The sequence below is a fragment of the Sabulibacter ruber genome (assembly GCF_017355955.1).
GTDB lineage: Bacteria > Bacteroidota > Bacteroidia > Cytophagales > Hymenobacteraceae > Nibribacter > Nibribacter ruber_A.
The window spans coordinates 230,687-288,357 of record NZ_JAFFID010000003.1 but is presented as its reverse complement, the minus strand read 5'-3'; the positions used below and the strand labels follow the sequence as shown (position 1 = coordinate 288,357).

Here is a 57,671-nt window from a genome sequence, read left to right as displayed (position 1 = left end):
TTTACTCCTTCCAGGAAAGTCCTATCCAAGATGTTCCATTTGGAACTGCTATGCAAACATCGCTGAACAACTACTATGATCTTCTTAAAGCCCAGGCAGCTAGTCTAAACACGCAAGAGTTCCTTCAATTAAAACTGGTTGCAGATCCTGTAGATGTTTCTTTGCCGCTGAACTCTCAAGGAACTTATGAATGGTATTCTTACTATAATTTATTAAAAAGGTCTGATTTAGAAATAGAGCCAGGAGCTGTTTCTGGTACTGGAGAAGTAGGGGTTGCAAGAATTAGTGACATATATGGAAAATTTATAAACCGGCTTAGTAGTTTAGTTGTATTGCAAGTATTAACGCCTGAAGAGCAGAAAAAGAAAGATCAATTAGAAACCGAGTTAGATGGTCTTCAAACTCAAATGGCAATATTAGCAAACAGTGACTTTTCGGCTTGGAGAGATTACGCAAGCTTGCGCGGTTACAATTTCGGTGATATGGCGGCGTATAATCAGTATAGTTCTGCCTATGGTGTTGCCAGCAAAATGGAGAGGCTTATGCGTATTAAAATTAATAAAACCTTTGAGTTAATTAAGCTAATAAATAAAACATACGCCTCAGCAGATGATCAAGAAATTATCAATGCTACCGTTGATTACTATAATTCATCAATGCGGCTTTGCTATCCAACCTATCCCGATTATACGTACCTGCCAACAATCATAAATCTGAACTATTTATTAGGACTACCGCATGTGAGTACAGCGGTTTTTGACGACAGATATGCATTTAATTTTGACCAGTCATTAGATTTAATTAAAACCAGCCAGGTTGGAGCCTTCTCTGCCAAATATGATCGTACTACAGGAAATTCTAGTTCTATCACTACTGATTGGGGTTCATCAGGAAGTGCACGCTGGGGTTTTATTAAGGCAAGTGCTTCAGTAACAGAGCATCAGCAAATTACGGAAGACTTTAAAAAGGCAACAGAGATAAAACTTTCTTCTAAAGCTGCTTTTCGGGTCGGAATAAATTATGGGCCTTGGTTTAAGCCAAATCTTTTTAAGAGTAAGTATATAAAGGAGCAACCGGATCTTTTCGCTGAGTTTTTCAATGAAAATGGTTCGCTGTTATACTATCCTACTGCCTTAATCCTTATCAGGGGGTTTTCTGTTGAATTTAGTAGTTCAGCTAATTGGTCTTTTGACTACAAAAAAAGGTTCAGTGCCTCTGGAGGAGGAGGATTTAGAGTATTCGGGATAAACTTTGGAGGGAAAAGTAATTACACTCGTGATACAAAAGAGCATAAGGTCGATCAAACAAGCACAACATTGAATTTGTCTGATGATGAAAATACAATAAGATTTGTTGGGTACGCGGTTAAGAAAAATAAGGTTTGGACTGAAGCCTCAGAAAGAAGCTTTAATAATTTAAAATTTGCACCTCAATAATATGTATACCAGTCTGAAGTATTCTTTAATCTTGGCTTCTTCATTCTTTCTTTCTTCCTGTTTTACAACATCAAAATTTCCCCTGTGCAAAAAATTAAACAGTACGAAGCCAAGTGAAATTCAAGGCATTACTACAACCTTATTAGCAGCTTGCAATCAGAGAAATATTAAAGTAACGCCATGTTCCGAGTACTTTGCTGAGTTTACAGGTAGTAGGAGCAATATGAAATGGTTACAAAAAAACTATCACATATTTCTTTGTGATTTTGATAATAAATCTACTCTACTCGGCGCACGTGAATATGAAAACTGTTCTTCAAACGCAAAAAAGTGGATTAAAATTGCACAAACAGATGTAACGAAACTTATGAAAGATGGAACTTTGTATTGTCAGACATGCCTTCCCGAACCAAATTGTTATTAATTACAACGCACTGCCGTCTATAAATAATTCATTTTGGCAGAATGAAACCCAAGCTTAATTAAATCCATAAATATTAATATTATGCCTATTGTTGTCTCTCCTCCTTTCCGGGCAGCAGATGTTCAAAACAGTAGTTTTGCTCAGAATCAGCCCTGCGCTATTAGAACGCCTCCAAAGTTAAACAATATACCTACTTTTCATATAAAAGATACATTCATAGCGTATGCATCACCCGACTCTACTTATGCGGTTACTTGTCGCTTGATTAATGGAGCGAAAATGCAAATTATAATTGGTATTTATGACTTCAGTGCTGATCATATTAAACAATTGCTTATTTCCGCAAGAAACCGTGGAGTAGAGGTACTTATAATGCTTGATTTTCGCAAAGGGGAGAAGGATGAGGCAAGGATTTATCAAGAACTTCAAACATTTGGGTGCAAGATTGAACAAGCACCTTCGTGTGGAAATAGCTCTTCTAAGTATTTTCACGCTTGCCACGAAAAAATTATAGTAATTGACGGAGAATGGACTCTAATTCAGAGTGGTAACTATTCAGTTAATAGCATTCCTCAAAACAATGAGGAAAATCCTGGAAACTTCATCACAGGAAATCGTGATATGGGAGTAGCAGTTAGATCTCCCCAATTAGCTGATTTCTTTCTAAATTTAATTAAAAATGATTTAAAACTTACATCTCCTAGTACCAACTTTATTGAATCTGAATTTTCAAAAGAATTTGAAACTCCATATTTTGTTGAACTAGCTCCACAACAATTGCCCTTGAAATTATTTCAAAGTAAAGAACTGGACCCGAAGGTGAAAGTAACAGTACGACCAATTCTTACTCCTGATAATTATATGGATGAAATTCCGATGATTCTTTCTAAAGCCAAAAAATCAATATATATCGAAAATCAGTACATACGTGGTCAACAACCTGAGGTATCAAAGTTGCTTGCAGCAATAAAAAAGGCAAAGGATATTAATCCTGACTTAAATGTGAGAATAGTACTAGGTAAAATTTTCGGAAGAGATGATTACGATAAAGAGCTAGAAAATATAGAATATATAAAGAGTTCATTTAATTTAATTCTTGATGAAAACATAAGATATATAGATACTACTCAATTTGTACATTGTCATAATAAATTAATTATCATAGATGAAGAATCTGTCCTGATAAGTTCTCAAAATTGGTCAGACACTGGTGTTTCCTCTAATAGAGAGGCTGGCTTATACATCGTATATGAGGATTTGGCAAAATATTATTTATCAATTTTTGAATTAGATTGGTCAACAGCCCAACGAACTATCCCTGAGCCTATTTATAATGCAATTAGCTTAGAAGATTTAGCCAGTGGTAGGTTCGTTAAAGTAGCAGCTGCTGACCATATTGAAGTTTAAAATGTATTATTGTAAAATTTTAATCTGCAAACCACTTGTCGTAATATCATTAGAAAATTTCCCCCTGTAAAGTAGAAGGAACTACGTGCGATCCAAATTCTATTATTAATTATCTATTTAAAAAGCCTTTTAAGAGGAAATGAGGGATATGCAATAAATGGATTAAGACCAGCAGGGGGGTACTAAAGACAAAAGTTGGGTTAAAACACTTTATTCACCTGATAACTGGAAAATCGAGGAAAGTTGCGATTAACTCCTTCATTACAATCAATTTTTCTTAAACTATCAGCAGGAGAGCAACTAATTTTTACAATTGTGCCATAAGAAACATGTAAATACAAGTTTGAAACAGTTGGATTCAGATACTGTAATGGTTCTGTTTGAAGAGGAACATACAGGGTTACTGTATCCGATAGGAGATGATGACTTGTTGAAGATGAGTATTTAGTTTTGTGATTCAATTAATACAAAGCACAAATACATATAAAAAAATAGAATGTATTATAATAATAGACCGCAAGAAACGGGTGTATTGATGCTATGAATTAATTTAAAATGGAGTTTACCTAGAATGTGAATCTATTTAGGATTGATAAAACTTTATAACCTAATTGAATCGGCTCTCTAGTTTTATGCGTTTATGTCTCATTTCGTGTTTTTAGTAAAGCTGTATGCCTTTTTCCATGAATTAGATGACTTGCAACTGCCAGTGTTCCCGATGACATTATTGATTGGTTGAATGAAAATATTAGAGCGCCTGAGCCCGGAGCCGAAGGGAAACCAGGTTTGATGGCTTCAATTCCAAGCCAATTACTATAATGGAATAAGATTACAAAGCCAAAGGAATATTTATAATCTAATGTTTTGTCTCTGTTTTAATAACATTATAAAATACGATGGCTCATTTAAAAAGATTAGCAACACAGATTCTTGCAGACAGAGGTTATTTGAATGTTACAAACGACATTTTATTGAAGAACAGTGATGTTGAGGAGATGGCTGAAGAACTCTTACATATCTATAGGCAGATTCAAGGTAAAAATCATTTATCCCTTAATAAAATTATAGATGATATTTTATACAGACCTAAATGTGGGAATTTAACTTTTTCTGGAAGTAACTTGTCGTTATTTACAAACAATCTTTTAAGAGCTGGCGGTTTTTCTGGTTATAAATTTGAGTCTTTATTATTGGGAAATCCACCTATAATAAGGTATGCTTTCAAAAATTATCATCCTAATATAAATAAATTTGAAATTGAAAGTGCTATAAGTTTCGCATTTGAGGAGTGGCAAGAGTATATACCAATTGATTTTATAAAAGTTAATAATGTTGATAATGCAATAATAAAAATAAGTTGGGAGCCTAGAAGTCATAGTTGCGTTTGGGATTTTGACGGTAGAAGGTTAGGTAAAGGAAATGTTGTAGCGCATGCAGGCTATCCAAATACTGCATCTAGAGTATTTGGGCAAATTCATTTTGATATGGATGAAGTTTGGTCTGTAAATCCAAGGAATGATTTAGAGATTGATCTGCAAACTGTTGCTCTTCATGAAATAGGGCATGTGCTTGGTTTGGAACACAGTACTATTGAGGATAATGTCATGTATGAGGATTATGTTGGTGTTAATAGGCGCCTCCACAATGATGATATACAAATTATACAGAGTGTTTATGGTTCTAGGTTTCGCAATCACTTTGTGTAAAAAAACTCTTTATTTACTATTATTAATCAAGATTATGAAAAAAGATATAAACAGCATCCTGAAAAAAATATTATTCCTCTTTTATTTATTGTTTTTTGTTAACTTATTCGTTAAAGCCCAAGAAGTTGATGATTTTATAAATTCTATAGAGGTTCAAAAGTATTTACTCTTACAAGAAGGAAAGGACGCTACTGGGAAGCCTACTCTTTTTTATATAGTTGACGAAAGTAATGCTTCTTACCCTCTTAGTGACACTACATATTTTACCTTTACTGGAGGTAAATCTAATTCGAAAGATATTATTATTTATATAATACCAATGAATCCATTGCAACGTGCAATTTCGCTTGCTGTCAGTGATTCTGATGATCCATCAATAAAACAATTTACGAATGCATTAATTAATATAAGAACTTTGTTAGAGCCTTTTGCAGCTGGAGCACCTATGGGTGCAAATTCAGCCTTGGAGTGTAAAGGGTTAACTAAATTGTCAGCAAAAATAGACGAAATAAATAGATTAAAAGATGCTGTTACAAATAGAACCTTCGTTGAGTTATTTAATTCAATGAAAAATGCCCCATTTGGTAATAAAGATAATGCAAGTGCATCAATAGAAAGAGCTAGTAAAGAACTACAAAATATAAAGCAAAATAATGATTTAGTAGCTGGCTTAGTATCTGAAACACAAAATATTATTAAAGATGATCTGACTTGCCCTATTCAAAGTGTTGGACTAGCTCTAAAAGTGGCTTTATCAGATTATTTACAAAGTATTACATTGATAACAGAGGAGAGAAAACTAAAGTTAGCTACACTCCAAGAAGCTTTTGATTTAATTAATACAGAGTACAATAAATTGAATGAAAGTGCGGAGACTCAAAAGTTTGATAAATACCCATGGTCATATAAATACGTTTATACTTTGGATAAAGGCAAGATTAAGAATATTACTGCTATTGTAAGTGATGCGGGTTATTTAGTTTCCGCTGACGCGAAAGCATTAACTTCCAGTAGTAAAGAATTGGCGAAGCATGTTATTAGGGTTTGGTTTAAAAATCCAAAAGTTTTTCTAAGTGTTACACCTGGTTTAGCTTTTACGCAACTAACCTTCCCAAAATACGGAACTTCGACTGATCCTAATGGTCAGCTTTATATCACAGAAGAAAGTTCCGCAGAAGTTTTCAAAGTTAACTTCGCAGCTATGATGAATATACATTTCAATGTTGGGGATGATACATTTTTTCCTATATTACAATTTGGTGGCGGCCCAATAGCGGAGCGTCCTGCTCTCTTTACCGGTGGTGGATTTGTTTTAAGGAACTTTTCTGCTAATTATAAGAATGCTTACTTCGGTCTATCCTACGGAAATGTATTTTTATGGAATCAGGAACTCATGACCAAGAGACCAGGTGATTTAATTTCTGAAGTTGACGACCTTAATGATGATTTGGAGTGGCGTCTAATAAAGGGTTTTAACCCTTATTTAGCTATCTCATTTAAATTTTAATTGATATATTAATAATCTAAGATTTTAAAATATCTTGTTTAATTGGTTTTAACATCTTATAAAAATTTATATAAGATGATAGTTTAATGGAAATTTTATCTATATGTTATTTAATAGAATGTGTTATAGTTTTATTGGTGTTATATGTTATTGTTAATGATAATTTGTTAATTATGATTATGGAAAACCATGATTGTTTAATAAAAAAAATTATCATTAATATTTAGGCTATGTATTAAATAGGAATTTATTTTATTATTATTTATATTGATTACTTTGCCAGCAGATTATGGTAAAAGAGTTTTTTCAATATCCATAATAATGCAATAGGTATAGTTTTCTACAAGATATTGTTAACTAAAGAAAAAATTTGAGTGTCCTATTACTTTACTAATGACCTTAAAAATTGGGCTGGTAATTTATTTTATTCCCCGAAGAAGGTTTATTTTCCTAAAACCATTGAAGAGCTACAGATTATAATAGGATTTAAATCAAGATTTAGGTCCTTAGGCTCCCGGCACTCCTTCAATCCGATAGCAGATAGCAATGAATGTTTGATTTCACTTCAACATCTGAATAAGGTAGTTTCTCTAAATATTTTGAATCATACCATTACTGTGGAAGCAGGAATGCGTTATGGAGAAATATCAATAATTATACATGATAGCGGGTATGCAGTTCCCAACATGGCTTCCTTGCCCCACATCACGGTTATAGGGGCTTGTGCTACAGCTACCCACGGCTCTGGAATTCAGAATGGTAACCTAGCTACTTCCATTTCAGCTATTGAATTTGTAAATGCTGCAGGTGAATTGGTGACTATGTCCCGGCAGAAGGATGGTGAACTGTTCAACGGAGCGGTTGTGTCTCTCGGTGGCTTGGGCGTAGTGACCAAAATCACCCTTGATCTGGTGCCTTCTTTCAAGATGACACAAGTAGTGTACCGCAACTTACCCATGAGAGCGCTGCAAGACCATTTTGTGGAGATCATGTCAAAAGGGTACAGCGTGAGTTTGTTTACTCATTGGGAAAACCAAAACATCAACCAGGTTTGGGTAAAGAGCAAAGTGGAGGAGGGAGTATCTACCGTTATTGAACCTGAGTTGTTTGGGGCAAAACTCGCTACCCAGAAGCTGCACCCTATAGAAGACCAATCGCCGGAGAACACCACTGATCAACTGGGGGAAGTAGGAGAGTGGTACGAACGTTTGCCGCACTTCAAAATGGGGTTCAAGCCTAGTGCTGGGGCGGAGTTGCAGAGCGAATATTTTGTGGCCATTGAGTATGCCTATGAAGCCATGATGGCGATAGAGTCCCTGCACGAGAAAATCACACCGCATCTTTTTGTTTCTGAGATCAGGACCATTAAGGCAGATGAGTTGTGGCTGAGTCCGCAGTACAAGCAGACCACGGTGGCGTTTCACTTTACCTGGAAACAGGATGAAGAGGTGGTGATGCAACTGCTGCCACTCATAGAGGAAAAGCTGGCCCCATTCAAACCCCGCCCGCACTGGGGAAAATTGTTTACCATGGCGCCCGAGGTGATACAGGCGCAGTATGAGAAGATGGAGGATTTCAGGCAGTTGTTGCGCCAGCATGATCCGGAAGGGAAGTTCCGGAATGAGTTTATGGACAAGTATATTTTCTCTAATGAAGAGAAATCTGCCTAATCCTCCTTCGCTAAAAGCAATATCATTCAAGGGTGTTGATAAAGCTAAGATTTCTGTTTAGGAGGTAATTTTCCAATATCAGCCCCTAAACAGAATGTTTTAGCGAAAGAAAAATTAAGGCATTTATGGCTGTTTTACAGAAAACAGGCCGAAAACAACCCAATTTAATTTTGCCTCACACCGGCCATTGTTCCAGTCGCCAGGCGCTGTCCCAGAACATCCATTCCAGGCGGGAGGCGGTCAGGTAGGCTTCGGTCATGGCTTGCTGTTGGGCGGGGGAGCAGGTCTGGGCTATTTCGTCGCAGAGGCGGATGGCCCGGGAGACAATGTTCCCGAACTCCTCGCCGGCATAGGTATTGATCCAGTCCTGGTACGGGTGATGGGTAGGACGGTCCTGCGCGTAAATGTAATCGCCTACCTCTTTGTAAATCCAGAAACAGGGGAGCACCGCGGCCATGGCTACTTCCAGTGGAGCTACCGCGGCCTGACTGAGCAGGTAGTGCGTGTAGTGTTGGCAGGTAGGGGAGATGGGTTCGTTCTGGTCAATGTTGAGCTTCTGGAAATAGTCCGCGTGCAGCGCCTGTTCTACCACAAAGGCACCTTCCGCGAAACGCATGAACTCTAAGGCATGTTCGCTGTTCTGGGCTCGGGCCGCAATGAGCGACAAGGCCCGTCCGAAGCCCGCCAGATACAGGGAGTCCTGGGCGATGTAGAAAGTAAACTTCTCCGGTGCCAGCGTGCCGTGAATGAGTTCCTGGATGAACGGCATCTTCGTGATTTGCTCATAGACGCCGCTTCCTGCCTGCCAGGCTAGTTTACTCCAACTCATGTTTCTGTAAAGGTTGAGGGTTAAAAAAATGATTTAAAGGACCATGACCTTCGCCGGTTTTCACATCCTTGCCCTGGTCAATGGCCTGGTACACGTAATGGCGGCCCTGCTGCACGGCCTCGCCCTGAGGTAAGCCCAACGCGCGGTACGCCGCAATGGCCGAGGAGAGGGTGCACCCGGTGCCGTGGGTGTTATAGCTCTGGATGGCAGCGGATTCAAACACCTTAAGTTTCCCGTTCTGTGGAAGGTAAACATCAAACAACCTGGGACCCTGCAGGTGGCCACCTTTCAGCAAAACTGCTTTACAACCGGTTTCCAGAATTTTTTGCGCGGCTGTTTTCATCTCCTCCACGTTTCGAATGAGATTGCCTGCAAGAATGCTAGCTTCATCTAAGTTGGGGGTTACCACCTCTGCCAGGGGGAAAAGCTGCTGTTGCAGCAAACCGATGGTCTCGTCCTGGATGAGCTTATCGCCGCTGGTAGCTACCATCACCGGATCCACCACCACCGGCACCTGGTACTGCTTCAGTTGGTGGGCAATGGCCAGCACCAGCTCGGGGCTGTGCACCATGCCAATTTTCACCGCCGCGGGTTTGATGTCCTCCATCACTGCTTTAATCTGCTCTTGTACAATGTGTGCCGGTACGCTGTGGATGCCCGTCACGCCAAGGGTATTTTGAACCGTAATGGCCGTAATAGCCGAGGTGCCGAAGCAGCCCAGCGCAGAAAAAGTTTTCAGGTCGGCCTGGATGCCGGCTCCGCCCCCGCTGTCTGAGCCGGCAATGGTAAGCACCGCCGGATAGGTATATTGTTTCATAAAGCTTTTTCTATTTGGTTTCTGATTGCCTCGGCGGCCCGGGCCGGATCTGGATCGGAGAGAATGGCAGACACTACAGCCAGGCAATCGGCACCGGCTTTGATTAGATCAGCGGCATTTCCGGCATTCACCCGACCAATGGCCACCAAGGGCTTCCCGGTCATGGACCTGATTCGCTGGATGCCGTCCAGGCCCCACTCGGTAATGGTATCAGTTTTGGTGGGCGTGGAGAAGATGGGGCTTAAGGCCAGGTAATCAGCTAACTGGGCATGGGTACTATGGAGCAGCACCTCTGCCTCCAGTGAATAGCCCAGAATGCCGCAGTTGGGCCACACCGCCCTGATCTGCTGGGGCGCCAGGTCGCTGTTGCCCACGTGAATGCCTGCTACTTCGCTTTCCATAGCTACGCCCAGGTGGTCGTTCACGATCAAGGGTACGCCGTACCGGTCCAGCAGTTCCTTTAGCCGAAGCGTTTTCTCCAGGAAGGCAGGCACCGGCAGGTGCTTCTCTCTGATCTGCACCAAATCCACTCCGCCCTTTACCGCCGCCTCCACCACCTGCAGAAAGTCGCGGCCCAAACAGGCCTGCTCATCGGTGACCAGGTACAGGCGGTGAGGAAAGGTTGTGTTCTTGTTCATGTGGTTATAGGTATAAAGTCAGTGTTGATAGTGGGTTGTAAAGCCCTCTGTTCTTTAAAATTTGAAAGACACATTTTCCCTTTGGTGGAGGTAGGGGGATGATGTCCTATCCGGTTGTGGGGGCGAAAGCTTCTTACTCAAAGCCTACCTCCTTTATCTCGCTCGCCTCTGGCGAGTGTGGGTTACAGGCGGCGTCTCGCCGCGTTGGGATGTAAATGAAGCAGTGAGGACGCGGCCAGAGGCCGCAAGATGACGCACACTCGCCAGAGGCGAGCGAGGGACTTTGTAACGGCCATGCCTTTCAGAGGAAACATTCTGATGCCTTATAATGGTGAAGCAAAACTTCAGCGTCGCTTTTCTTAAATAAAGAACAGTGCCTAGATCAGAGCTTTATCTTTCTTGCCCTCGGGAAGACTCTCTCTAAGTTTGAGTCTGCTGTTAAATTCCTGCTCGGTGAGTTGGTGTAAGGCATCCAGGAAGTGCAATTGCAGGGTGCCTGGACCAGCAGCTCGTTCAGCGGCTATTTCGCCGGCTACGCCCATGAGCGCCATGGCGGCAGCCGTGGCGGTGAAAGGATCATCCGGAAGCACGGCGCAGCAAGCCCCGGTAAGGGCACTAGCGGTGCAACCCATTCCGGTGACCTTGGCCATGAGCGGATGTCCGTTGGAAAGGGTGTGGGATTTGTCCGGGGACACCACAATGTCGGTGGCGCCGGAAATGCAGAGAACGGCACCAGTGGAGGCGCTTAGGTGAAGAGCAGCTTCCTGCGCTTCCTGGCTTTGGTGGGTGCTGTCTACGCCTTTGGTCTGGGAAGCGGTTTTGGCCAGAGCCATGATCTCTGAGGCATTGCCCCGGATCACGGTGGGCTTGTAGGTGAGCAGTTCTTCCAGCACCTGGTTTCGGTACGGCGTGGCTCCGGCCCCCACTGGGTCTAAGATCCAGGGCTTGTGGAGGATGTGGGCTTGTTGGGCTGCCAGGCGCATGCTTTCTACCCAGTACTCATCCAGCGTACCAATGTTTACCACCAAGGCGCCAGCAATTGAAACCATGTCTTTGACTTCGGGGTGGGCGTGGGCCATCACCGGCGAGGCACCCGCTGCCAGCAAGGCATTGGCGGTGTTGTTCATGACCACGTAATTGGTGATGTTGTGTACCAGCGGCGATTGGGCTCTAACGGCCGATACAATGTTCCAGAGTTGCTCCTGCATGGGTTCTTGTTTAAAAGTTCAAGATGGGCTCAGGAGCCTCCGGGATGGAGGATTGAATTGAAAAGAAGGAAGAACAAGCTAGTTCTTCCATGCTTTTTCCTACGCCAGTATGACCTGGATCAGGTTCAAAGGGTACAATCTCAGCTCCGCAATTGGAACGCCCCTAAAGCCAGCGCCAAGATAGAAGGTTTACATTTCAGATGACAGCTTTTTCTGAAAATTGTGGAGCTAGCCTGAATTGGTTTGGGGCTGATTTTGTAAAAACAAGCTGCAATCTGAGCCAGGACAAGCAAGGTGTTTTTGCGTTGATTTCATTTGTTTTTTGTGGGAAGAAAGATAACTTGTTAGAGCATATTCAACCCTTGCTTTATCCATCACAACCATGAAGATAATTGATAAGCTTGCTTGGATTCAGCTCAAAGACGGCCAGATTCTGAGCACCCGCACTAAAGGCCGCTCCAAGTTTTACATCCCCGGCGGGAAACGGGAGGCCACGGAAAATGACTTTGCCGCGCTGTCCAGAGAGATTAAAGAAGAATTAAGCGTGGACCTGGTGGAGGATACCGTCAATTACTTCGGGACGTTCCAGGCCCAGGCCGATAACCATCCCGAGGGGATTGAAGTGAAGATGACCTGCTACACCGGCTCCTATAAAGGAACCATTCAGGCGGCCAACGAGATAGAAGAAGTTGCCTGGCTGAGCTACGCCGATAAGGAAAAGGTGTCGCCGGTGGATAAGATCATCTTTGACTGGCTCAAGCAGGAGCAACTGTTGAATTAAGTATACTTCCTGAAGTAAAAACGAACCCATCCGTTTTAAGCCTGTTTTCTATGTAACAGGCTTAAAACGGATGGGTTCGTTTTTACTTACATAGCCCGTTCTACTTTCACCTTTTTGCCTTTCAGTTTTTCCTGCCGAAGCAGTTGCATCGCTTTCTCCAGTTTCTTTTTAGCAACGGCCACATAGGCAGCGTTGTCCTGCAGTTCAATCCGGCCCAGCTCAGGTTTTTCCAGACCGCCTTTCTGCAGCATCCAGCCTACAATGTCTACTTTGTTTACCTTGTCTTTTTTGCCGGCGCTAATGTAGATGGTTTCCCATGGGGAGGGGGTAGGCAATGTTGCCTTTGTCGGCATGGTTTCTACCGGCGGCACCTGGGGCAGGTAAGAAGGCTTTTCGCCGGGCTGTAGCAGCAGGTAGCTGGTGCCTTTGGCATTCATGCGGGCGGTACGGCCGTTGCGGTGCGTGAAGTTGTCTTCATCGGGTACCTGGAAATGGATGACAAACTCCACTTCGGGGATGTCCAGGCCGCGGGCCGCCAGATCGGTACTCACCAGGGTGCGGTAGGTGCCGTTTCTGAACTTCATGAGCGTTCGTTCGCGGTCGGGTTGTTCCAGTCCGCCGTGGAAGATGCCGTGGGGCAGGTTTTTGCTGCGCAGGAAATCACTCACGGCTTCTACCGTTTCGCGCTGGTTGCAGAACACAATGCTGGATGCCGTGCCCACCTTGCACAAGACGCCCAGCAGGGCCTGCATCTTGTTTCCTTTCTGTACCTCCACGGCCTTCACCTGTAGGTCAGGCGTATTGCTGGCCTCTTTCAGGAAATTAACCGTAACCGGGTTCTTCAGCCTGGTAAACGCCGGCACCTCCGCCATGTTGGTCGCCGATACCAGCAGCCGTTTGGTCAGGTTTTTCAGTTGCCCAATGATAGAAGCCATGTCATCCTGAAAACCGTATTCCAGCGACTTGTCAAACTCATCCAGCACCAAGGCCTGGATATGGGTAGTAGAAAAATTCTCCTCCCGTAAGTGGTAGGCAATGCGCCCCGGGGTACCGATCATCAGCGCCGGTGGGTTGGCCAGGCTGCGTTTTTCTGGGTTGGTAGCATGGCCGCCGTAGAAGCAGTCTACCTTAAATCCCGTGGCCATGCTCCTGAAAACCTGCTCTATCTGCATAGCCAGTTCACGGGAAGGAGCCAGGATCAAGGCCTGAACTTCCTTTACCTCGGGCTTGAGCAAAGGCAGAATGGAAAGCAGGTACGCCAGCGTTTTCCCAGATCCGGTGGGGGAAAGCAGAATGACATCGCTCTTCTGCGCGGCCTCAAGCGTGGCTTCCTGCATTTCGTTCAGTTGCGGAATGTTGAGCGTCTGCAGGATTTTGGAGTGTTGGTTCATACAATAGACTTGATAGTGCGAAGGTACGCCGATGAATCTGAAAGGGAGAAGGTTATTTCTGTTTCTGGAAAATAAGGAGTTTGAAGCCGGGCAGAATGCAGGTGAAACCCGTCATACTTCCCTTGCAGTTCCTGTCGGGCTGCCTCCTTTTTCAGTCTTGTTTTCTCAAAAGACAGATAAACCATTGATGCATCATCAGGAGGCACTATAAAAAGTACAGACCACCCTGTTATATTTTGTGTTGCCGTACGACTAATGGAAAAAACAGTAGCAAGAGAAATCCCGGTGGCATTTGAGGCTGGCATTGAAAAAAGGGATGAACTTGCCTGGGTAGCAATGGGCATTGCCGGCAAGTATGCGTATAGAATCTGCTAGTTTCTACGTTTTAGCAAAAACAGATTTTAAAAATGGGAGCAATCATATTTGCGTGCATACTGGCTGCCTTTCTGGGGTATATTTACGGCAACCGGATAAGGCCAAACCGAAAACTGAAAAGAGCCTTGGCCGAGGTGAAACAGAAATGCCAGGCAGTGCTGGAGGAGGGGAGAAAAGGCGTTTACAAAACCCTGGTCACCCAAGAGCAGAAGTCCTCTGAACTGGTGGTGGAGATAAAGGAGCTGGCCATTACCCAGGCCGGGCAAGTGAAGGTGCAGTACCTGAATGCCTATTACAAGAACCCGGCGTTCCGGACCCGCAAAGGCGAGGCCTTGCTGCAGGAAGTACAGGGACTTTTAGGCGATTACCTGCCCCAACATGAGATTGAGTGGTATGACGAGAAAGACCGCCATGAAACTATTAAATCGTTTGTACAAGCAATAGATACCATTTATTACCCCCACCAAGTAAGACAACTGCACCATGGAAAATAACGAGATTGTATTGTCAGAGAACAAAGAGCTGATTCAGCAGAAAGCCCTGGAGATTTCTAAAACCCTGGACCCGGCCAAGCCCGAAAGCCTTAGCTCCTTTGGCGTGGAAACCCAGAAGAAACTGGGCTACTACTCCAATGAACTGCTGGCTAAGGTGAAAGCCAAGGACTCAGGGGAGGCGGGGGCGGCCATCAATGAACTACTGGCTCAGATCAACATGATCAAGGTAGACGAGACCGAGAAACCCGGTTTCTTTTCCCGGCTGCCGTTTGTGGGCAAGATCAAGGATAAGACCAAACAGCTGGCCAGTCAGTACAACTCTGTTTCTGAGAACGTAGACGATGTGGTGGTAAAGCTGGAGAAAACCCGCCAGAGCGTGATGAAAGACTCTACCGGGCTAGAAGTGATGTTCAAGCAGGTGGTGGAGTACATCCATGAGGTGCGCGCCTTGATTGCCGCGGGCAAGATGAAGATTGAGGAAATTGAGATGCAGGAAATTCCCAAGCTTCAGGCCGAGGTGGAAAGCAGCGGTCAGGATGAACTGGTGGTGCAGCGTTTAGCTGATATGGTAGCGTTCAAAGAGCGCCTGGAGAAAAAAGTGCATGATTTCACGCTGTCGCATACCATTGCCACGCAGTCTATGCCGCAGATCCGCATGATCCAGACCACCAATGATGTGCTGGCCCAGAAAATCCAGAACTCCATTGTGACCGTTATTCCGGTGTGGCGCCAGCAGGTAGCCATTGCCTTAGGATTGGAGAAACAGCGCAAAGCCCTGGAGATCCAGAAAAAGGTAACCGATACCACCAACGAGATGCTCCTGAAAAACTCCCAGTTGCTGAAAACCAACGTAGTAACGGCGGCCAAGGAGAATGAGCGTGGTATTGTAGACGTAGAAACCCTTAAGAAGGTAAACAAAGACATGGTGGAGACCTTGGATGCCGTGATCAAAATCTCAGAGGAAGGAAGCCGTAAACGGGCCGAAGCCGTAAAAGAGCTGGCCCAGGTGCAGGAAGAATTAAACTCTAAGATCTTGGGCGCTTTGGGTACCAAGTCTAAGAAGATTGAAATTCAGTGATGATACATACTCAGTCTACCGATAAAACCTTGAACGGCGTCCTGACCCAAGAGCAGGACGCCCTCCTGGACCTGTACCTCCAGAACCTGGACAATTTCCTTGAGAACCAAAAGGCCGCTGAAAGAATCCAGGTGGAAATCGAAACGATGCATCTAAAAAAAATACTTTCTGAATGATGGATTTTGTGCGCACTCTGTTTGGGATGAATAATGAGGCCAGCAAAAGAGAAGTGGTGGGTAGCCCGGTTGAGTTTGGGCTGCAGGACGTAGGGTTTATCCAGGACTCTAACCGCCGCCTTACCTTGCTGCAGGACCTCAGTACCCGTTACCAGGGCACGCCGCATGAACCCAAAATGAAAACCGTTTACGAGAAAACCGAGAACATCCACAGTTACCTGGTTTCCCGCAAAAAGGTGCACGAGCTGGAAATGTTCCACCTCCAGAACACCGATCATTTCATTACCACCTTCACGGCCATTCTGGATGTGCACCAGAAGTTCCATGACCTGACGCACGCTTCCAACGGTACGGCCAGGAAACTGGAAGATTCCCTGCAGGAGAGCAAGGCTGCTGCCCTCAAGCGCCTGGAGAAAGCCGCCAACCTGCCGGAGCTGGTAAAGCCGGTGCAGACCTCGGTGCAGTTCTACCATGACCGGGGCGCCAAGGCCACGGTTCCCCGGTTGTATGTGCCGGAAATCTCCATCAATACCGTAGAGAAGGTTTCTTATTACACCCATGACAAATCTGACCAATTAGTGGCCAGGGAGGTTGGGTTCACTTCTTCAAAAATAGAGAAAGAGGCTTTTCAGGAGCATATCTGCGTACGTATGGGCCTCAAAGATGTGTCTTACATAGGCAACGCCCTGTTAACCATCCCCAATAACAACGGCATCACGCCCACCGGGGTGGTACCAGTCATCCATTGGGAAGGTTGTCTGTACGCCATTAACCTAAATGATTACCGGCTGTTTCCAGTCCGGATTTTTAGAGCTGGCATCAAATAAGAGGCTATTGAATCTCTCTTTAGGCTACGGATTAGAAGAGCCCGTTAGGTACAGTTCAGGTCCAGTTTCACCGGCAAGTCAATAGCGACTTCTTATCATTACCCTGTAAGCTCCATTTTACTAACAAAGCTTATTTGAACATCTCCAATTCCTGTTTTACCCTCCTTTTCAGTAAAGGAAGGTGGAAACAGGAATGTTGCTATATTGCCTGTTGTCTTCCTTTTGTGCCAATCAGTAACAATTTAGCGCTACTAGAGCGTAGGAATTGTATAAATTGGCTGCTAACTTGCACTTATGTTCTACTTCTACTCTATAGAAGGGGTGATTCTGTGAAAGAAGTGAGCGGTGGAACGGGAGTCTAATGAACATCAAACGATTTTTAGGGAAGCATCTGCTGCTTTCCAGGGCAGATAAATCAATTCTGGAAAACGAGGTTAGGCATACTAATCTTCAGCGCATTCTGGTTCTGAGTTTTTTGATTTTACCTGTCTCTGCTGCGCACGTTCTCCTGTTCAAAGCCCAACTGAACGAAGGAACCCCCACTGAGTACCGCTGGAAAATGGGTATCATCTACGCCCATTCTACTTTCTTCCTCCTGGTATTGGTTATTGCGGGGCTTACCTATTATCTAAAAAAGAAAGACCTATCTAAAACAAAATTGGCGAAGGCAATTATAGGAACGGTGTTTCTTTTGATGCCTTGTTTTGGGGCCGCACTCACGGCCATAGATCAGTTGGTGAATGCGTCCATCAATGCGTTCCTGATCACGTGCATTGCCCCGGCTCTGATTTTGCAGATCAGGCCCATGGTCGCGCTGGTGCTTTACCTGGTTTCTTACGGGGCCTTTTTTGTGAGCCTGGGGTATTACCAACCCGATGATGCGCTTTTGCTAACCATGCGCGTGAACGGGATTTCGGCCACGGGGATTGGCATTGGCTTGGCTTGGGTGCTCTGGCGGACCAACATGATGAACTACCGGCAAAGCAGGCAAATACTGGCTCAACAAACGGCGCTGGAGAAAAACAATGCGCAACTGCAGCTTTCCACCCAGCACCTAGCCGATGCCAACTCTGCCAAAGATAAACTCTTCGCCATTGTCTCGCATGATTTGCGGGGGCCGCTTCAATCCACTTTGCAGCTTTCCAAGATGATGGTGGACAACACCGCCGGCGATTCTGAGGAAAGCCGTCAACGTCTGTCGCTGCTGCAGTACAAGAGCCTGCAGAATACCTCCCGTTTGCTGGAGAACCTTTTGCTGTGGGCCAGAAGCCAGACAAACCAGATCCCGTTCAAACCAGCGGTCCTGGATGTACACCAAACCGTGAAAGAAACCTTGGGCTACCTGCAATCCATGGCCTCGGGCAAAAATATCTCCTTGCAGAATCAGGTCAAGCCCCAGGTGTTGGCGTTTGCGGACAAGGAAATGGTGGGCACCATTTTCAGGAACCTGATTTCCAACGCCATCAAGTTCACCCGACTGGGAGGGCAGATTGACATCCTAGTAGAGAGTACCGGGCCCTCAGAAGAGGGTGTTCCTTCTATCCTGGTGAAGGTGCAGGACAATGGGGTAGGTATCGCCGAAAAATCGCTTGCTTACCTGTTTGACATCAGTAAGAAAACGACTTCGTTGGGCACCCAGAACGAAGCAGGCTCAGGACTAGGACTGATTCTCTGCAAAGAGTTTGTGGAGAAGAATGGAGGCACGCTTGGCGTGGAAAGCGAAAAGGGGAAGGGTACCTGCATTTCCTTCACCCTGCCCCTGGCAAGCAAAGAGCAACTGCACGCACTGGAAAAGGCGAACAACCAGAATTTACTGAAGGGAATGTCTTCTAATTAGGCGCTCACCATACAGTTTCCTCTAAAAACGTCTGGAAAAAAGAAAGTCCTTTTTGCACCTCTTTTTCTAAAATAAGGCGCAAACCGGGCTTTTGCCTAGTATGTACCAATGCTCTTAAGTACGGTTCTGGCTACCCACTCTGGAATAGGTTAGCTGGTGTACCGCCAAAAGAGTGCCTGAAAACAGCACCACCGCTACTACCTGATGAAGTACCCCCAAGGCAACCGGAACCTGTAACAGCAGCGTGGCAATGCCTACACCAGCTTGAGACAGGCCTACCAAGAAAATAAATCGCGCTATCCTTTGGGTCTGTTCTGAGGCATTGGCCTGACGGCTGAGCCGCCAGAAGCGGAAAAGTAAAACCAATACCAAAAAGGCCACCCAGCGGTGAATGAACTGCATCAGGGAGCCATTTTCCATGAAATTGCTCCAGATAAGAATTTCCGGCAGTACAGAAGGATAGACCTCTCCGTTCATAAGCGGGAAAGTGTTGTAATAGAATCCGGCCTTTAACCCAGCCACAAAGGCGCCCAGAACTATCTGCACCAGAACTGCCGCCAATAACCAGCGGGAAAAACGTACCAGTTTCTTTTCAGTGGAGGCTGGCTTTTTGCCTGAATTTCGCAGATCGGCTACGGTCCACAGGATGGTGCCAATCAACGCCAGGGCCAGGCAAAAGTGCGCCGCCAACCGGTAGTGGCTCACGTGCGGATTCTCTACCAGGCCGCTCTTCACCATAAACCAACCCATCGCCCCTTGAGCCAACCCCAAAAACAGGATGAACAAAAGACGCTTCAGGAGCCCGCCAGAAACTCGCTTTTTAAGGACGAAGTAGAGAAAAGGGATGATAAACACCAACCCGATCAACCTGCCAAGGAGCCGATGCAGGTATTCCCACCAAAAGATTTGTTTGAAACCGGCTAAGGTCATGCTGAAGTTCACCTTCTGGAATTCGGGGAACTGCTGGTACTTGGCAAAAGCAGTTTGCCAGGCAGCTTGGGTGAGAGGTGGAAGCGTTCCGGAAATTACGTTCCACTCCACTATGGAAAGGCCGGAGCCCGTGAGGCGGGTGATGCCCCCAATGATGACCATGGCCAGTATCAGGAATGCGCCGGTAAGAAGCCAGTACGTGATGGCTTTGGAAGGAGGTACGGTATTCATGCGAGCAGAGAAATAAGGCAAATCTCCTGATTGCCGCGTTGCTCAGCAGTGACAACTATATTTCAAGGAACTGATTTAAATCAGTGTCTGAGAACTGCCTCTGTAAAAAGGACAGCTTTTATCTGGATCAAATCTCAGGTTTAGGGCTGTTTAGGGAAATCAAGCATAAAACTATACCGCTTGATTTACATGTATAAAGGCTGTGGGTTGTTTTTAAGCAGCTTTCTGAAAAACAGCCCAAAATCAACCCACAGCCTAATTCTAAATGAATTAATTACTTCCGGAAGAAAACCTTAAAAGTGGTTCCTTCGCCTAAATGGCTTTCTACTTCAATCTTACCGCCGGCATTGTTAATGATTTTCTTCACCATATACAGCCCAATGCCCGATCCTTCCACGTGGTCATGGAAACGCTGGAACATAGAGAAAAGGTGGTCTTTCTGCTCGGGGCCTAACCCCAGGCCATTGTCTTGTACCTGCAGCACCACAAATTCGTCCTCCGTGGTGCAGGACAAAGACACTTTAGGCTCACGGTCTGGGGCGCGGTATTTGAACGCATTGGACACCAGGTTGTAGACAATGCTGCGCAGGTTCTTTTCTGAGAAAGAGATAACGGGGCAATTGGCTACGTCAATGTCTAGCTGGGCATTGGTTTCCTTCATGAGGGGCTCCAGATCCAGCACCACATCTTGTACCAGGTGGGCCAAATCTATGGAGGCCACATCCTGGCTGCTGTGGTCATTTTGCAGCTTTGTGATCTCGGTGAGATTCCCGATGGTTTTCTTGAAGCGCTCCACGGCGCCCTGCATCATGCGCATGATCTGCTGCACATCTACCAGCTCAAACTCATCCTGCGGAAGTTCCACCTGCAACTCACGCAACAGGGCCTCAATGTTGTGGATGGGCGCTTTCAGGTCATGCGAGGCGGTGTAGACAAAATTATCCAGGTCATCAATCACGCGCAGCAGGTGGGCGTTGGTTTCCTTCAGCTTCAGTTGGGTGTCTTTCAGGTCTGAAAGGTCAATGAAGGAGCCCAGCACGCGGTGCGGAATCTGGTACTCATTGTGCAGGATGTACGCCCGGTTGTAGACATCAGCAAACGTGCCATCGGCCCGGGCCAGCTTAAATTCCTCCACCCATTGGTCTTGCCCAGCGTTAATGGCCTCGTTGATGCCCCTGATAATGCGGTGTTTGTCTTCTGGGTGAATTTTGTTGAACCAGGCGTTAATCCCTTTGTCCATTTCTTTGGGTTCATACCCCAGAATGGGCTGCAAAGTATCGCTCCACCACAGTTCATTGGTGATCAGGTTCCAGTCCCAGACTACGTCATTCGTCGCTTTGGACACCAGGTTAAAGCGTTCCTGGCTTTCCAGAAGTTCTTTGGTGCGGTCTTTCACCCGGTGTTCCAGCTGCCCGTTGAGCTTGATGAGGTCTTCCTCCGCTTTCTTGAGGTCTTCGTAGGCCAACAGGATTTTTTCCTCGCTGTTTTTCTTCTCGGTGATGTCGGCCATGGTGAGGGTGAGGCCATCACCCATTTTAGCGGCGGCAATCTCGTACCAGGCGCGTTTACCGTTCACTTCCAGGTTCTGTTCAATGTGCAGCGGCTGGCCGGTTTCCACTACCTGCTTGAACTTGTTGAACAGGCTGGTCCTTTTCAGGAACACCATGTCTGGCTGAATGCTCTGGTGCAGCAACTGCTCCTGGGGTTTGCCTATCAGTCTCTCAGCGGGCTTGTTCAGCAACGTCCACCGGAAATCCGTGATCTGCTGTTCCTCATCTCGGATAGCCCTGAACGCCATGATGCTGTTAAGCGAGCTGTTGAGCACGCCCTGCACCACGTTGCTGAGGGTTTTAAGGGTAGTCACCTCCACAAAGCTGAGCACCACGCCGTCTTTGTTGCCGTCGTGTTTCAGGTACGGGATAATGCGCATGAGAAAGAACTTACCGTCATGGGTTTCCACTTCCTGCTCTACCTCGGCGGAGGTGTTGTTCACCTTCTGGATGTCTTCCATCCACCGCGAGTACCGGAGGTTGTGCGAGAGGTGATGGATGGGGCGGCCCAGGTCTATGTCAATGATGTTGATGAGGTCTTTGACGGCGGGCGTAAACTTACGGATGGCCAGGTGATGGTCCAGGAACAGCTGCCCGATGTTGGAGCTCCGGATGTAGTTGTCCAGGTCCTCGTTCAGCTCCAGCAGTTCCTTTATCTTGAGCTGGTGCTCAGAATTAACCGTGTGCAGTTCCTCGTTCAAAGACTGCATCTCCTCATTGGAGCTCTGCAGTTCTTCGTTGGAAGACATGAGTTCCTCGTTGGTAGACTGCAGTTCCTCATTGGAGGTGCTCAGGTCCTGCACCGTTAAATGCAGGCTTTCGCGGGCTTCTTTCAGTTCAGCCTCCAACACCGAGAGCTGGTGGAAATACTCGGTATCGTCTTCAGAGACCAGGGCGGGCTCCAACGCTTTTAAAGACGGACTCAGTTTGCCCACTTCCTGCAGCATCACCAGAATCACCTTGGGCAGATCCTTCTCCACCGAGATAGGCTTTACCGTGAGGTTCACCAACTGGTCTTTGGTACCCAGCCGAATGACCACCTGCCTAGACAGGGTTTTGGGGTTTTTGAGCACTTTTCTGATATCTACGCTCAAAGTAACCGCCAACTCTTTGGGCACCATTTTGATGAGATTCAGTTGCAGTTGTTTCTCGGGCAGTTTCAGGAACCGGTTGAAGTCGCCAATGCCGTGCAGCAGTTGGTAGTTGTCATCAATGTAGAGGCCGGTCATCTTAAAATCCTCGGCTATTGCCTCCAGAAACATTTCATTGTACCGCAGTGCCTGGGCGTTGCGGTAGGAGTGAAGCCCGTCTGCTGCGTACGTGGGTGTCTGCTGAGTGATGCCGTAGGTCTGCTGAATGCCCTTGCTTTCCTTCACTTTCTGGAAGATTTTCCACTTGCGGTTCTTCTCAGAGAAGTAAGATTTCAGTTCGCCAATGTGCTCACTGGGGCCCAGAAACAGGTAACCGTGCAGCTTCAGGGCATACGGGAACACCCCCAGTACCTTTTTCTGCAAATCAGGGTTCAGGTAGATGAGCATGTTCCGGCAGGTGATCAGGTCAATGCGGCTGAAAGGCGGATCTTTCTGCAGATCATGCTGGGCAAAAATCACCAGCTTGCGGATGTCTTCCTTTATGGTGTACCGGTTGTTCTTGAAATGGAAGAACTGCTGCAAATGCGTTTCTGACACGTCTTTGGAAATGGAGGCCGGAAACACGCCCTTAGACGCCTGCCTGATGGCGCGCTGGTCAATGTCTGTGCCAAAAAGCTTGATGTTTGGTTTTCGGCCCATTCGCTGAAAACACTCCTGAAACAGAATGGCAATGGAATACACTTCCTCGCCGGTGCTGCAGGCGGTCACCCATACTTTAATGGTCTCTTCCTCGGGCACATGGGCAATGATCTGCGGAATGATATCGGTTTCCAGCGCCTCAAAGGCTTCGGGGTCCCGGAAGAAACGGGTTACGCCTATCAGGAACTCCTGGCAAAGCTGTTTAAGCTCGGCGGGGTTCTCATGGATGTAGGTCAGGTAATCGGGTAGGGTGAACACCTTCAGCAAATCCATCCGCTTTCTGATGCGGCGATAAATGGTGGGCTGCTTGTAGTTCTTGAAATTAGTTTGGGTGTGCAGACAGATCAGGTCCAGAATTTCCTGCAACACTTTATCATCTACGTCTTCGTTCCGGTCTAAAACAGTTTTCACCAGCGGAATCTGGCGAGTATATTCCATGATTTCATGTGGCATACGTTCTGGGGGAAAAACATAATCTACAAATCCGGTTTCAATTGCACTACGGGGCATCCCGTCAAACCTGGCCGTGAACGGGTCCTGCACCATGACCATGCCGCCCGCCGATTTAATCATTTTAACACCCTTGGTGCCGTCTGTACCGGTACCAGACAGAATAATGCCAATGGCGTACCGGCCCAGGTCTTTGGCCAGGGATTCAAAAAAGAGGTCAATGGCAAAGTTGGGTTCACGGTTCCTGATCTGGTCCGTCAACCTTAACCTGCCGTTCCTGATGGTGAGTTGTTTGCCGCTGGGCAGCACGTACACGCAGTTGGGGCGGGTAACCATGTTGTCCTCGGCCTCCTGCACCCGCATCTGGGTGTGCTTGGAAAGCAGCTCGGCCATGAGACTTTTATGGTCTGGCGAGAGGTGCTGAATGATGACAAACGAGAAGCTGGAGTTGCTGGGGAAATGGTCAAACAGCTTATGGATGGCTTCCAGCCCACCGGCAGATGCTCCAATGCCCACAAGGTAATGGTCGGTTTTGGGGAGCATGTCTGGTGGGGGTGCAAGTGCCATAAGCAAATATCTGAAAGAACTATGTTTTAGTAAAACGAGGAGAAAAACGCCTTAGTACCTTTCTTTGATGATCTTCTCCAGCACGGAGCTTCTAAGCGTTTCGGCGGCTTCCAGTTCTTCCGGCAGCCAGGGAACGGAGGTGTGCTTCACAATTTCCTGGTAAGTGGCGAAGGAATTGCGCGGGTGGTAGGTTTTACCATCGGCCTCCATCTGGATGGCCTGGTTAGGATTACCGCCCCAGCTAATGGTTTGCAGCACCTCTGGCCGGAAGCCCAGAATGTACTCTCCCTGCTCAGGGTTAATAGGCAAGGCAATCACCCCACTGCCAATTTCTTTGTAATCGCGCGCGCGCACGTACTGGCTGGGCAGGGTATCTGAGGCAAAGGATCTTTCAGTACCGTTCCGGCGCAACCAGTAAATCAGTTCTTTCATGTCCTGGGTGGGAGGTACCTCACCCAGGGTCCAGACTCCGCCCTCAAACAACACCGCCGCCCCTGAAAGGTTTAGCAGGTGCTGAATACCGGCTGTTTCGTTTAAAAGTCCCTCCGCAAAGTTAGCCGAGGTATACAACTGCTCCAGCAACCGGGCATGGATGCCGCGTAACTGGGCGGTTAGTTCAATATGTTTCTCCCGCTCTTTAGCCGCCAGCTGCGCCGATACAATCCCCGACAGCAGTTCCATGGCCGATCTGAGCTCATAGCTGGGGTTTTTGGCTTCTTTGTGGTGGCAGGAGATAAGCCCCCATAGCTTGTTGTCTATGATAAGCGGCAAAGACATGGAGGCGGTCACCTGCAGGTTGGCCAGGTACTCTAAGTGCACCGGAGCCACGCTGCGCAAATTACATTCAGAAAGATCGGTGAACCGTTGGGTAAGCGGATTGATGATTGGGTTCAGTCGTACGGGGGTATAAGACCGGGTAGGAATTAACCGGTACGGATTGCTGAAATACAGATCCCTGGATTGCTTGGGCACGTCTGAGGCCGGAAAGCGGAGGTCCATGTAATCTTCCATGTCCTCTTCCTTGGCCTGGGCTATTACAATTCCGTTCCACTGCGGATCAAACTGATAGGCCAATACCCGGTCAAAGCCAGATAGTTGTTTTAACTCCTCCACGGTAATCTGGGCAAGTTCTCTGGTGTTATTCGCCTGTTTTAGCCGGGAGGTAATGTATTTGACTTGTTGATAGAGTTCCAGAAATGAGTTGGCCTGCGCCGCGTTCTGGTTGTCTTCCAGCTCAATCAAGACATATTCCTCTTTGGGGTGCACCAGGGCCGTAAAGGTTTTCTCCGCTTCCTGCCCCAGAATAGTGACACTGAACGGGATTTTCGCCTGGTTGTCCTGGTGCTGTACTTTCTTTTGTAACTGTTCCAGCTGAGCTGCCGGCAGAAACTGGGCGATAGGTTGGTTCAGAAGCCTCTCCAGCGGAAGGCCCAAAAGTTGCTCCACGTTCTCACTTGCCTGTACAATGCGCAGCGCCGGGTACGCCAGGGTAAGCAGGGCACCGTGTGGCTGAATCAGGTTGACCAGGTGCAGCGGAATGCTGCCGCAGAACTCTGAATCATAGTTTTTCTCTGGCGTAATCTCAATGGGAGCTTGTTTTGTTTCCATGGTTCAGCGTTCAATTAAGGCAAATGCAGTAAAAACAGACAGGTGCCACAAAGCCATCCCCGCCTAACTCACATAGCCAAACTGACGGTACTTCTATCCTTAAGAACAAGACTGCCAGAGCAACTATACCTGCGCCAAATGTACGACAGTATGGTAAACTTCAAAAATTAAGGATTTACTCTCTGTTCACTGAAGCTGGTACGGTGAGGTGTCTTCCCCTCAACTCTGGCGTGAGTAAACCAGCCCATTGCCTCTGGTCATTAGCAAGCTCAAGATTAATCGTAAAGCAGTAGGTGGCAAGGGAGTTCAGGAATGAGCAAAACAAGCTATAAGAGAAGTGTACAGTCTTTTAAGCCTTTGTAGTTGATTTAAATAGGTTAAGTTGGCTTGCCAGTAGGTGAGTTTTTATGTTCGCTTCTGATTTTTTTAAAGTTGAACAAAATATTTTTTGAATAAGCTTTAAATAAGATAGGGCTCACTTTTTAATAATGTTTTGGTACTTAGTTGATAAATAATAGAGAATAAATATAACTAATCAATTAAAAAATTTAATAAGCAATGAACTTCTGTTATTCCATTCAAGTTTGCTCTATCAAGAAAATTTATAAACAATTTAATAACAAACATAAAAATTTAGAGCAAGATGTTGGAAGCGAGCCTGTTTGGAAAAGCTGCTAAAGCCTTCAAAGTTTGGATGTTATTCTGGGCATTTTTCATCTTTAAGAATTCTTCTGCCACCGCACAGACTGCCATTATTTACGCAGTTGGTGACTACCGCACCACCTCTTCAGGCACAATCGGCCAGGCAGGAGGTACCTGTACAATTGAACAATTTACAGCGCAGGGTACTTGGGTAACAGCCACCTACCCACTTCCAACTACCGCCACTTTATACGTAGAGCATCAGGTACAGCTTTCTGGCCTGCTGAAACTTACCAATTTGTTTATAGGTTCTGCCAAATCCTTTACAGTACCCGCAAACACCACGCTTCAGACATCAGGAAAATTAACGTTGGCTGCCACCTCTGAGTTGATACAGGAGGGAGAAGTGGAGAACCGTGGTACTCTGCAGTTGCAAGCTAACTCAAGGCTAATCGTAAAATCGGCTACATACAAAGCAACCTCCTTGCTGTGGGCGGGTACAGAGCAGATTGATGCCACCTCAGAGGTGAAAATTGAAGGAGCCGCACCTGGTGCAGTATTGTTCAGTAGTACCAATCTTGCCACCCAGCCGCATGGCTACTGGTTTGGCCGCCTGACGGTGGCACCTGGTCTCGCCGGTAGCCAATGGCAACTCACCGATGCCACTGCTCCGCTGGCTGCCCAAAGTTTCCAGACTACTCTTCCCGGCACCTCTTCGCTTCTTTTGTTAGCCGGCAACAATCAATCACTTAGCTTTGGGCAAGATGTGACCTTAACGGGAGGCTCTTACTTTGTGCAAAGCCAAACATCGGGCACCGGAACACTTGCCGTTAATGGAAATCTAACCCTACAAGGCGCTTCGCTTACGTTGAACCAAGTGTCAAGTGCTGCGGCGGTTACTTTAGTAGATTTGAAAGGCAATCTCACCGCAGACGCTACTTCTTCCATCAATAACAGCAGCACCGCCAATACCAGCACCAGCGGAATCCGGTTTATGGGTACTGCCTGGCAAACTCTTCAGGTAAATGGAACCGTCAACCATGTGTTATTAGCCGTGAAACCAGGCGCTTTGGTGAGGTTAGGGCAGCATCTGCGCCTGAATCCTATCAACTCGGTGTACGCGGCCACCCTCACCGTTGAGAATGGAGGCACGCTTGATTTTGGAGCCGATGCCGCTGGGAACGGCTACCAGGTGCAGGGACTTGGCTACTTTAAACTGGATCAGGGCGGTACTTTGTACGTCACCAGCGCCCAGGGAATAAACGCCACCGGAAACAGCGGTAACGTGGTGGTCACCGATAACCGCAGAACGTTCAACCAGGTTGCCACCTATATTTATAGCGGTTCACTTCCGCAACAGACCGGTAACGCTTTGGCTTCTACTACCAGCGGTAAAATCCTGATCATGGATAATCCTACCACCGTAACGCTCACACAAAGCACCGGAATTTCAAATAATAGCACTTTGTCGGCTCAGGGCGCAAGATTAGAAATCAGGCAAGGGACCTTCATCGCAACTCCCACCGCTGATATCAATGGGGGCGGTAAGCTGGTAATGACGGGTGGCACTTACCGTATTGCAATGGTGAATGCACAGGTTCCCTTGCTATCAGGTGCATTTGACTTAACCGGTGGGGCTATTGAGTTGGCGGGAGATGGAGAACAGATTCTGAAAGGCAAAACGTACCACAAAATCATTGTGAGTGGGAGCAATACAGCGGGAGTGAACGCTAAATCTATCTCCTCAACTACCACCATCAACCAGAACCTGACCATTCTGCCCAATGCCATTCTGGACATCAACAACAAAACCCTGAAAGGAGAAGGAGGTCTGACCATGACGGGTGGCTTGTTCCGGGTCGGGAAGGTTTCGGGGACTTTTCCGGAATTGAACGGGAAAACCGAACCTTACAGGCTTACCGGTGGCACCATTGAACTGTACGGTACTACCAACGGGCAGAGTCAATCCATCAGAGGGACTTATGGCTCCTCCCAAAAGATCACGTACCATCACCTGCTTTTAACCGCGCTGGAAGCCAACACCCTAGATAACATTGGCAACCACCTGGTCAGCGCCAATTTTGACGTAACGGGCACCCTTACCGTGAAGGCCCCGGCGGCGTTGCAGATTGCCAGTAACCGGGCGGTGGGCGGTACCGGTAATTTTATCCTGGAGCCTGGCGCTACCTTGCTGTACGGCTCTCCGCAGGGAATCAAGCTGAGTGGAACCGGAACCATGGACGGCAACGTGCGGGTAAGCGGTACCCGGTCTTTCTCGCCGCAGGCCAACTACGGGTTCATCGGGAACTCAGACATGGTTTCCGGCGATGGTCTGCCTGCCACCGTTTCTAGCCTCCTTATGGCAAAAACTGGTGGAAGTGTAACTCTCACCAAATCAGTGAAGGTAGCCAAAGCCTTCACTTTCAAAAGCGGGGTGTTCAGGACCGATATTAACGAGCTGGAGTTACTAAACCCCGAGGAAACTGCTTTGCAGTTAGCAGATTCTACCTTGTACGTGCACGGGAATCTGCGCAGAGCGGTTAACAGCAGCGGGATCTATTCTTTTCCGGTAGGAAGCGCCACTGGCAAGCGCCGTCTGGATTTGATGTCTATTGGCCTGAGCGGAAACGGCTTTCAGAATATTGTGGTCAGTTTTAAACCGTTGACCCACCACCAGGACGCTGATATGTTCCTGAGGGAAGGAGACCATCTGTACACCCATGTTGAAACCGAAGGCGTTTGGCATGTGGAGCCTAACGCGCAGCCTTCCAGCGGTACTTTCACGGCATACGCCTATCTGCAGGGGTTCCCTAACCTGACCGATAACAAATTCGCGCTGTTGATCAGACCCTTGCACTCCACCAGCGGCAGGGATTGGACTACCGGCGGCGGAACGTTAGATGCGCCTGGCAAAGATGGACGTACCCTGGCCAGCGGCTATGCCAAGCGGAACTTCATCACCCCGTTCGGGCAAGTGGGCATCGCTACCCTTGAAACAGTCTTACCGGTTACCTGGCTGAGTGTGCAGGCGGAACGGAAAAACCAGCAAGTGGAGGTGAAATGGGCAACGGCATCTGAGATCAACAACGATCGGTTTGAAGTGGAATTCTCTGCCGATGGCAAGAACTTCTCCCTGGCCGGAACAGTGCAAGGAGCAGGCAACAGCAGCACAATACAAGAATATCATTTCCACCACGTACGCTCCACCAACGCCCCTACCTATTATAGAGTGAAGCAGGTTGACTTTGATGGTAAGTTTGAGTACAGCAAAACCGTGTCGGTGAAGGGAGGCAGCCCGGCGGTGGCCCAAGTAAACCTATACCCTAACCCCAGTGCAGACCTGGTTTATCTGGCTAACATCACGCTGGAGCCAACGGCCGTAGTGGAGATCCTGGACCTGAAAGGTCTGCGAGTGGAGAGCGTGCAGCCTGTTTCAAGGGGTCAGAACCCGGCCATTCAGGTGAAGCATCTGCCCGCCGGGAACTATATCCTTAGAGTGCAGAACGCAGGCCAACTCATCCAGCAACGCTTCATTAAACTGTAACTGGGTTTTAGGCCTGCTTTCCAAAAAAACCTTCAAAAACCAACAGCGCCGCCTCATAAAGAAGCGGTGCTGTTGGTTTTTGAAGGTTTTGGCATATCTAAGCTGAAAACACTTGAGCGGTTGGTGTAAGGTCAACGCAACTTGCCATTCCTGCTTCAAGGTTTTCTATCCTCCAGTAGCAACTTCAAGTTCTTAACTTTCAGTACACAATTAATTAGCATTCAGATAATCAGGGGGTAACACTCTCATAATGCGGGAGGGATAACTTGCCGGGGATAGCTACACTAACTCCCTACCACACCTCTATGATGAAAAAACTACTCCTTTTATTAGTACAGTTAGTACTACTGGTACAAGCGGCCATGTCGCAGACCCTGGTGCATTACTGGAATTTCAACACCTCCACCAGTGTGCAGACCTTGCTGCAACCTTCCTCCAGTATAGTAACAGGAGCAGGGTTGGAGTACGTGGCCTCGGCAACCAGTGAACTCCCAATCACCGGTAACACCACCGGACAAGGCTTTGAAGCGGCTAACCTGAACGCCCGGAACAATGATCCGGCGGGGGCTCACCTGCGGTTTAACAATCCTATCGGGGGCGCACTGGTGTTCCAGGTTCCTACTACCGGTTACCAGAACGTGGTCATGAAATACGCTACGCGTAGATCAGGTTCAGGTGCCGGGACGCAGGTGGTGGAATACTCTACAGATGGTACCACGTACGTTCCCTTCACTACCATTGCCCCGGTAGACGGAAACCCTACGCTGCAGACCCTGGATTTTACCTCGATAGCCAGCGTGAACAACAATGCCAACTTCAAAGTGAGAATATCCTTTGAGCAGGGAGGCGGTGGCACCGTGGGTAACAATCGTCTTGATAATGTTACCCTGGAAGGCAATCCGCTGGGGACAGACAATGTGGCGCCTACGGTGGTTTTCAATCCTGCTACAGGTGCCCAGCAGGTACCGGTGGTAGTTCAGCCAACCCTAACGTTCAATGAAGATGTGAGGCTGGTCAATAACGCAACCCTCACCAATGAGAACGTAGCTGCGCTGGTAGAGCTTAGGAAAGACAATGCGGCTGGTGCCCCCGTCGCGTTTGAGGCTACTGTGTCTGGCAGAACCATCACCATGGTGCCCACCCAAAGCCTGCAAAACAACCAGACCTATTTTGTGGCTTTGAAAGCGAATGTGGTGGAAGACCTGAGCGACAATGCCCTCCCCGCGGTGCAGAGTGCCACCTTCACCACCATTGCCGTGCAGACAGTTTTTCAGCCCGGGGACCTGGTGCCCGTTGCTTACCGCATGAACGCCACCAGCACCGATGATGAGATTGCTCTCATAACGCTGGTGAACATCCTGCCCGGTACCATGATTCACTTCACCGATGCCAAGTACACCACCAACGCGCAGCCGCAGTGCCCCGGTGGCTTTACCTGGACGGCTCCGCCAGCAGGAGTAGCGGCAGGAACGGTACTGAGAATTCAGAACGATGCCCTGACCACTAACCTCGGAACCTTATCTGGCTCCGGCTTTGGATTGAGCTCCAGCGGCGACCAGGTACTGGTATATACAGGCACTCCCCAAAATCCGGCGTACATCACGGCCCTGAGTTCCAATGTCTGGGTTTCTGCCAACACCTCGTGCAGCGGCAGTAACTCTATGTTGCCTGCTGGCTTAACTGACGGTGCTACTTCCATTAACCTGAGTACCGCGGCTGGTAACGTGTCTGGCAATACTGTAAACGCTTATTACAACGGACCGCAAACCGGTTCTAAAGCCCAGCTACAGCAGGCCATCCTGAACCCGGCAAACTGGGTGGGCACTGCCTCTGGTACAGCGGCCCAAACCTGGCCTACCTGGGCATTCCCAGGCCCGCCTTCTGTGGTGACAGCTAAAACCGTCAGCAACACTACCATTGCTTTGGAGTTTAGCCGTGAATTGAACGCCGCCTCTGCAACCCAACTGAGCCACTATACCGGTATTGCCGGATTGCAGTCGGCAACATTAGGAAGTAATGGCAAAACGGTCACCTTAACGTACTCAGCTCCATTCACTTCCGGCGCAAGCTATTCCCTGGTGGTGAGTGGGGTACAGGATACCGAAAACCAGCCTATGTTCTCGGCTTATACCTATGCGTTTACCTACAACACTACCATCTCGCTGGCCAGCAATTTCCTGACGGTGAACGAAAATGCTGGGTCGGTGCAGATTAGAATGAATCTGGTGAATCCAGCCAGCGGATCGGTGCAGTTGGTGCTTAAACAGGCGCCTTTCAGCACAGCTGGTGCGGCAGACATCACTTATACCACGCAGACTTTAACCTTTACCGGCAGCAGCCCGGCGGAGCAGGTAGTGACCATTCCGGTGATAGACGACAACGAGGCGGAACAGGATGAATACTTTGTGCTCAGCCTGGAGAATGCTACAGGGTTGACCATCACGGGTAACGCTTCCATCACGGTTTACCTCAAAGACAATGACCGATTGGCCCCGCAACCCACCCGCGAAATCAGCCTGAACCATGTGGGCAGCTTTAAGCCCGTAGCCAGCGGCAGTACCACCGAGATTGTGGTGCATGACCCGGCAACCCAGCGGTTGTACATGACCAGTGCCGTGCAAGACCGGCTGGACATCGCAGATTTCTCCAACCCTGCGGCTATTCAACTCATCAAGTCTGTAGACATGAAGCCGTATGGCGGCATCACCAGTGTGGCGGTGAAAAACGGGATGGTGGCCGTGGCATCGCCCAACGCGAGCGAGCACCTGAACGGATCGGTGGTTTTCTTCAACACCAACGGAGAGTTCCAGAAACAGGTCACCGTAGGGGCCCTGCCCGATATGATTACCTTCACCCCAGACGGTACCAAGGTGCTCACGGCCAATGAAGGCCAACCCAATGCAGACTACTCCATTGACCCCGAAGGCTCCATCACCATCATTGATGTGTCTGGTGGACTAGCTAATCTTACCCAGGCGAATGTAACCACTTTGCTTTTTGATGGCTTCAACAGCCAGGAAGCTACCCTGAAAGCCGCGGGAGTTCGCAAGACCAAAGCTTCCAGCACTCTGTCGCAGGACCTGGAGCCGGAATACATCACGGTGTCAGAAGATTCCCGCCGGGCGTGGGTGACCCTTCAGGAGAACAACGCCTTCGCTGAGATCAACCTGGAAAACGCTTCTGTGACCAGCATCTGGGCCATGGGCACCAAAGACATGAGCGCACTGGGCAACGGGTTTGATGCCTCTGATAACAACAACCAGGTGCTGCTTTCCAACTGGCCTATAAAGGCGTTCTACACTCCGGATGCCGTTGCTTCCTACAACGTGGGAGGAGTGACGTACCTGGTTACGGCCAACGAAGGAGATGAAAAGGAATATACCGGCTTAGTGGAGCGCACCACAGTGGGGGCGGTTACCCTTGACCCTACGGTTTTCCCCAATGCCGCCATCCTGCAACAGAACAATAACCTGGGCCGATTGCGCATCACCAATCTGCACGGCGATACTGATGGAGATGGCGACTACGATGAGCTCTACATGCTGGGTTCCCGTTCGTTCTCCATCTGGAACTCCACATCCAAGGCGTTGGTGTACGACAGCGGTGATGATTTTGAGCGCATCACTTCCACCGATCCCAGCATTGCCCCGCTCTTCAACGCAGACAATGAAAGCAACGGAGTGAAGTCCCGCAGCCGGGCCAAAGGACCAGAGCCGGAGGGTGTGACCGTTGCTGCCATTGAAGGTAAAAATTATGCGTTCATCGGGCTGGAAAGAGTAGGAGGGGTAATGGTCTACAACATCACCAACCCGGCCCAGCCTGTTTTTGTAGATTACAGGAATAGCCGCAGCCTTACTGCTTACGCTGGAGACCAGGGGCCTGAAGGGATTTTCTTTATTCCGAACACCGCAAGCCCTAATGGCAGACCCTATGTGCTGGTGGCGAATGAACTGAGTGGCTCTGTGGCAGTGTACCAGGTCATGGGTACGTTAACGGCCTCCAAAGAAGAACTGGAAAAGGAGAATGATTTCACCCTGTTCCCTAATCCGGCAAACGGCGGCAAAGTCAGCTTCAGCCAAAAAGTTACCATTGATGTGTTGGATGCCACCGGCAGAAAAATATATGCCGGCAAAAACGTGCAGTCATTGGATGTAAGCCACTACAAGAAAGGCCTATACTTTGTGAAAACAAGCCAGGGGCAAGTGCGACGCCTGGTGGTGAACTAAGGACAGCATTAAACCTTAGCCTCTCGATTTCGGGTTGTTTTCTGTAAAACAGGCCAAATATATACGCATAAAAAGAAGAGAGCCGGTTCAACTGAACCGGCTCTCTTCTTTTTATCACAAGGCTAGATAATTAGCACATGAACTCAATAAAGCATTAGCACCTTAATACGCTCTTCCAGCTTTGTTTTCCATAAAGTTCACGAAGGCGCGGTTCACCACTTTCATACCGCCCGGGGTAGGGAAGTTACCGGTGAAGTACCAGTCCCCGATGTGGTTAGGGATGGCTTCGTGCAGGCCTTCAATGGTCTGGAAGATTACCTGTACCTCGGCTTTTACGTTAGGCGCTTTGACAATCTCGGCCACTTTGCCGCTGATTTCTTCGGCGGTGAATTGCCGGTAGAGCTCCTGCACAAAGTTCCGGGTTCTGGCTTCGCCGGTTTTCAGGGCCAGTTGGCAGTTTTTATATACCTCGTGCGCCAGGCATTCCTGGTTACGGTCTTTGAGCAAGCCCATGAGCGCTCTGAACGCCACAAACTCCTTCATCTTAGACATGTCAATGCCGTAGCAGTCTGGGTAGCGGATCTGCGGAGCGCAGGACACAATGATGATTTTCTTCGGCCCTAAACGGTCCAGCATTCTGATAATGCTTTTCTCCAGGGTAGTACCGCGCACAATGGAGTCATCAATCACCACAACGGTGTCAACGCCTTTCTTCACTACTTCATAGGTGGTGTCATAGACGTGGGCCACCAGGTCATCACGGGAAGTATCATCGGTGATGAAGGTTCTGAGCTTGGCGTCTTTGATCACCAGTTTCTCTACCCGTGGCCGGAAAGAAAGCAGGTTGTCCAGTTTCTCTTCATCGCCGTCTGCTTCCAGAATGGCTTTGCGGCGGTACGCGCGCAGGTAATCTTCCACGCCTTCCATCATGCCCAGGAAAGAAGTCTCGGCGGTGTTAGGGATGTAGGAGAAAACGGTGTTCTCTAAATCGTAATCAATGGCTTTGAGCACCTGCGGGCACAGCAATTTGCCTAAGGCTTTGCGTTCCTGGTAGATCTCTGGGTCGTTGCCACGGGAGAAGTAGATGCGCTCAAAGCTGCAGGATTTCTTCTCCAGCGCCGGAAGGATCTCTTTCTCGGCGGCTTCCCCGTTTTTCTGGATGATGAGCGCATGACCCGGGGTGATTTCCCTGATCTGGTTATAATCAACCCCGAACGCGGTTTTGATGGCCGGTTTCTCCGAGGCGATCACGACCACTTCATCGTCCATGTAATAATAGGCCGGACGGATGCCCGATGGGTCACGTACCACAAAGGCCGCTCCGTAACCGGTAAGACCCGCCATAGCGTAGCCTCCGTCAAAGTCTTTGCAGGCCCGGCGCAGCACGCGCTGCAGGTCCAGGTGCTCTTCAATGAGGGCGGTAATTTCTTCGTTGTTGTGGTCGGGTTTGAAGTAGTCAAACAGGCGCTGGTTTTCCTCGTCCAGGAAATGGCCAATTTTTTCCAGCACCGTTACGGTGTCAATTTTCTGGCGCGGATGCTGACCAAGTTCCGTGAGCACGTCAAAGAGCTCATCTACGTTGGTCATGTTGAAGTTACCAGCCACGGCCAGGCTCCGGTTACGCCAGTTGTTCTCACGCACCATGGGGTGGCAGTTGTCAACGCTGTTCTCGCCGTGGGTACCATAACGCAAATGGCCCAGATACACATCGCCCATGAAGGGGAGATTCTGTCTGAGCCAATCAATGTCTTTCGCGTCCTCGGGGAACTTGCGTTTCAGCTTGTTGTATTTCTCGCTTATTTTCCCAAAAATAGCATCAATCGCCTTGGTCTTCACTGACCGGTACCGGGCAATGTATTCCGTACCCGGTTTGGCGTTGATTTTGATGCTGGCAAATCCGGCGCCGTCTTGCCCACGGTTGTGCTGTTTCTCCATGAGCAGGTACATCTTCTGGATGCCGTACATGGGAGTGCCGTATTTCTCGGTATAATATTCTAAGGGTTTGCGGAGGCGGACAATGGCTATTCCGCACTCATGTTTGATCGCATCACTCATTTCAAAAGGTTTTAAAGCGAAAGCACGTGTCAAATAGCTTTCTGCCTCTAACGCTGCTTTGGAAGACCAGAGCAGAATGGGCATGCAAAGTAAGGGTAAATACACGTAAACCGCCACTGGAAAAACCATTTTCTATCTGCTTTCATTCCTTGCCCAGGTGATGTTTCTTCCCTAAAGAAAGATTCCTTCTATCAGTACAAATGCGAGTGGTTATAATGCTATAAATACCGGAGAATGCAGGTAAATGCGCCTTATGGCACGTTAGTGGAAGGAACTACCCGGTTCTGTTTTCAACCTGATTTCATTAAAGTAACCCTAAAACAGGGTGAGCCGGTTAGGTGATGTAAAGGGTACCAGGTTACCTTTGCGGTCATGAACAGACAAGTACAGGTGCATGCTGCCTTGTTTCTGGTGGCACTCATCTACGGGGCTAACTACAGCATCGCCAAGGAGATCATGCCAGATTATGTGCAGCCGTTCGGGCTGATTGTGATACGGGTGGTGAGTGCCGTGTTGGTGTTTGGGGCCATCTCGGTTTTTGTGGTGAAAGAGAAAATCCAGAGCAAAACCGATTGGGTCAGGATTGTGCTCTGCGGTCTGTTCGGGATTACGCTCAACCAGCTTTCCTTCTTCAGCGGGCTCAACCTCACCTCGCCCATCAATGCTTCGCTTATCCAGACGGTGTCGCCGGTAGTGGTGGTGCTGCTGTCTTCCTATCTGCTCAAAGAGCGCATCAAGGTGTTCAGGATGGTGGGCATTCTCATTGCCGGGCTGGGAGCCATGATGCTGATCTCGGGTAAAGCCGGTAACACCCAGGGAAATATCCTGGGCGATATTCTCATGCTGGTGAACGCCGCCTGCTTTGGGGCGTTTCTGGTGTTGGTAAAGCCCTTGATGCAGCGGTACAATCCTATCACGGTGGTGAGCCGCGTGTTTCTGGTAGGTTCAGTGGGGGTGATTCCGTTTGGGATGGCGCAGGTCATACAACCAGAGTACGCTACTTTCCCGGCTTCAATCTGGGGCGCGGTGGCGTTTGTGGTGATCTGTATGACTATTCTGGCGTACCTGCTCAACGTGTGGGCCATGAAATACGCCAGCCCGGCGCTGGTGGGCGTGTACATCTATCTGCAACCGGTTTTCGCTATCCTCATTGCGGTTGGGTTAGGGAAAGACGTGTTTACCTGGCAGAAAGCCCTGTATGCCGCCATGATTTTTGGGGGCGTGTACCTGGTGAGTAAACCCAGAAAACCAGCTATTTAGCGGTCTTTGCTTAAAAAATGTAGACGTAAATGGCACCTTGCCCTCTTTTTGGGCGTTGAAGACTTTATTATTACATGAACCACGAGATGACAGAACAGCTTTCATACGCTGATGATGCATTGCACCACCTCTTTTTGAGGGTAGAGGCCCAAGACGCTACCTGTATGCTCAACCTTGCGGGTCATCCGCTGCGCATCAGAGAAGTAGTGTTCCAGATGGTAGACAACGGATGCCGCGTAAGCAAAGTAGACGCCGACGGCTACAACACCTTCCTGTTTGACAAAGAAGTCACCGAAATCTACGACTATCTCACCACCATCATCAAAGTGAAGTTTTCTACCGTTTGACGCGCGTTTCAAGCCTTGTTTCCCCTAAACAAGCTTAAAACTCTTACGGGGCTGTTCTTCTCTAAGTGCGTACTTACCGCAGCCTTGCAGAATTAAAACAAAGTTCATCTAATAGCGGTACAGTACAGGGTATCCCCACACCTGTTACCAAGACCACTAGATGAACACAGACTTTAGAATAGAACACGATTTCCTGGGCGAGAAAGAGATTCCTAACACCGCTTACTACGGGGTGCAGACCCTCAGGGCCCTGGAAAACTTCAACATCACCGGAATCACCGTTGCCTCTGAGCCGCTTTTCATTGTGGCGTTTGCCTACGTGAAAAAAGCCGCCGCCATGGCCAACCGGGATCTGGGAGTTCTGGACAAGAAACTAGCCGAAGCCATCATTTTCGCCTGCGATGAACTCATTGCCGGCAAGTACCTGGATCAGTTTGTGACCGATCTGATTCAGGGCGGCGCGGGTACCTCGGTGAACATGAACGTGAACGAGGTCATCGCCAACATCGGACTGGAGTACCTGGGGCATCAGAAAGGCCAGTACGAGTTTCTGCACCCCAACAACCACGTCAACTGTTCCCAATCCACCAATGACACGTACCCCACGTCTATCATGATGGCGGTGCATCTGAAAGTGGATGTGTACCTGAAAGCCCTGGATGCCCTCCGGAAATCCTTCTTGCGCAAAGCGGAAGAGTTCAAGAATGTCTTGAAGATGGGCCGCACCCAGTTGCAGGATGCCGTGCCCATGACTTTAGGCCAGGAATTCCATAGTTTTGCCACCACCATCAACGACGATATCAAGCACCTGCGCGAAGCCCAACGCAAGCTGCGGGAGTGCAACATGGGCGGTACCGCCATTGGTACCAGTATCAACGCCCCGCAGGGATACCCAGAGCTCTGCACGCGCTACCTGGCTCAAATTACCAAACTGCCTATCACCCTGGCACCTGATCTGATAGAAGCGTCTTCTGACATGGGAACCTATGTGCTGGTGTCGGCCATGCTAAAACGCAGTGCCCTTAAGATTTCCAAAATTTGTAATGACCTGCGCTTGCTTTCATCTGGTCCCCGGGCCGGATTGAACGAGATCAAACTGCCGCCCATGCAGCCGGGCTCGTCCATCATGCCGGGTAAGGTGAACCCCGTGATTCCGGAAGTGGTGAACCAAACCGCTTTCTACGTGATGGGCGCCGATGTTACTATTTCCATAGCCGCCGAAGCCGGTCAGTTGCAGCTCAACGTCATGGAGCCGGTGATTGCGTTCAGCTTGTTTACCTCCATGAACTACATGATCAACGCCATTACCACCCTGCGTACCAAATGTGTTGACGGCATTGTGGCCAACGTGGATGTGTGTCGCGAAGAGGTAATGCGCAGCATTGGCATTGTGACCGCCCTTAACCCCTTGTTGGGCTACGAGACCTCGGCCTCCATTGCCAAAGAGGCGCTGGCCACCGGTAAATCCATCCACCAGATTGTGGTACTGGAGCGCAAACTCATCACCCAGCAGAAGTGGGATGAAATCTATTCTTTTGAAAACATGATCCATCCGGTGTACATCAACGGGTAGTTTACAGCTTATTTTAGAAAAAGAGGCTTTAAACAGGAAAGGTGCTGTTGAAAAGCACGGGCTCCGCCACTCCATTTAAATGAATAACAGATGAACCGAAGGATATTTCAGGTAATTGACGGTGTGAAGAAACAGGTAGGGGAGGGCTTTCAGGTGACCAGCCCCATGCCTGGTTCCAGAATTAGGCAGCTGAGCCCTTTTCTCCTGATTGACCATACCGGACCCATGCAAGTGGAGCCTACCGAGTCTCCGTTGGGGGCAGATCCGCACCCGCACCGGGGCTTTGAAACGGTCACCATTGTGTACCAGGGTTACCTGGCCCACAGAGACACGGCTGGGTACAGCGGCAAAATCGGTCCGGGCGATGTGCAGTGGATGACCGCTGGCGCCGGACTGCTCCACGAGGAACGGCACGAAAAGGAATTTGCCCGGCAAGGTGGCGTACTGGAACTGATTCAACTGTGGGTGAACGTGCCCAAAAAAGACAAGATGTTTCCGCCCCGTTACCAGGAACTCAGAAGCGGAACCATCCCGGTAATTGCCACCGCAGAGGGGAAAGGGGCCATCCGGGTTATCTCGGGTAGCTACGCAGGGGTTTCTGGTCCCGCCGAAACTTTCTCGCCCATTACCATCCTGGATGTGCATCAACCCAAAGGCACGACTCTGCAATTACAGTTGCCGGCCGCTTACAACGTGGGTATCTATGTGGTGAAAGGAAGTGTGCAACTGCACGGCAACCGCGCTGCCCAGACCAAACAGTTGGTGGTCTTTGGGTGGGATGCAGACGGGATTGAAGTCGCCTTTGAAGAGGATTCAACGTTCCTGGTGCTGGCCGGGGAGCCCATTGAAGAACCATTGGCTACCTACGGCCCCTTCGTGATGAATACAAACCAGGAACTGGTGCAAGCCATAGAAGACTTTGAAAGCGGCACAATGGGCAGTTTCGCAGACTAGCAATTCTGTATTTCTGAAGGAATGTCTTTTGAAGCTAAGTGAAGGTCTGTTTCAAGGCATTTTTGACGAAAACGGGTCTAAAACAGATTAGCCTTTTATAGTTTGTTTACTTTCGGGTTACTTGAATTTCCATTTTAGAAGTTAGTTTGCCCTTGTTTTTGGGATTACTTTCTTACCGGGCTTGATGAAACTAAATCATTCCAGATAAGCTTATGAGGGAGTATTCCCGCTTAGAGAATTGACATGCTAGAACATTCGCTTTTTCATAAACTTCCCCCCAGAAACCAAGCCCAGCTTCTGGAGCAAAAGGGTATTGCTCTTGCCCAGCGAGAATTCAAAGGCTGGGCCATTACCCTGTTCTCGTTTGAAAACCGCCTGATGGAAGTTTGGAACAAAATGGGAATAGAGGTGGTTGCCTCTTTCCAATCCGAGGCTCCTTACATGGATATCATTGAACCCTATATCCAGGAACTTGATGTTCCGGAGAATGCCTGATTGAGTCTTTAATCTTACAATACCGTAACAGCCGCTGAGGAAGAATCCTTAGCGGCTGTTTTCTTTTTGCCCGGTTGCAACTATAAAGTCAAAAGCATTGGCTCAGTACTTCTCCTACATAAGAACAAAAGACAGGAGGTCCACTTGTTTACGACACTTTCAAATAATAAAAAGCACACTCTTATTAATAAAGTTTAATTATGCATTTGATAAGTGAAGAAATTTCATAATTTTACTTTCATAGAAACTAAAACTACTTTTTACCCAAAGGCTGAATAGTTTATAAGAAAAACCATATAAACGCCAGAGCTTTATCAATTATTTATTCAGTTTGTACTATGCTGAATCACAAACAGATAAAGAAGCCCTGTTGTTGGAAGTAGGCTAGGGTATTCATCTTGTATTTGCTTCATTTTTGAAATTTGGGTACAAAAACAAGAGCTTAAAATAATGAAATAGGCTGGTTTGAAATTGTCCATAAATTGGGCAAATCAAATACAAGGTCTTACCAGCAAACAGATTGTACGGCAAAGTTCAATCCCACAGAATTGGACTCAGCTTCTAAAAAGCCGTGTTATTGAGATTAAATGACTTGCTTATAGGTGTTTATCTTCAAAGATTGTCCTATGAATACTTTCTTGCCTGAACTTTCTTCGGTGATCGGCTACCTTCTCAAAACCCTTTACTCCCATCTACTGCTTAGGTGTTTTATTCCCCGCATGTTTAAGTTGCCACTACCTTCTTGCGGCAGATCGGCTTAAACGAGCCGGTAACCTGTTTTTGTCAGGTTCAAGGACGTATTTAAAGTTGCCACAACCGTCTTCTGCTCTGCTTACCTCTCTTATAGTCCCCCTCGCTCACCTGTCCGGATTCTCCGTTGCATGCCTTCCCGCATGAGTACCTCTGATTTCAACATGAAAAGCTCCTTACATGCTCAATCAAATCAACATTATGGAAGAATTTGACTCCTTAGGCCCACAAAGCTATTCACATGACAAGGTAACTACCCTTAGTCTTTCAAGAGAGAAGGGTAGGGTAAACTCCTATCTGAAATTCTTGTTTGTTTTTTGCTTGGTTCTGGTCTCGTTCATTGATGTCCAGGCATCCCATTTTAGGTATGGGAGTATTTCCTGGCGGGTGGTGGGGCCCAAAACAATAGAGTTCAAAGTTTCGCAAGCATATAGGAGTGGCTACTTTGGGAACCCGGAAGTTGGATCCACCTTGGTGCCCGATGTTGATTTTTCTTTTGGAGACGGCTCCTCCCGCGATATTCCCTTACTGGTAACGGCAGTCAATGAGGCGCAGGACTGGTTCTATGGAGTGGCAACGTTTACCCATACCTACTCAGAAGAAGGTACCTATACCGCAAATTTCAGCAGCTGCTGCCGGTTAGTTTCCTTGAAAAACAATTCAGATCTTAACTACCGGGTAGAAACCACTGTACAGGTAGGAGGGGGCAATAATTCGCCGGTGGCCACCCTGCCGCCAATCAGAACCTTGCCAAACGACCAGATGGCTGCCACGTTCCCCATCCCGGCCACTGACTTTGAGGGAGATGTGCTCAGCTATAGATTAGCCACTTCTACCGAGATGGGAGGCGGGTCCAACCCAGAGGGATTAACCGTGAACCCTACCACGGGTTTCGTAACCTGGACAACCATGGGTTTAGAAGATGGTCTTTATAATGCGGCCGTTGCAATCACAGATACCAAGGGCGCCAAAATAGTGGTAGATTTCATTATATCTGTACAGGCGGTGCCACCGCCGCCACCCGCTTTTGACTTCACAGTTACTCCTACTCCGTCTGTGCCCATAGAGGCGCTGGTAGGTCAACTGGTAGGTTTCAGGATAAGGGCAACCGATGACTCGGAAACAGATCTGGTCACCATTTTCGCCCTGGGTATGCCGGCGGGCGCATCCTTGTTTCCTCGGATTGTTTTAGGGAATCCGGTCCAGACGGCTTTTAACTGGACCCCTACTACCGCAGGTTCTTATGTGGTTACGTTTGTAGCCGAAGACAGCAGCGGAAACCAGACCATCACCTCTGTGACCATCAATGTCTCCAGTTGCGTACTGACGATAGAGGCCGATGCTTCTAATGTGTCTTCTCCGGGAGCCAATGACGGCGCCATTAACCTAACGGTAAGCGGCGGCACAGCTCCGTACACGTATAACTGGTCTAACGGCAGCACCTCCGAGGATCTGGAAGGATTAGCGGCGGGCACTTACAACGTAACCGTGGTAGATGCCACGGGTTCCTGCCGGCAAACGGCTTCTTTCACCATCCAGGAGGAAGTTGCCTGTGATCTCATGCTGACCGGAACTGTCACCCACGTGTCTGCACCCGGAGCCGCCGATGGTTCAATTGACTTGACCGTGAGCGGCGGCATTGCACCGTATACGTACACCTGGTCCAACGGCAGCACAACTGAGGATGTGATGGGCTTGATGCCCGGTACCTATACCGTAATGGTGGTAGATTCTACGGGTGCTTGTATGCAGGATACCACTTTCACCATACAGGGTGACACCACCATGACCTGCCCCGATACCGGTGGTATCTCGTATGAGCTTTGGAGCAGTGTCTCCTCTAAACTTGTAGAACTTCACCACCTGCCCTCTGATACGCCGCCTACCAGTACCAACACCCTTAGTTCCTTCATGATACCTTCCAACATGGGCGAGAATTACTTCACCCGGTTAAGAGGGTATTTGTGCGTGCCGGTGTCTGGGGAGTACCGCTTCTACCTGGCCGCCGACGACAGGGCTGAACTTCTGCTGAGCACAGACGAAGACCCTGCTAACAAGATGCAGATTGCCTGGGTGCGCAAGGCTACTAAGCCTGATAAGTATACCGAATTCCCTACCCAGCAGTCTGAGGTGATTTACCTGGAGGCAGGGCGCCGGTACTACATAGAGGCGGTGATGCGGGAGTTCCGGTTCAAAGATCACCTCTCCGTGGCCTGGACCAAGCCTGATGGCATGATGGAGACCATACCCGGTTCCAGCCTCATCCCGTACATGTCTGCCCCAATGCTATCTGCAAGCCAACGGTCAGAACTGAAGTCTGCGTTAGCCGAAAAACCTGCCCAAGAGGCGTTCATTGCCAGTCCTAATCCTTTCAGCCATAAGACTAACATCAGTTTCACGGTGGAAGCGGAGGGAGAGGTTAACCTGGAGGTTTTCAATTTGCAAGGGCAGCGGCTACAAGCCTTACATGCCGGAAGAGCCATTGCAGGCCAGACGTACCAATACCAGTTTGACGGCTCAAAATACACCAATGGAGTTTACATCTGTAGGTTCACCGTTGGCGGCAAATCAACCATCAAAAGGCTGGTACTGAACCGGTAACCTAATACATTTTCTTTTTGACAGAGAGGTCTCCAGTGACAGGAGACCTCTTTGTTTATCAGACTAAACGGAACTGGCCAGTTCAACCCAAGTGCAAATGAATCATAATCATTGGTGTTCCATTGAATCCCTTTGGCGTTAAATCTGTTTAGCCAGAGAAGGCAGTTGAGCTCGGTTGAGCAGAGGAAAGAATTATCGCCTATATTAGGGGCATACTTACTAGATATGACAGAAGAAGAATTTGATGCAAATTACGTGGCAGCCCTTGACGCGGTGTTAGAAGCCATGGCGGAGGAAAAGGAGATTGAACCGGGCAAGTTCTTCAGTATGACCTACATTCTGGAAAATCTGCGCTACTTCAGCCCCGTAATTTATGGGGTGCTCCAAAACGCAAGAAATAATTCACAGCAATAAATAAACACCCTTTATCCCGTGAAGCCACTCAGATACCAAATCTGAGTGGCTTCGCTGTTTTCAGGCGCATGAAGAAGGTTGTTAGAGTTTCCGACCGGTGAGGTTCAGTTCAAGGGCTACCTCGGGGTAAATGTGGTGCTCGCCCAAGGCAGGATCAGCGGCGTAGGTCATGCCCCATTTGGTCCGGTCTATTTTGAAGGTAGCTTTGGCCGAAAGGGTGGAAGCCTGGAACGTAACGTTTGCCGGAAAACTGATTTGGTGGGTTTTGTTCAGCATCTTGAAATCTCCTGTGATGAGGTAGTTTGCTCCGTCAACGCCCTCCGGTGTTTTCCCTTTGTAAGGTTTCACCTCAGTGATGGTAAAGCTGGCCTCCGGGTACAAAACCATGTTGAAAAAGTCAGGGCTTTTTAGGTGCTCCAGCAGAGCCGGTTGCAGGTTGGGGGGCAAGTCAAAGTTTTTGATAGAGGAGATAGGGATGGTAAACGTTCCTTTTCTGATCTGGCCGTTCACTACTTCCAGGTTCTGGCTGCTAACGGCAAAGGAACCATCATGCGTTACGCCCGGACCAGAGCCTATCCATTTCACCACCGAGGTTTCGGCATCAAGGGTGTAACTCGTTTTTGTTTCATTTACTTCCGCGTCATCGGTTTCGCAGCCTGCCAGCAGAAATCCGAAGTTGGCTAATAGCATTATCAGAAGGATGTTGATAGATTTCATAGAGGTAGTTTTAAGGGTTGTTTTAGAATTGATCATCGATTTTAAAAGGCACAAAGTGGCCGGGCTATTCAGATGTAAATAGCAATTGGTTAAAATAGAGTTGAGAAAGAATAAGCGTAGAGGTGCGGTGAGGGTGGGCACCCGCATTACCAGCAGAAGGTACAGCCAGCGCTAGCTGTTTTCTGCCTGTTTTTACAAAAAGAGACTTATTTCAGAAGTATTTATTCCAAATGGGCATACTGGTGCTTCCAATCTTCCAGGCAACCTAGTTCCTGGATCAGATCAGAAATGTCCTGGTTGGTGAGGACTTGTTTTCCCGGTTGCTGCTGGGTAGCCGCCAGGGATGCAATTACCTGTTCAAACAAGCCTTTTAGCACCTGTCTTGATTGGTGGAAAGAACCAAAATACGCCCTGATGACCTGCAAATAGCCCACCAGCAGTTCAGTAGCCTCGGGGTCCAGGAAAATGTTTTGCTTCCCCGAGACCAGCAAAGCGGCAGAATCCAGTGACACTCCATCCCTCATGGGAGTCTGCTTGTGCACTGCTACCGTTGGTGCTTTGAAGAGGATGGAGGTTTTAGGCATCTTTATGAAAATTAGGGGATAAACCGGACTGAGGCCTTAGAGGAACAACACCCCATATTTCTCTTCCAGTTGAGAAGTCATAAAGGCAATGTGTTCTGCCGGAGGTGGGCCTTGCGGCGGTGTCACCTGCACTTGCTCAGCGGCCGGAAAGCTGAACTGCAGAAAATACTCCAGAAACTGGCCGGGAGTAATAAAGGTAAGGAACCGAGCCGTGGGGGTATTGATTTCAAAATGGTGCTGCACCTGCCTCGGCGAGAAAACCGATTCTCCCACGCCAGCTTTTATCGCTTTTTCCCCCACGTGAAAAGTCATTTCTCCGTCCAGCACATAAAAGGTCTCGTCTTCCCGGGTGTGGATGTGCACCGGTGGTTCCACTCCTCTGGGTAGGGTCATGTCTACCAAAGCAAAGCTTCCCTGAGTTTCTTCAGGGGAGATCAACACCTTGAAAAATCCTCCCTGGTAATTGCGGTAAGCACTTTCCTGCGGGTTGGTGCTTGTTTGTGTTACTGTCTGCATCATTGTAATGGTTTAGTGATTAACAACGTTACAAAGATAGAAGCGGGAGGAGTGGTTAAATTGTACAAAACCGACCTGTTGTGTTAGTGGTTAAAGCTATGGTAGGTGTTTGATTGGATGAAAATGGGTTTGTCTTTCTCTGGTGAAGAGAAAGAGCCTATCTGAATTTTTGACCCAATGGAAGAGCTAAGAAGCCAGGCCAGACCTGTAAAAAGATGGGGCGGGCTGTTGCTTAACAAAGCACTGCCCATGCGTGACAAAAAGCTCCTGCGAGGTTTGGGAAAACAATTTAGAAGGACTTACGCCAGCTATTCCTTTGAAGTCCCTGGAGAAGTGCGACTGGTCAAAGTACCCGGCCTCATAAGAAACCTGCGTCAGCGAAGTAGACGGATTTGCCTCCAGGTTTGAGAACGCCGCATTGAGCCGGATAATCTTGCTCATTTCCTTCGGTGATAAACCCAGTTTAGCCCGGAACAATCTCTCCAGATGCCGGGTGCTGATACCCAGTTGCCCTTCCAGGCTTTTGATGGAAACGTTGCCTTGCTGGTTCTTCAGTTGGGCCAGGGTGAAATCCACGTAATCAATCATATCTGATGCGGGCAGCAACCGTTTCTCCAGAAAGGAATTGAGGTGCTGGATTCGGTCCTGGTCCGTTGCAGACTCATGCAGTTGCTCCAAAAGGGTAGCGGTTGCCCTGCCCCACACGGCTTCCAGATCTAGGCTGGGTACGTTGGTGAATTCCTCCATGTTCATGGGCAGAAACTGCTGCAGCCCGGTGGGCTTGAACTGAATCTTGATGAGCCGGGTGTGTCCGCTGAACCGCAGCCAGATAGGTTGGGTGAGTTGCCCTACCATGAACGCCTGGCGGGTTTTTAGCATCGTATCGGCCGGACCCGTCAGGTTATACTCATGCGAATCGCCGTACAGAAACAGCATGGAAACCTTGCCGTACGGAATCAACCGCCACACCGAAGCCACAGATGCGGTATCCTGCCAGTTGATATCTACCAGCATGTAGTTATCAATGTACCGGCTGAGCGATGGACTGGGTTTGAAAATCTCGGCTTTCATGTTGGATTAAGCTAAGGATTTATTTCTTTTAACCCAAAAGTAGGCGTACACAAGTTGGCAGGCTTGTACAAATACGACATACTTACCTTCGGCAGAACGGCGCGTAGTTGGTGTTACGCCAAGCACGAAAAAAGCCCGCCAGTATACTTGGCGGGCTTTTCTTAGGTGTAGTTCGCCTGTTTAAGGGCTACTTTTCAGAAATCTTGCTAGAAAATAGGCTCCGGCATTGAATGAGCACCAACCGGCTATTAGGTCCAGTACAGAACAGGAGCACTGGGGAAGCGTTTCTTCAATTCTGAGTAGAAGAAACTGCGGAGCATGCCCATGGTGGAGGCATCGTACACGTACTTCTTGCCGCCAAACTTATTGAACTTCATAGACCGGTTGGTCTCGTCAAAGTCAATGAGGGTGTTAGGGTACCACTCCTGCAACAGCGCTTTGGAACCCGGCGTGAACCGGTGGCTGATCAACTCAAACGTAATGTCACAGGGGAAATCCAGGGTTTGCTCCAGCCTGTCCAGCAAATGAGTGTACTGCTCTTCCCAATCTGGAATGGCCATGATAGGGGCAATCACCAGGCCAACTTTGTAGCCTCCTCCGCCCTCAGCTTTTGGCAAGGCCAGTTTCCGGATGGCGCCCAAACGGGCTTCCATAGAGGCCGTGCCGCCTTCCATTCTGCGGGAGATAAAGTCGGCGTTCAGGCTGATTCTGGGGTGCGTATGCCCGTTATGCGGCAAGGAAAGCAGCCCGTCTACCTGGTCAAACTTGGAAACCCATCGTAGGTGCATGTCTTCCTGCTCACCAAAAAAGCGGATGGTCTCGGCCAGGCTACCGGTGAGGTGCTCAATCCCCAACGGATCGGTATAACAGCTTGCCTCAAACGTAGTCACCTTTCCCGGTTGGCGGTAGTTGGTCAGGTTCTCCAGAATGGTAGGTAAGTTGGCGAAGGTCCTGATCACCGGCGGACCCTGCAGACTTCCGGCTAAATAGCAATACTGGCAGTGGGCAGGGCAGCCTTCGGCCAGGTGAAACTGCCAGTCGGCGGAGGGCGGAATAGGCTGTAGTTTGAGGGCGCTTGGCGGAGCCGTCACAATGGCCAGTGTGCTTTTGGCTTTGCGGTACGTTTCGCGTTCGTCTTCCCCGCGCAGGCCCGTAATCCGGTTTTGCTTCAGTTCCTGTACCGGCAGGCCCAATGAGATGACATGCTCGTATATCTGCCTTCCCCAGGGTTCGTCTAACGCAGCCGGGGTAATCAACACTTGCTTGGGCATCCAGAGCTTGGCGGGGCGAGGTGCTATGGTTGGGCTTACTTTCTCCTGAACGGTTTCCATTCTTCTACTTTCCTCAGATCTATAATTGGGTAAAGCCTCACAAAATGCCCTAAAAAGAGCTTTTCTGTTGCTAGTAAAAGAACATTCCTGTAGCCTCTATGATTCAATTTTAAGTTTTGGAAAAACATTTTAAAATACTGGAAATCAAGGAGTTGTATAATTATTTGCCTGAACTCGAAAGGTGGTTTAACTGTTAAGAAAGGGTATGCAGCACTTCAATCCTTCCACCATTCTTTACACGCCCGATGCCCTGAACGAACGCGGGAAAAGGGCTCTGCTCACTTACCCAGAGGCTATTCAGCAGGAGATTAAACAGCACAACCGTTTGCCCGAACTAGAGGGAAACCACTACCAGGTGAAATCCAATGTGCTGGTGCTGGGGCGCCTTAAAACGCTGGTGTGCCGCGAGAGCGGACGCAGTTCAGATTTCATTGCGCCTAGCCTGGCCAACGGGTGTATGGGCGCCTGCGCCTATTGTTACGTAGACCGCAACAAGGCCGTGAACCCCATCACGCTCTTCACCAACACCGAGGAAATCTTGCTGGCGGTAGACAAACACGTGCAGCAGCAAGCCTGGCCCAAAGTGCCCAACCAGACGCATGCCCAGTTCTACACCTATGACATTGGCTGTAACTCAGACGTATCCGTGGATGCCTCCATCTCAGACAGCGTAGAAACGGCGGTGCATTTTTTCAGGGAGCACCCCAAGGCATTTGCCACCTTCGCCACCAAGTTTGTGAACCCACAGATGCTCACCTATGACCCGCAGGGCAAAACCCGCATCCGGTTCAGTCTGTTGCCCCGCAAAGTCAGCAAGCTGGTAGACGTTCGCACCGACAGTCTGGAGAAACGGTTAGCCGCCATCAACGACTTCTACCAGGCCGGTTATGACGTGCACGTCAACTTCTCGCCGGTGATTGTCTACGAAGGCTGGCTGGACGATTACCGCGAACTGTTTGAGCAGCTCAACGAGGTGGTGCACCCTAACCTGAAAAAGCAGATGGATTGCGAGGTCATTTTCCTTACCCATAACCAGTGGCAGCACAACATCAACCTTTCCATCAACCCCAAAGCCGAAGACCTGATCTGGGCTCCGGAAATTCAGGAATCCAAGAAAAGCCAGTTTGGGGGCATCAACATCCGCTACCAGTATCAGTTAAAAGCCGGCTGGATCAATGACTTCCGGAAGTTGCAACAGGAGGTGATTCCGTGGTGTACCATCCGCTACATATTCTAAATCAACTTCAAAGTCTTTTCACTTCTGGTGAGAAGACAGCAGTACCTAAGAGGGATTAAGTGTTCTACAGAGCACTTAGTCCCTTTTCTGTTTTAGGGCTATTTTCTTAAAACCGGGTTTGCAACAGCAGACTGTATTCAATTCAACACCCGAGCAGAAAGAGGCAGGCAGCGCTTAGAGGATTTTAAACTTGTTTTCCTGTAAACACCTTGAAAACAGCGCGGGCAGATTCATTCAGGAGAGGAAGCAAGTGCTGTTTGGTGGCATTTTCTCCCGGGCATCTTAACTCCTGAAAATAAATCCCGTTTCTTTACCCAAAACATTACATCATCTCCCATGGAATACAGACAACTAGGCGCATCTGGACTGATGGTTCCGGTGCTGAGTTTTGGTACGGCTACCTTTGGCGGTGGCAACGAGTTTTTCAAGGCCTGGGGCAGTACGCAGGTAGACGAAGCCACCCGTTTAGTGGATCTTTGCCTGGAGGCAGGCGTGAACTTCTTTGACACCGCTGATACCTACTCCCAGGGGTTGGCCGAGGAGATCCTGGGCAAAGCCATCGCCGGTCGGCGCGATCAGGTGCTGATTTCCACCAAAGGCACTTTCCCGTTTGGCGAAGGACCCAATAACCAGGGCTCGTCGCGTTTCCGCTTAATCCAGCAGGTGGAAGGTAGCCTCAAGCGCATGAACACCGATTATATTGACATCTACCACATGCACGGGTTTGACGGCAACACGCCCGTGGAAGAGACCCTGCGTACCCTGGATGATCTGATCCAGGCCGGAAAGATCCGGTACATTGCGGCTTCCAATTTTTCGGGCTGGCACCTCATGAAATCGCTTTCGGTTTCGGAGCGATACGGCTGGAACCGCTACATCGCCCACCAGGTGTATTATTCCCTGGCTAACCGCGAGTACGAGTGGGAACTGATGCCGCTGGGTATTGACCAGAACGTGGGTGCCATTGTCTGGTCGCCGCTGGCCGCCGGAAGATTAGGAGGGAAGTACCGCCGCAACCAGCCTCTGCCCCCAGACAGTCGGGTGGCACAAGGCGGCAGCCCGGTACCCGAAGCCGTGGTGAACGAAGAAGTATTTTACCGCACCATTGATGTTTTGGACGAAGTAGCCGAGGAAACCGGCAAAACCGTGGCCCAGGTAGCCCTGAACTGGCTTCTGCAACGCCCCACCGTGGCCAACATCATCATAGGAGCCCGCAACGAAGAACAACTAAAGCAGAACCTGGGCGCCGTGGGCTGGAACCTCACCCTTGACCAGGTAAAACGCTTGGATGCCGCCAGCGAGATCCCCACTATTTACCCGTACTGGCACCAACGGCAAAACACCAGACTGAATCCGCTGCCCAAATTCTATGAGAGATTCGGTGATCAGGAGTTTTAATCAGAACTGAGTTTATAACGAAAAAGCCTTTCAGCAGCCCTGTTGAAAGGCTTTTTCTTTGGCTTAGTTCTGACCGGAAGAAAGAAGTGAAAGGGATATACTCAAGCGTATCTTTCTAAGAAGTTCTGAACCTCAGCCGAAAGAGAAACTCACACCTTCCATCCTGTCATAATCATCTTGCTGCCTGACAGGAGATGCAGAAGAAAGGCAAGCACTTCTCTGAGACCCAATGCCTTCAAGACTTTGCGAGTAAACTGGCAAGAAATTGAATAATATGTATCTTTCTGTTTCAGTGCTGTTTTACGGAAAAGAACGCAGAAACAATCCTGATGAAAGACTCAACCCATCCTCTATGAACAAACCCAAGACTTCCCCCTGGCTGAAAGGCAGTTTACTGGTACTGTCGGGCTTATTGTTTCAGCAACACCTGGCGCAGGCAAAAGTGACCTTGCCGGCGGTGTTCAGCAGCCACATGGTGCTCCAGCAGAAAGACAAAGTGCCATTTCACGGTACCGCTGCTGCGGGCAAAACCGTCACGGTGTCCCCGTCCTGGAACAAAAAGAAATACACCACCCAGGCCGACAAGAACGGGAACTGGCAGGTGACGGTGCCCACCCCGGCGGCAGGCAGGGGCTTTACCATCTCGTTCAATGATGGCGAAGAGCTCACCCTTACAAACGTGGCGGCTGGCGAAGTGTGGGTGGCTTCCGGGCAGTCCAACATGGAAATGTGGCCCACCGGTATGTTCGGGGACATCAGGAACGCACCCCAGGAAATCGCTGCCGCTAATTACCCAGACATCCGGTTGCTGCAGGTAGACAAGAATTCCAGCTTTTCGCCCTTGAAAGATGCCCAGGTAAGTACCGGCGGGTGGCAGGTGTGCACTCCGGAGGCCATGCAGAAGTTTTCGGCGGTGGCCTATTTTTTCGGGCGGGAGCTGCACAAGAACCTGAACGTGCCCATCGGGATCATCAACACCTCGTGGGGTGGCACCATAGCCGAAGCCTGGACCAGCGGCTCCTCCCTCAAATCCATGCCCGAGTTTGCAAGCAAGGTAGAGGACATAGAAAAAGTGGCCAGCACGGGCAAAACCCAAGAAACGATCTTGGCTGACTATCAGCAGGCTCAGCTTGACTTCAGGAAGTTGATTAACAGCAAAGATGCCGGCTATGCGCAGGGGCGGGCCGCCTGGGCTGCAACAGACCTGAATACCAGCTCCTGGAACCAGATCAAAGTGCCCGGGCTTTGGGAAAATCAGGGCCTGCCCGGGTTTGACGGCATCCTGTGGGTGAGGCGTACCGTTACGGTCCCTGCCTCCTGGGCCGGGAAAGAACTAACGATAAGCCTGGGACCGGTGGACGATGACGAAATCACGTTCTTCAACGGCGAACAGGTAGGCGCCACCGAGGGATGGGATAAACCGCGCCTGTACAAAGTGCCGGCCCACCTGGTGAAAGCCGGCGAAAACGTGGTTACCGTTCGCGTGAGTGACAAAGAAAACGGGGGTGGCATTTACGGCAATGCGCAGGAAATATACCTGGCAAATGCGGCCGGCGAGAAAGAGCCGCTTACGGGAGATTGGAAATACAAACCCGGGGTACGTTTAGCTGAGCTTCCGGCTGCTCCAACAAACCCGCTGGGGCCAAACCAACCAACGGTGCTGTACAACGCCATGGTGTATCCGTTTACCAGCGTACCGGTAAAAGGCGTGATCTGGTATCAGGGCGAAAGCAATGCCGGTAGGGCATACCAGTACCGTACGTTGTTTCCCACGCTTATCAATGACTGGCGCAAAAGCTGGAACCGCCCCGCACTGCCTTTCTACTTTGTGCAGCTGGCTAATTTCATGGCTCCTACCTCTGAACCCGTTGACTCAGACTGGGCCGAGCTGCGCGAAGCCCAGCTCATGACCTTGAAGCTGCCCCACACCGGCATGGCCGTTGCCATTGACCTGGGCGAGGAGAAAGACATCCACCCCAAAAACAAGCAGGACGTAGGGTACCGGCTGGCCTTGGCCGCTTTGGCGCAGACATACGGCAAGAAAATCCCTTTTTCCGGGCCGCTGTACCAAAGTATGAAAACCGAAGGCAACAGCATCAGGCTTACCTTCCAGCATACCAATGGTGGCCTGCAGGCCAAAGACGGAAAACCGCTCACCGGCTTTGCCATTGCCGGAGCAGATAAGAAATACTACTGGGCCGATGCCAAGATAGTAGGCAATGAAGTAGTGGTGACCAGCCCCAAGGTGCCCAACCCGGTGGCCGTGCGGTACGGCTGGGCCAACAACCCCAGTGTGAACCTGTACAACGGAGCGGGTCTCCCGGCCTCGCCTTTCCGTACCGATACCTGGCCGGGGCTAACGGTAGCCGCCAAGTAGGCACAACTGTTTCGGGCCTGTTTTAGAGAAAACAGGCCCGAAACAATTTCGCTCATCCCTTCCTCTGTTTCTCTCAGGTTCAACTATGAACTATTTTAGAAAAAGATAGATAAATTCTTATCTTATCTGTTTTAAATTCTATTTTGTTTGAGTAGGTTTGTTATGTAACCTTCTGGCAGACAACAGATTTCCTGTTTCTGCATTCCCGCCTCCTTTCTGCTCTTATGAACGAGCAGACTTCTCCATTGGCCTTCGTTGGTTCCTTTTACAGGCATTCCCAGGGCATGAACTGGAATCAAAAAACTGCTTCAAAATTTGGTTAACGCGTCTCTCTGAGGGTTACTGCCCCAAGTAACCTGTTCCTGGTTTTAATGCATCTGCTTCCCGGAATTTCCACTGGCTGATCTATGAAACCTTTTTTTCTTTTCCGTTGCCTTTGTGTTGTTGCCGGTCTGCTGTGTAGCTCCCGCGCCTTTGGGCAGTTCTCGGTTTCAGGGAGGGTGGAGGAAGCGGCCGGTGAACCAACGCCTTTCGCCAATGTGCTGCTGTTAAACGCCACTGATTCGGCTTTGGTGAAAGGGGTACTGGCCGGGGACAACGGCACGTACCTGATTGAGAACATCAAACCTGGCAAATACCTGTTGGCGGCCTCCATGGTGGGATCGGGGAAAACCTTCAGTCCGGCTTTTACGGTGCCCGAGGCGCCCAGTGGCAAGAAGGTAATCCATTTGGTTCTTCCCGGCGGAAGCACGCAGTTGAAGGAAGTGCAGGTAGTGGGCCAGAAACCCTTGTTTGAGCAGCAACTGGACCGTCTGGTGGTGAACGTGCAGGGAAGCATCGTGTCGGCGGGGTCCACGGCCCTAGATGTGCTGGAGCGTTCCCCGGGTATCACCCTCAACCGACAGAGCAATTCCATTAGTATCAGCGGGAAAGATGGCGTGATTGTGATGATCAACGGAAAACAAAGCCGTGTGCCTATTTCCTCTATCTTTCAGATGCTGAGCGGCATGAACGCCGGTAACATAGAGAAGGTTGAGATCATCACCACTCCCTCGGCCCAGTACGATGCCGAAGGAAACGCCGGAATCATCAACCTGGTGTTGAAAAAGAATGAAAACTATGGCACCAATGGCGCTTATTCCCTCACCATGGGATACGGCTGGTACGAAAAACCAGCCGGTACCTTCAACCTGAACCATAGAACCGAAAAGCTGAATCTCTACTCTGATTATTCCTTCAGCCGGGATCATGAATACAACGGCATAGAAACTTTCCGGCAAACCACACATCAGGGGCAGGTGACGCAAACCAGCAGTTTCAACAGCAGGCAACCGGTGACCACCAACCACACCGGGCGGGTGGGGTTTGACTACACCCTTACGCCCAAAACCACTCTCAGCGGGTTGGTGTCTGGGTTCAGTGACCGATGGGATACCGGACCGAAAGACGAAGTAGGGACTTCGGAAACCCGAATCAACGGGAACCTGGAGTCGGTGGTCCGGACGCAGCACCGGGAGGTGAACCATTGGCGCCACCTGATGGGCAACCTCAACCTGACCCACAAACTCCCCCAGAACCAGGAAATCACTATTGACACCGATTACCTCTATTACCATGACCGAAATCCGCACCATTACACCTTCAATTATGAATGGTATGAATCTGCGGAGCGGATGGAGGAGCAACTGGGAATGGAGAAAACCACCCCCATCAAGTTGTGGGTAAGTAAACTGGATTACCGCAATTCCCTGGCTGAAAATACCTCCCTGGAGGCCGGGGTGAAGGTGACCCTCTCCAAGTTGCGGAACAAAGTGGAGGTGCAGAATTACCGGGATGGCGTGTGGGAGCCCAACCCTGAATTCAGCCAGCATATTCGTATGTTAGAAGATATTGGCGCTGCTTACCTCAATGTCAGGCACCAGCTCCCGTATAAAATCAAGCTGCAGACCGGGCTGCGGTATGAGTACACCCACACAGATTTGGCCACCATTGAGCGCCAGCGCATTGTAGACAGACGCTACGGAAATTTTTTCCCCAGTATTTTCGTGTCGCGGGATCTGACCAAGAAAAGCAGTGTGCAGGTCTCCTATAGCCGCCGGATCACCCGGCCCACCTACAACAACCTGGCGCCCTTCGTCTTTTTCATTGATCCCAATTCGTTTCTGTCAGGGAACACCAACCTGCGGCCCACCATCACCAATGCCTACCAGGGCACCTACCGCTTCCTGGACAGCTACCTGCTTTCTGTGGGCTACAGCTATGATAAAACCCCCATTGTGGCCTGGCAACTGCACCTGGACCCCGAGACCAACAAACAATACGCCCGGGCAGAGAACCTCAAGTACGCGCACAACTTCTCCCTCAATTTCTCTTTCCCGTTGAGCCCCACCAACTGGTGGCAGATCCAGAGCAACCTGATGGGCATCTGGATCAGCAACACCGGGCTCTACGATGGCCAGGAAGTCACCATCAACGGCGGTTTCGCCAGCGTCAATATCTCGCAGAGTTTCAAGCTGCCTAAATCCTTTTCGGCGGAGCTCTCTGGCTTTTACCTTTCCCGCAGGCCCATGGGCATCGCCTACGGAAAACCCTTTGGGTCCCTCAACGCCGGTTTGCAGAAAGAACTGCCCAATGAAAAGGGAGTGCTGCGGTTAGCCATAGAAGATATATTCTGGACCCGGCGCTTCAGGCTGCTGTCCGATTTAAAGGATCTTAACCTATACTCAGATTTTGACGGAGTTTTCTCAGACCCACGCGTAGTGCGGCTCACGTACTCCAGAAATTTCGGGAACCGGAAAATGAAAGCCGCCACCAAACGGGAAACCAGCTCAGAAGAAGAACGGAAACGGGCCGGGGGGAATTAAACCGGAAGGAGCGTGAAGTCTGGCTCCAAAGTTTGAGTTTAGCTAACAGCCCTGAGCCGGATTACGCCGGGCAAATGCAAAGCAGATCTGTTTTAGCCCTGATTTCTGGAAAAAAGGGCCAAAACAGATCTGCTTTGTTATTGTAGCAGTTTGATACATAACCAGAGAAACGGGCAACAGCCGGTAAGAGACTTTTTGGCGTGCTACCCTTACACTATCTTTCCGCCTGAAGCACAGCAAGAAAGAGCAGGATTTGAACCTGCATTTCCCGAACCTGAATCGAAGTAACTCTTGCCTACGGCACCGTTTCCTGGCTATTTTTTCAATTGTAGAACAAAAACAAAGAACGAGCGGGCAACAGGCGGCAGGAGACTGTACGTTGCTCTACCAGCTGAGCTACACCTCCCCGAGGGGAAATGGAGGGAATCGAACCCCCGACACACGGATATCAGATCGAAGTAACTCCCACCTACGGCACCGCTCGTTTTTGCTTTGTTTTCTGAAATTAGCTTTAAAATAGAAAGGGCTACAAGCGGCACGTGCTTTCCGCTGTTGCCAGCGGGCAGGGTTCGAACCTGCTTTGTCCAAAGACGTTACCACGAAGTATCACGCACCTACGGCACCTTTCCTTATCTTCTATTCTGTCATCAATTTTGGTTTGTTTGTAGAGACAAGGCACTGCCTTGTCTCTGTTGCGTTCCCCGTTTCCGGCCGGTTTTGCAGAAACAGGCCGGAAATCAACTTTGCTACACTTCCATTTTCTCCACCATTTCCAGAGCATCTGCGCCGTTTTCAATGGCCTGCAGCACCTCAAAGATCTTGTCTGACCAACCGGCAATCAGGAAGACGTCTTCCTGTAATAGGTTGAGAGGCGAGGAGCCGTAACCGGCCAGATCGAAGAGGTACAGGCGGGCACTGGGGTACAGGGCTTTGTACAGTTTCCATTCCTGGGTGAGGCTGCGTTGGTAACCGCTGTTGTCCCACAGTT

At 49.1% G+C, this 57,671-nt stretch carries 40 protein-coding genes and 1 riboswitch (2 of these 41 running past the window's edge); of the genes, 24 read left to right on the top strand and 16 right to left on the bottom strand.

All coding sequences use genetic code 11. From position 1 onward, the window contains the following. From JT719_RS16930 to JT719_RS25560, 5 genes are all read left to right on the top strand, one after another. Positions 1-1,436 carry the 3' portion of a hypothetical protein gene (locus tag JT719_RS16930; protein WP_207434661.1) on the top strand. The gene continues 4 nt to the left of window position 1, outside the view, so only the last 1,436 of its 1,440 coding nucleotides appear in the window; the start codon falls outside the window, past its left edge; its stop codon occupies positions 1,434-1,436. Between the two features lie 505 nt (positions 1,437-1,941). Continuing rightward, positions 1,942-3,267: a phospholipase D-like domain-containing protein gene (locus JT719_RS16925; protein WP_207434658.1), complete on the top strand. Its 1,326-nt coding sequence runs from the start codon at positions 1,942-1,944 to the stop codon at positions 3,265-3,267. A gap of 896 nt (positions 3,268-4,163) precedes the next feature. Beyond that, the gene (locus JT719_RS16920) at positions 4,164-4,973 is read left to right on the top strand and encodes a M10 family metallopeptidase domain-containing protein (protein WP_207434656.1); all 810 of its coding nucleotides are present in this window, start codon (positions 4,164-4,166) and stop codon (positions 4,971-4,973) included. A gap of 34 nt (positions 4,974-5,007) precedes the next feature. Next, entirely contained in the window at positions 5,008-6,480 is a 1,473-nt protein-coding gene (locus JT719_RS16915) for a hypothetical protein (RefSeq protein WP_207434651.1), read from the top strand. A 374-nt stretch (positions 6,481-6,854) separates the two neighbouring features. Then, the gene (locus tag JT719_RS25560) at positions 6,855-8,150 is read left to right on the top strand and encodes an FAD-binding protein (protein WP_207434650.1); all 1,296 of its coding nucleotides are present in this window, start codon (positions 6,855-6,857) and stop codon (positions 8,148-8,150) included. Positions 8,151-8,325: 175 nt separating this feature from the next. Here JT719_RS25560 and tenA read toward each other — a convergent pair whose 3' ends face one another. From tenA to thiM, 4 genes are all read right to left on the bottom strand, one after another. Continuing rightward, positions 8,326-8,979, bottom strand: coding sequence for a thiaminase II (gene tenA, locus JT719_RS16905; RefSeq protein ID WP_207434646.1), 654 nt, complete (start codon positions 8,977-8,979; stop codon positions 8,326-8,328). Next, positions 8,966-9,796: a bifunctional hydroxymethylpyrimidine kinase/phosphomethylpyrimidine kinase gene (gene thiD / locus JT719_RS16900; RefSeq protein ID WP_207434640.1), complete on the bottom strand. Its 831-nt coding sequence runs from the start codon at positions 9,794-9,796 to the stop codon at positions 8,966-8,968. Before thiD ends, tenA begins: the two co-directional genes overlap by 14 nt. Next, on the bottom strand, positions 9,793-10,434 hold the full coding sequence (gene thiE, locus JT719_RS16895; protein WP_207434639.1) for a thiamine phosphate synthase: 642 nt from the start codon (positions 10,432-10,434) through the stop codon (positions 9,793-9,795). The genes thiD and thiE overlap by 4 nt, the downstream gene beginning before the upstream one ends. Positions 10,435-10,811: 377 nt before the next feature. Further along, positions 10,812-11,642: a hydroxyethylthiazole kinase gene (gene thiM / locus JT719_RS16890; RefSeq protein ID WP_207434638.1), complete on the bottom strand. Its 831-nt coding sequence runs from the start codon at positions 11,640-11,642 to the stop codon at positions 10,812-10,814. Positions 11,643-11,721: 79 nt separating this feature from the next. Then, positions 11,722-11,817: riboswitch (TPP riboswitch) on the bottom strand. 207 nt (positions 11,818-12,024) lie between these two features. On the opposite strand from thiM, the gene JT719_RS16885 reads away from it, so the two are divergent. Further along, positions 12,025-12,423, top strand: coding sequence for an NUDIX hydrolase (locus tag JT719_RS16885; protein ID WP_207434637.1), 399 nt, complete (start codon positions 12,025-12,027; stop codon positions 12,421-12,423). An 86-nt stretch (positions 12,424-12,509) separates the two neighbouring features. Here JT719_RS16885 and JT719_RS16880 read toward each other — a convergent pair whose 3' ends face one another. Next, entirely contained in the window at positions 12,510-13,814 is a 1,305-nt protein-coding gene (locus JT719_RS16880) for a DEAD/DEAH box helicase (protein ID WP_207434636.1), read from the bottom strand. Next, positions 13,811-14,158 (bottom strand): hypothetical protein, encoded by a 348-nt coding sequence (locus JT719_RS16875; RefSeq protein ID WP_207434630.1) that lies wholly within the window; start codon positions 14,156-14,158, stop codon positions 13,811-13,813. The genes JT719_RS16880 and JT719_RS16875 overlap by 4 nt, the downstream gene beginning before the upstream one ends. Before the next feature lie 63 nt (positions 14,159-14,221). On the opposite strand from JT719_RS16875, the gene JT719_RS16870 reads away from it, so the two are divergent. The 5 genes from JT719_RS16870 (at position 14,222) to JT719_RS16850 (ending at position 18,601) form a co-directional block, all read left to right on the top strand. Beyond that, positions 14,222-14,683: a hypothetical protein gene (locus JT719_RS16870; RefSeq protein ID WP_207434628.1), complete on the top strand. Its 462-nt coding sequence runs from the start codon at positions 14,222-14,224 to the stop codon at positions 14,681-14,683. Then, positions 14,673-15,761 (top strand): toxic anion resistance protein, encoded by a 1,089-nt coding sequence (locus JT719_RS16865; RefSeq protein WP_207434626.1) that lies wholly within the window; start codon positions 14,673-14,675, stop codon positions 15,759-15,761. The genes JT719_RS16870 and JT719_RS16865 overlap by 11 nt, the downstream gene beginning before the upstream one ends. Then, positions 15,761-15,937, top strand: a complete 177-nt coding sequence (locus tag JT719_RS16860; RefSeq protein ID WP_207434624.1) for a hypothetical protein — start codon at positions 15,761-15,763, stop codon at positions 15,935-15,937. The genes JT719_RS16865 and JT719_RS16860 overlap by 1 nt, the downstream gene beginning before the upstream one ends. Continuing rightward, positions 15,934-16,764, top strand: coding sequence for a hypothetical protein (locus JT719_RS16855; RefSeq protein WP_207434623.1), 831 nt, complete (start codon positions 15,934-15,936; stop codon positions 16,762-16,764). Before JT719_RS16860 ends, JT719_RS16855 begins: the two co-directional genes overlap by 4 nt. A 361-nt stretch (positions 16,765-17,125) precedes the next feature. Then, positions 17,126-18,601, top strand: a complete 1,476-nt coding sequence (locus JT719_RS16850) for a sensor histidine kinase (RefSeq protein WP_207434622.1) — start codon at positions 17,126-17,128, stop codon at positions 18,599-18,601. 114 nt (positions 18,602-18,715) lie between these two features. Here JT719_RS16850 and JT719_RS16845 read toward each other — a convergent pair whose 3' ends face one another. The 3 genes from JT719_RS16845 to JT719_RS16835 form a co-directional block, all read right to left on the bottom strand. Then, positions 18,716-19,762 carry a COX15/CtaA family protein gene (locus JT719_RS16845; RefSeq protein WP_207434621.1) on the bottom strand — a complete coding sequence of 349 codons (1,047 nt, stop codon included), beginning with the start codon at positions 19,760-19,762 and terminating at the stop codon, positions 18,716-18,718. Between the two features lie 274 nt (positions 19,763-20,036). Then, positions 20,037-24,119, bottom strand: coding sequence for a chemotaxis protein CheB (locus JT719_RS16840; protein WP_207434620.1), 4,083 nt, complete (start codon positions 24,117-24,119; stop codon positions 20,037-20,039). 51 nt (positions 24,120-24,170) lie between these two features. After that, positions 24,171-25,727: a GAF domain-containing protein gene (locus JT719_RS16835; protein WP_207434619.1), complete on the bottom strand. Its 1,557-nt coding sequence runs from the start codon at positions 25,725-25,727 to the stop codon at positions 24,171-24,173. 694 nt (positions 25,728-26,421) lie between these two features. Between JT719_RS16835 and JT719_RS16830 the strand changes: the two genes are divergently transcribed. Both JT719_RS16830 and JT719_RS16825 read left to right on the top strand, forming a co-directional pair. After that, entirely contained in the window at positions 26,422-29,913 is a 3,492-nt protein-coding gene (locus tag JT719_RS16830; RefSeq protein ID WP_207434611.1) for a T9SS type A sorting domain-containing protein, read from the top strand. A gap of 305 nt (positions 29,914-30,218) precedes the next feature. Next, positions 30,219-34,139 carry a choice-of-anchor I family protein gene (locus JT719_RS16825; RefSeq protein ID WP_207434606.1) on the top strand — a complete coding sequence of 1,307 codons (3,921 nt, stop codon included), beginning with the start codon at positions 30,219-30,221 and terminating at the stop codon, positions 34,137-34,139. Between the two features lie 162 nt (positions 34,140-34,301). Here the strand turns inward: JT719_RS16825 and JT719_RS16820 are convergent, their stop codons facing one another. Continuing rightward, positions 34,302-36,194 (bottom strand): amidophosphoribosyltransferase, encoded by a 1,893-nt coding sequence (locus JT719_RS16820; protein ID WP_207434605.1) that lies wholly within the window; start codon positions 36,192-36,194, stop codon positions 34,302-34,304. Positions 36,195-36,566: 372 nt separating this feature from the next. Here JT719_RS16820 and JT719_RS16815 point away from each other — a divergent pair, with 372 nt between their 5' ends. The 7 genes from JT719_RS16815 (at position 36,567) to JT719_RS16785 (ending at position 44,588) form a co-directional block, all read left to right on the top strand. Continuing rightward, on the top strand, positions 36,567-37,454 hold the full coding sequence (locus tag JT719_RS16815; protein ID WP_207434604.1) for a DMT family transporter: 888 nt from the start codon (positions 36,567-36,569) through the stop codon (positions 37,452-37,454). A 74-nt stretch (positions 37,455-37,528) separates the two neighbouring features. Beyond that, positions 37,529-37,801: a hypothetical protein gene (locus JT719_RS16810; protein ID WP_207434602.1), complete on the top strand. Its 273-nt coding sequence runs from the start codon at positions 37,529-37,531 to the stop codon at positions 37,799-37,801. Positions 37,802-37,961: 160 nt separating this feature from the next. Continuing rightward, positions 37,962-39,374: an aspartate ammonia-lyase gene (gene aspA, locus JT719_RS16805; protein ID WP_207434600.1), complete on the top strand. Its 1,413-nt coding sequence runs from the start codon at positions 37,962-37,964 to the stop codon at positions 39,372-39,374. 90 nt (positions 39,375-39,464) lie between these two features. Then, entirely contained in the window at positions 39,465-40,328 is an 864-nt protein-coding gene (locus JT719_RS16800; protein WP_207434598.1) for a pirin family protein, read from the top strand. Between the two features lie 243 nt (positions 40,329-40,571). After that, complete coding sequence (locus tag JT719_RS16795; protein WP_207434596.1) at positions 40,572-40,823, top strand: hypothetical protein; 252 nt, start codon at positions 40,572-40,574, stop codon at positions 40,821-40,823. Between the two features lie 930 nt (positions 40,824-41,753). Beyond that, complete coding sequence (locus JT719_RS16790; protein WP_207434593.1) at positions 41,754-44,174, top strand: T9SS type A sorting domain-containing protein; 2,421 nt, start codon at positions 41,754-41,756, stop codon at positions 44,172-44,174. Positions 44,175-44,399: 225 nt separating this feature from the next. Continuing rightward, entirely contained in the window at positions 44,400-44,588 is a 189-nt protein-coding gene (locus JT719_RS16785) for a hypothetical protein (RefSeq protein WP_207434590.1), read from the top strand. Positions 44,589-44,669: 81 nt separating this feature from the next. On the opposite strand, the gene JT719_RS16780 is transcribed toward JT719_RS16785, so the two are convergent. From JT719_RS16780 to JT719_RS16760, 5 genes are all read right to left on the bottom strand, one after another. Further along, the gene (locus JT719_RS16780) at positions 44,670-45,305 is read right to left on the bottom strand and encodes a YceI family protein (RefSeq protein ID WP_207434588.1); all 636 of its coding nucleotides are present in this window, start codon (positions 45,303-45,305) and stop codon (positions 44,670-44,672) included. Between the two features lie 221 nt (positions 45,306-45,526). Beyond that, entirely contained in the window at positions 45,527-45,889 is a 363-nt protein-coding gene (locus tag JT719_RS16775) for a hypothetical protein (protein ID WP_207434586.1), read from the bottom strand. A 36-nt stretch (positions 45,890-45,925) separates the two neighbouring features. Further along, on the bottom strand, positions 45,926-46,408 hold the full coding sequence (locus JT719_RS16770) for a cupin domain-containing protein (protein ID WP_207434584.1): 483 nt from the start codon (positions 46,406-46,408) through the stop codon (positions 45,926-45,928). Between the two features lie 183 nt (positions 46,409-46,591). Further along, entirely contained in the window at positions 46,592-47,476 is an 885-nt protein-coding gene (locus tag JT719_RS16765; RefSeq protein WP_207434582.1) for an AraC family transcriptional regulator, read from the bottom strand. 248 nt (positions 47,477-47,724) lie between these two features. Beyond that, entirely contained in the window at positions 47,725-48,807 is a 1,083-nt protein-coding gene (locus JT719_RS16760; protein ID WP_242693314.1) for a spore photoproduct lyase family protein, read from the bottom strand. A 205-nt stretch (positions 48,808-49,012) separates the two neighbouring features. Here JT719_RS16760 and JT719_RS16755 point away from each other — a divergent pair, with 205 nt between their 5' ends. From JT719_RS16755 to JT719_RS16740, 4 genes are all read left to right on the top strand, one after another. Further along, entirely contained in the window at positions 49,013-50,044 is a 1,032-nt protein-coding gene (locus tag JT719_RS16755; protein ID WP_207434580.1) for a spore photoproduct lyase family protein, read from the top strand. A gap of 336 nt (positions 50,045-50,380) precedes the next feature. Next, positions 50,381-51,442 (top strand): aldo/keto reductase, encoded by a 1,062-nt coding sequence (locus tag JT719_RS16750; protein WP_207434578.1) that lies wholly within the window; start codon positions 50,381-50,383, stop codon positions 51,440-51,442. A 352-nt stretch (positions 51,443-51,794) separates the two neighbouring features. After that, positions 51,795-53,819: a sialate O-acetylesterase gene (locus JT719_RS16745; protein WP_207434577.1), complete on the top strand. Its 2,025-nt coding sequence runs from the start codon at positions 51,795-51,797 to the stop codon at positions 53,817-53,819. A gap of 407 nt (positions 53,820-54,226) precedes the next feature. Beyond that, positions 54,227-56,683, top strand: a complete 2,457-nt coding sequence (locus JT719_RS16740; RefSeq protein WP_207434575.1) for a TonB-dependent receptor — start codon at positions 54,227-54,229, stop codon at positions 56,681-56,683. Between the two features lie 746 nt (positions 56,684-57,429). Here the strand turns inward: JT719_RS16740 and JT719_RS16735 are convergent. Continuing rightward, positions 57,430-57,671 carry the 3' end of a TROVE domain-containing protein gene (locus tag JT719_RS16735; RefSeq protein WP_207434573.1) on the bottom strand. It continues 1,276 nt past the right edge of the window, so the window shows 242 of its 1,518 coding nt (coding positions 1,277-1,518); the start codon falls outside the window, past its right edge; the stop codon is at positions 57,430-57,432.

What these genes read in the sequence shown, in the direction of transcription:
- JT719_RS16925 (WP_207434658.1), top strand. Translation starts at nt 1,942, where the DNA reads ATGCCTATTGTTGTCTCTCCTCCTTTCCGGGCAGCAGATGTTCAAAAC.
- JT719_RS16920 (WP_207434656.1), top strand. Translation starts at nt 4,164, where the DNA reads ATGGCTCATTTAAAAAGATTAGCAACACAGATTCTTGCAGACAGAGGT.
- JT719_RS16915 (WP_207434651.1), top strand. Translation starts at nt 5,008, where the DNA reads ATGAAAAAAGATATAAACAGCATCCTGAAAAAAATATTATTCCTCTTT.
- tenA (WP_207434646.1), bottom strand. Translation starts at nt 8,979, where the DNA reads ATGAGTTGGAGTAAACTAGCCTGGCAGGCAGGAAGCGGCGTCTATGAG.
- thiD (WP_207434640.1), bottom strand. Translation starts at nt 9,796, where the DNA reads ATGAAACAATATACCTATCCGGCGGTGCTTACCATTGCCGGCTCAGAC.
- thiE (WP_207434639.1), bottom strand. Translation starts at nt 10,434, where the DNA reads ATGAACAAGAACACAACCTTTCCTCACCGCCTGTACCTGGTCACCGAT.
- thiM (WP_207434638.1), bottom strand. Translation starts at nt 11,642, where the DNA reads ATGCAGGAGCAACTCTGGAACATTGTATCGGCCGTTAGAGCCCAATCG.
- JT719_RS16885 (WP_207434637.1), top strand. Translation starts at nt 12,025, where the DNA reads ATGAAGATAATTGATAAGCTTGCTTGGATTCAGCTCAAAGACGGCCAG.
- JT719_RS16880 (WP_207434636.1), bottom strand. Translation starts at nt 13,814, where the DNA reads ATGAACCAACACTCCAAAATCCTGCAGACGCTCAACATTCCGCAACTG.
- JT719_RS16875 (WP_207434630.1), bottom strand. Translation starts at nt 14,158, where the DNA reads ATGCCCATTGCTACCCAGGCAAGTTCATCCCTTTTTTCAATGCCAGCC.
- JT719_RS16870 (WP_207434628.1), top strand. Translation starts at nt 14,222, where the DNA reads ATGGGAGCAATCATATTTGCGTGCATACTGGCTGCCTTTCTGGGGTAT.
- JT719_RS16865 (WP_207434626.1), top strand. Translation starts at nt 14,673, where the DNA reads ATGGAAAATAACGAGATTGTATTGTCAGAGAACAAAGAGCTGATTCAG.
- JT719_RS16860 (WP_207434624.1), top strand. Translation starts at nt 15,761, where the DNA reads ATGATACATACTCAGTCTACCGATAAAACCTTGAACGGCGTCCTGACC.
- JT719_RS16855 (WP_207434623.1), top strand. Translation starts at nt 15,934, where the DNA reads ATGATGGATTTTGTGCGCACTCTGTTTGGGATGAATAATGAGGCCAGC.
- JT719_RS16850 (WP_207434622.1), top strand. Translation starts at nt 17,126, where the DNA reads ATGAACATCAAACGATTTTTAGGGAAGCATCTGCTGCTTTCCAGGGCA.
- JT719_RS16845 (WP_207434621.1), bottom strand. Translation starts at nt 19,762, where the DNA reads ATGAATACCGTACCTCCTTCCAAAGCCATCACGTACTGGCTTCTTACC.
- JT719_RS16840 (WP_207434620.1), bottom strand. Translation starts at nt 24,119, where the DNA reads ATGGCACTTGCACCCCCACCAGACATGCTCCCCAAAACCGACCATTAC.
- JT719_RS16835 (WP_207434619.1), bottom strand. Translation starts at nt 25,727, where the DNA reads ATGGAAACAAAACAAGCTCCCATTGAGATTACGCCAGAGAAAAACTAT.
- JT719_RS16830 (WP_207434611.1), top strand. Translation starts at nt 26,422, where the DNA reads ATGTTATTCTGGGCATTTTTCATCTTTAAGAATTCTTCTGCCACCGCA.
- JT719_RS16825 (WP_207434606.1), top strand. Translation starts at nt 30,219, where the DNA reads ATGATGAAAAAACTACTCCTTTTATTAGTACAGTTAGTACTACTGGTA.
- JT719_RS16820 (WP_207434605.1), bottom strand. Translation starts at nt 36,194, where the DNA reads ATGAGTGATGCGATCAAACATGAGTGCGGAATAGCCATTGTCCGCCTC.
- JT719_RS16815 (WP_207434604.1), top strand. Translation starts at nt 36,567, where the DNA reads ATGAACAGACAAGTACAGGTGCATGCTGCCTTGTTTCTGGTGGCACTC.
- JT719_RS16810 (WP_207434602.1), top strand. Translation starts at nt 37,529, where the DNA reads ATGAACCACGAGATGACAGAACAGCTTTCATACGCTGATGATGCATTG.
- aspA (WP_207434600.1), top strand. Translation starts at nt 37,962, where the DNA reads ATGAACACAGACTTTAGAATAGAACACGATTTCCTGGGCGAGAAAGAG.
- JT719_RS16800 (WP_207434598.1), top strand. Translation starts at nt 39,465, where the DNA reads ATGAACCGAAGGATATTTCAGGTAATTGACGGTGTGAAGAAACAGGTA.
- JT719_RS16795 (WP_207434596.1), top strand. Translation starts at nt 40,572, where the DNA reads ATGCTAGAACATTCGCTTTTTCATAAACTTCCCCCCAGAAACCAAGCC.
- JT719_RS16790 (WP_207434593.1), top strand. Translation starts at nt 41,754, where the DNA reads ATGCTCAATCAAATCAACATTATGGAAGAATTTGACTCCTTAGGCCCA.
- JT719_RS16785 (WP_207434590.1), top strand. Translation starts at nt 44,400, where the DNA reads ATGACAGAAGAAGAATTTGATGCAAATTACGTGGCAGCCCTTGACGCG.
- JT719_RS16780 (WP_207434588.1), bottom strand. Translation starts at nt 45,305, where the DNA reads ATGAAATCTATCAACATCCTTCTGATAATGCTATTAGCCAACTTCGGA.
- JT719_RS16775 (WP_207434586.1), bottom strand. Translation starts at nt 45,889, where the DNA reads ATGCCTAAAACCTCCATCCTCTTCAAAGCACCAACGGTAGCAGTGCAC.
- JT719_RS16770 (WP_207434584.1), bottom strand. Translation starts at nt 46,408, where the DNA reads ATGATGCAGACAGTAACACAAACAAGCACCAACCCGCAGGAAAGTGCT.
- JT719_RS16765 (WP_207434582.1), bottom strand. Translation starts at nt 47,476, where the DNA reads ATGAAAGCCGAGATTTTCAAACCCAGTCCATCGCTCAGCCGGTACATT.
- JT719_RS16760 (WP_242693314.1), bottom strand. Translation starts at nt 48,807, where the DNA reads ATGGAAACCGTTCAGGAGAAAGTAAGCCCAACCATAGCACCTCGCCCC.
- JT719_RS16755 (WP_207434580.1), top strand. Translation starts at nt 49,013, where the DNA reads ATGCAGCACTTCAATCCTTCCACCATTCTTTACACGCCCGATGCCCTG.
- JT719_RS16750 (WP_207434578.1), top strand. Translation starts at nt 50,381, where the DNA reads ATGGAATACAGACAACTAGGCGCATCTGGACTGATGGTTCCGGTGCTG.
- JT719_RS16745 (WP_207434577.1), top strand. Translation starts at nt 51,795, where the DNA reads ATGAACAAACCCAAGACTTCCCCCTGGCTGAAAGGCAGTTTACTGGTA.
- JT719_RS16740 (WP_207434575.1), top strand. Translation starts at nt 54,227, where the DNA reads ATGAAACCTTTTTTTCTTTTCCGTTGCCTTTGTGTTGTTGCCGGTCTG.